This is a genomic window from Kitasatospora saccharophila (assembly GCF_039529925.1).
Classification (GTDB): domain Bacteria; phylum Actinomycetota; class Actinomycetes; order Streptomycetales; family Streptomycetaceae; genus Kitasatospora; species Kitasatospora saccharophila.
The window spans coordinates 1-47,531 of the sequence record NZ_BAAANS010000060.1 but is presented as its reverse complement, the minus strand read 5'-3'; the positions used below and the strand labels follow the sequence as shown (position 1 = coordinate 47,531).

Sequence of the window (47,531 nt, the reverse complement as noted above, 5' to 3'; positions counted from 1 at the left end):
GCTGTCCCAAACTGCATAGTGATCCATCTTGGGCGGCACGAACAGCCATCGGTCCAACTTCAGCGGCATGCCGTCCACCTTCGCTGTCGCGGGTCAGACCGGGCCCCGCAGCGCTTGCCCAGGACCCTAGGCAGCCGGTGTTACTCGGGCGTTACCGGCCCGGGCCCCGGCCACGGCGAAAACCGCGGGCCGGTGCGCCCGGGCGCGGCTACGCTGACGCCCTCGGAGCCGAAGGGGGACGGGACGGTGGAGCGCAGGACGCCCCGGGAGAAGAAGCGGCTGAGCTACCTCAAGGACGGGCGCAACGAGTACGGCGAGAACGACAAGAGCTCGCGCAGGAACGTCCGGCTCAACAAGCGCGCCCCCAACAGCGCCAACCGGCGCCGGGCCCGGACCGCGCTGGCGGCGCTGCTCGGGCCGCCCGACGGCGTCCGCGCCGGCGCCGCCGAGGAGCGCCTGACCGGGCGGCGTCCGAAGCGCTGGCGGAAGTTCCCCGACGCACCGCTGGGCGTCGTCGTCGACGGCGCCCTCCAGCGCCGCGCGGAGACGGACCCCGCCGGGGCCGGACGCGCCGCCGCCCGGCTGCGCCGCGTCCGCAGCCGGTTCGACTGGGCGTCCCGCGCCGACGATCCGCTGCTGCCGCCCCACGAGGTGCGCCGGGTCCGTTCCGCGCCCGCCGGGGACGGGGCGGCGGATCGCGCCTGACGGGCCGGCGGGCCTCGGACCACTGCCGCCCGGCCGGCCACGGCCCGTCCCGTCGAGGCGTGCGGGTCCCGACGGCCCGGCCCGCCGGAGGTCAGCGCGGAGAGCGGGCGGGCCGGGGCCAGTCGGGGACGTCGCGGACGTGGACGCGGTCGTCGCACCAGGCGCACTCCCATTCGCCGAGGTCGATGTCGTAGGCGAGGCGGCCGCAGTGGACGGGGATGGGCTGGCTGCCGAGACGGGTGGTGTGCCAGTCGGTGCGCCGCGGGGTGGAGACGGTGTCGGTCATGGGAGGCAGCGTGCCAGGGGCCACTGACGGCCAGTCAGCGCCGGGGCGCGGCCGGGAGCCCGCCCGGCCGGGTCCGGCATCGGTCCACGGCGAATCCGGTTCCCCGACGAGCACTGACGCCCCGTCAGGGAGACGACTCTCGATAACGTTTCGGATCTCCGACGGTTCGTACGGCACCCGGTTCCCTGTTCTCAGGTCCGCCCGCGGCTCCGTCCGAGCCCGGCCGCACCCGCACGGAACCCGCCCCCGCACCGAACGATCCGGAGGGATCCCCATGCCCGCGACCGAGTTCGCCCGCGCCCTGGCCGCCGTCGGCGTCGCCGCCCTGCTCCCGCTCGCCTTCGCGACCGACGCCCACGCGGCCACGTACATCGGCACCTACGAGCTCTACAGCACCACCACCTGAAAGTGCGCCGACCTGCCGGGCTACGGCGCGAACCCGGCGGACACCCCCGTCACCCAGTACGACTGCGCGTACGGCGGCAACGACAACCAGTGGTGGCGGCAGGAACGGACCCGCACCGTCGTCGGGGTGTCCGTGAAGTCGCTGTACCAGTTCGTCGACACCAAGAGCGGCTACTGCCTCGACCTGCCCGGCTACGAATCCGCCACCGCCGGCAGCCGGGTGTCCATCTACCCCTGCAACTCCCAGCCCTGGAACGACAACCAGGAGTGGTACCTGGAGGACGCCACCGGCAACCTCGAGTACGAGATCGTCAACTACAAGAACGGCCTGTGCCTGGACGTCGCCGGCTGGGCCGGCGACGCGGGCAACAAGGCCAACGACGTGCCGCTGACCGTCTACACCTGCGAGAACGGCGGCTGGGGCGGTGACACCCCGGGCTACGACGACCACCTCTGGCGCCTCGTCCCGTGACCGCCGCCGACCCGGTCGGAGCGGGTCGGAGAGCGGCGGTGTAGGCCGGTCGGTGGGAGTTGTGGTGACACATTTCACCGTTCGCCCCGTTCTGCCGGAGGGGGTCGGGAGTCTAGGTTCCTGCGGTCGAGGGAAGTAGTTCCCCTTCGATCACGGAACACGTCCGGCACCACCTCCTCCGACGAGAGAGAACGAGCGATGTCTGGATACGACTCCTCCGCCCGCCCGCCCCAACGGGTCGGCGTGGTCGCCGAGTCCGCGCCCGGGGAGACCCGGGTGGCGGCGACCCCGGCCACCGTGCGCGGCCTGCTGGCCCTCGGCTACGACGTGGTGGTCGAACCGGGGGCCGGCGCGGCCTCCGGGTTCGACGACGCGGCGTACGCGGCGGCGGGCGCAGCCACCGGGGACGCCTGGGCCGCGGACGTGGTGCTGAAGGTGAACGTTCCCTCGGACGCCGAGGTCGAGCGGCTGCGCCCGGGCACCGTCCTGGTGGGCCTGTTGGCGCCCGCGCAGCACCCGGAGCTGCTGGCCGCGCTGGCCGCGCGCGGGGTGACGGCGCTGTCGCTGGACGCGGTGCCGCGGATCTCCCGGGCGCAGTCGATGGACGTGCTCAGCTCGATGGCGAACATCGCCGGGTACCGGGCCGTCATCGAGGCCGCGCACGCCTTCGGCCGGTTCTTCACCGGTCAGGTCACCGCGGCGGGCAAGGTGCCGCCCGCGAAGGTGTTGGTGGCGGGCGCGGGCGTGGCCGGGCTGGCCGCGATCGGCGCCGCGTCGAGCCTGGGCGCGATCGTCCGGGCCACCGACCCGCGGCCCGAGGTCGCCGACCAGGTCAAGTCGCTGGGCGGCGAGTACCTGGCGGTGCGGGCGGAGCAGGAGGCGAGCACCGACGGCTACGCGAAGGCCACCTCGGCGGACTACGACCGGGCGGCGGCCGCGCTGTACCGGGCCCAGGCCGCGGACGTGGACATCGTGATCACCACCGCGCTGATCCCCGGCCGCCCGGCGCCGAAGCTGCTCACCGCCGAGGACGTGGCGGCGATGAAGCCGGGCAGCGTGGTCGTCGACATGGCCGCCGCGCAGGGCGGCAACGTCGCCGGGACGGTGCCGGGCCGCACCGTGGTCACCGACAACGGGGTGACCCTGATCGGCTACACCGACCTGGCGTCCCGGCTGCCCGCGCAGGCCTCGCAGCTGTTCGGCACCAACCTGGTGAACCTGCTGAAGCTGCTCACCCCCGGCAAGGACGGGCGGCTGGCGATCGACTTCGAGGACGTGGTGCAGCGCGCGGTGACGGTCGTCCGGGACGGCGCCACCACCTGGCCGCCCCCGCCGGTCGCCGTCTCGGCGGCGCCCGCCGCGCCCGCCGCCGCCCCGGCCGCGCCGCCCGCCCCGCCCGCGCCCGCGCGGGTGACCCCCGCCGTCCGGTTCGGCCTGATCGGCGCCGGGATGCTCGCGCTGTTCCTGCTGGTCGCCTTCGCCCCGGCCCAACTGGCGGAGAACTTCACGGTGTTCGCGCTCGCCGTGGTGATCGGCTACTACGTGATCGGCAAGGTCCACCACGCCCTGCACACGCCGCTGATGTCGGTGACCAACGCGATCTCCGGCATCGTCGTGATCGGCGCGCTGCTGCAGATCGGGCACGAGAGCACCCTGGTCACCGTGCTGTCCTTCGTGGCGATCCTGCTGACCAGTGTGAACGTCTTCGGCGGCTTCGCCGTCACCCGCCGCATGCTGAGCATGTTCTCGAAAGGCTGAGCCGAGATGACGTCCCTCACCGCCGCGCACGCCGCGGACCTGGTCGCCGCCCTGCTGTTCATCCTCAGCCTGGCCGGCCTCTCCCAGCACCGCACCTCCCGGGCCGGCGTCGTCTACGGCATCGCCGGCATGGCCCTCGCGCTGACCGCCACGATCGTGGTCGCCTCCCGCTCGATCAGCGCGGGGGCCGTCGCGCTGATCCTGCTCGCGATGGCGCTCGGCGCCGCGATCGGCCTGTGGCGGGCCCGCCGGGTCGAGATGACCGGGATGCCGGAGCTGATCGCCGTCCTGCACAGCTTCGTCGGCCTGGCCGCCGTCCTGGTCGGCTGGAACAGCTACCTGGAGGTGGAGCGGCACGGCGACGCCCAGACCTCGGTGGCCGCCGACCTGCTGTCGATCCACCACGCCGAGGTGTTCATCGGCATCTTCATCGGCGCCGTCACCTTCACCGGCTCGATCGTCGCCTACCTCAAGCTCTCCGCGAAGATCGCCTCCCGCCCGCTCGTGCTGCCCGGCAAGAACGCCCTCAACCTGGGCGCGCTCGGCGCCTTCGTCGCGCTCACCGCCTGGTTCACCGCCTCGCCCTCGCTCGGCCTGGTGGTCGCCGTCACCGTCCTCGCCCTGCTGCTCGGCTGGCACCTGGTCGCCTCGATCGGCGGCGGCGACATGCCGGTGGTGGTCTCCATGCTCAACAGCTACTCGGGCTGGGCGGCCGCCGCCGCCGGCTTCCTGCTCGACAACGACCTGCTGATCGTCACCGGCGCGCTGGTCGGCTCCTCCGGCGCCTACCTCTCGTACATCATGTGCAAGGCGATGAACCGCTCCTTCCTGTCCGTCATCGCCGGCGGCTTCGGCATCGAGGCGCCCACGAGCGGCGACGCCGAACAGGGCGAGCACCACGAGATCAGCGCCCGGGAGACCGCCGAACTCCTCGCCGCCGCCAAGTCCGTCATCATCACCCCCGGCTACGGGATGGCCGTCGCCCAGGCCCAGCACCCCGTCGCCGACCTCACCCGCCGGCTGCGCGAACGCGGCGTCGAGGTCCGCTTCGGCGTCCACCCGGTGGCCGGCCGGCTCCCCGGCCACATGAACGTGCTGCTCGCCGAGGCCAAGGTCCCCTACGACGTCGTCCTGGAGATGGACGAGATCAACGAGGACTTCGCGCACACCTCCGTCGTCCTGGTCATCGGTGCCAACGACACCGTCAACCCCGCCGCCCTCGACGACCCCGCCAGCCCCATCGCCGGCATGCCCGTCCTCAAGGTCTGGGAGGCCGAACGCGTCGTCGTCTTCAAGCGCTCGATGGCCTCCGGCTACGCGGGCGTCCAGAACCCGCTCTTCTTCCGCGACAACACCGGCATGCTCTTCGGCGACGCCAAGCAGAGCGTCGAGCAGATCCTCCAGTCCCTCGACACCCTCGACCCGGCCCTGACCTGACCCGCCCCGCTCTCCGGGCCCGGGAACGCACCCGCGTTCCCGGGCCCCGGATCAGGCCCGGATCAGGCCCGGAGCTGCCTGCGGGTGCCGCTGTGCGCGACCGCCACCTTGCGGGGCTTGGCCTGCTCCGCGACCGGAACGCGGAGCGTCAGCACGCCCTGGTCGTAGTCCGCCGTGATGCCCCCGGGGTCGAGGGTGTCGGAGAGCATCACCTGGCGGGAGAAGACGCCGAGGGGCCGCTCCGAGAGCTCCCACTTGACGTCCTCGCTCCGCGGGTGCGGACGGCGCTCGGCCCGCACGGTCAGCATGTTCCGTTCCACGTCGACGTCGATCGCGTCCGGGTCCACCCCCGGCAGATCGAAGTGGATCACGTACTCGTCGCCGGCCCGGTAGGCGTCCAGCGGCATCGGGGCCGGACGCGACCAGGTGCCGTTCGAGCCCGTGAACTGCTGGGTGAGACGGTCGAGTTCGCGGAAGGGGTCGGTGCGCAGCAGCATCGCGAAACACCTCCAGTTCGGATCGAGGAGTGCCGGTGCACATCACCTGCGCACCGTTCTAACACGTCATCCGATGGATGACAAAGCGGCAGTGTCGTCATTAGGGTGACAGCATGACCCGGAAGCCCCCCACCGACCGCGCCCCCGCCGGCCGCACCCCCGCCCCGCCCGCCGAACCGCCCGCCGAACCGGTGTCGCTGCTCGCCGCCGCGGCGGCGCTGGCCGCCATCGACGAAGCCGTCCGCACCGCCCAGGAGCCCGGCACGCCGACCGCCGACCGCCCGGACCCCCGCCCCGAACCGGCTCTCGCGGCCCTGACCCTGCTGCGCGAGCTCCGCGCCCAGCTCGCCGGCTGGGAGGCCGGCCTGGTGGAGGACGCCCGCGCCGCCGGAGCCACCTGGGCCGACCTCGCCCACCCGATGGGGGTGGCCAGCCGCCAGGCCGCCGAGAACCGCTACCTGCGGCTGCGCCGCACCGGCACCACCCCCGCCCCCGGGACCGGCGCCGAACGGGTCAAGGCCGTCCGCGACCACCGGGCCGCCGAGCGCTCCGTGAGCACCTGGGCCCGCGAGCACGCCGCCGAGCTGCGCGTCCTGGCCGCCCAGCTCACCGGGATCGGCCTCGACCCCGGCGCCCGCCCCGCCCAGGAGACGCTCACCGCCGCCCTCGGCACCGCGGACGCCGCCGACCTGCTCACCCCCCTCAGCGGCATGCGCCCCCACCTCGGGGCCGACCACGACCACCTCGCCGCCCGCCTCGACGACCTGGCCGACCGCACCGGCCGACTCCGCGATGCCAGCAACCGGCGCCGCACCTGACCTCGCCACGGCCCCGGCCGCCCCCGGAGTCCTCGCCCGCCCCGAAACCCGCCCCGAAACCCGCCCCGAGGCCCGCCCCGAGACCCCCGACGCCCGCTGGGAACGGCTGCTGGACGGGTTGGCGCAGGTCCGGGCCCGGTACCGCTCCGAGACGGCCGCGGCCCTGGCCGGCCTGGACACCCGCCTGGCCCGGCTCGACGCCCTGCGCGAAGAGCTGGCCGCAGGGGCGCCGGGCGGGCTGCCTGACGGGAGCGGAGGCGGCCCGGGAGGCCCTGGAGGTCTCGCGAGACCGTCCGGAAGCTGATGCCCGCACCGGGCACGTCCGCGCCTTCGGGCAGTTGCCCACCCCGCTCCAGGGCGACCTGCTTCCAGAGTGGATCGAGGCGGTTCGCGCCGACGGCCTGCGGTGGGAAGGATCGCGGTTCGTCCACGGCAGGGACGCACGTCGCCGGCGCCGCCTTCGGCTCGATCCCCGGGGAGCCGAACCCCTGACGGAACAGCAAGGCCCCCAGCGGGGGCGTACGGAAGTTGCCCGGCAACGGCTCCCCCGGCAGGTCCCGCCGGTGTAGCGTCCAGGCTGCGGATGATCCGCAGGAGAACGGGGGCGCGGTATGACGAGTGCGACAGGTACGACTGGAGAGCGGGGCGAGATGGCTGGCGAGGCCCTGGAACGCCTCGGCGATCTGTGCGCCGTGCGGTGAACGCCGAACTCGACGCCCTCAAGAGCGCCCTCGACCATCAGCGCAACCACGTCATCGGAGTTCTCGAAGGGCTGTCGGAGGACGATCTGCGGCGGCCGGTCCTGCCCAGCGGCTGGAGCTGCCTGGCGTTGCTGCGCCACCTCACCGTGGACGTCGAACGCTTCTGGTTCCTCGGGGTGATCGCGGGCGATCCAGAAGTGGCCGGACAGCTCGCTGCGGGCGCGGAGGCGCACTGGTACGTGCCCGAGGGGATGAGCGCCGAGCAGGTCTTCGCCGATTACCGGGCAGCCGTCACGGCCGCGGACGCCGTGCTCGCGGCCACCGCGCTCGACCAGGAGCCGGCGGCCTGGCCGGTGGAGTTCTGGCCGACCTGGCGACTGCCTGACGTGCGGCGCGTCCTGGTCCACGTGCTCACCGAAGTCGCTTGTCACAGTGGACACTTGGACGCGGCACGCGAACTGATCGACGGCACCACGTGGCTCGGCGGCAACCCCTACGCCGGCTGATCCTGTGACCGGATGAGGTTCGCCGGGCTCCTCGGCCACGGAGGAGAGGGGCGTCCACCGGCTGTCGTGGGGGAAGACGCTCGCCCCGTTCTGGCAGACCGCCTACGACTACTGGGCCGCCGAGGACGACGACGGCCTGGCGTTGGTGGAGTTCCCGGGCGGGACGAGTGGCCGGCGGTCCACCTCCGACGCCCCGGACGGCCGGTGACCGGGCCCGGCCGAACCGTCCGCCGCCCCGGATCACCCGGCGCTCCGCCCCGAACCACCCGCCGTCCCGGCCGAGTTGGCGGATCCGTCCGGCAACGGCGTTCCCCCGGTGCTAGGTTGCGGCGGTGAACGCCCACGCCGCGCAGCCGTCGCTGTTGTCCGCCCTCCGGCCGCAGAACCAGGACCGGCTCTACGACTTCTACCGGGACCTCCGGGACACCGACGACCTGTTCTGGGACCGGGCGCTGAACGCCTGGGTCGCCACCGGCTACGAGGTGGTCAGTGCGACGGCGGGCGATCCGCGCTTCTCCTCGGTGCGTTATCCGGACATCGAGGCGGTCTCCGACGAACTCCGGCCGCTGGCAAGGGTGCTGAGTCGGCAGATGCTCTACAGCGACGCCCCGGACCACACCCGGCTGCGGTCGCTGCTCAGCCGGGCCTTCACCGCCCGGTCGGTGGCGGCGCTGGGCGGCCGGATATCCGAGGAGGTCGACCGGATCCTCGACGCGGCGGCGCCGACCGGTCGGCTGGACGTCGTGGCGGACCTGGCCCGCCCGCTGCCGCTGGCCGTGATCTGCGACCTGCTGGGGGTGCCGGCGCAGGACCGGGGGGCGCTGTCCGCCTGGTCGGACCCGGTCGCCGCGGCCATCGGCAGTTCCCGGCTGGACGCCGAGGAGAGCCGGGCCGCCTCGCGGGCCGTGCAGGAGATGCTCGACTACCTCCGCGGCGTCCTCACCCGCGAGGAGGACCGGCCCGCGCCCCACACGCTGCGCGCGATGTTGGCCGCCGGGGCCGGGGACGGCAACCAGGACTTCGACGAACTCCTGGCCAACTGCGCCCTGTTGCTGGTCGCCGGCCACGAGACGACCACCCACTTCATCGGCAACGCCGCCCTCTCCCTGCTCCGACACCCGGAGGCCGCCGCGGAGTTGCGCGCCCGGCCGGAGCTGATCCCGGCCGCGGTGGAGGAACTGCTGCGCCACGACAGCCCGGTGCAGCTGATGCTGCGCCGCGCCCGCCACGACCTCGATCTGGCGGGCCGCGAGATCGCCGCCGGGCAGGCGGTGCTGCTGGTCTGCGGGGCCGCCAACCGGGACCCCGCGGTGTTCGCCGACCCGGACCGGCTGGACTTCCACCGCCCCGCCGGACGGCACGTCGCCTTCGGCTACGGCCCGCACTTCTGCCTGGGCGCGGCCCTGGCCCGACTGGAGGGCGCCGTCGTCCTGGCGGCCCTGCTCACCCGACTGCCCGACTGGCGGCTCGACGGCCCCGCCCCGTCCTGGCAGCGCAGCCTCAACTTCCGCGGCCTGAACAGCCTCCAGGTCTCCTTCACCCCCTCGCCCGCCCCCGCCGCGAGCACCTGATCCGACAAGCCTCGTTAGTTCAAAGAGAGTTGACTGACCATCAACTAAAACGCCACAGAAATCCCGGGCGCCGCACCCCCCTTCGGGTTCGCCCCACCCCCCGTGCGATGCTCTTCGCGTGCCCGGAACCGAACGCGCTCGCGCCCCGCTCGCGGCAGCGGCCGCCGCCCTGCTGCTGACCCTGGCCGGCTGTTCGGCGTCCGGCTCCTCGTCCGGCGACGGCACCGGGCTGGTCGCCGGCGAGGGCGGGGTCTCCACCGCCGGTCCGGGCCACCGGGAGGAGGCGCCGGACATCTCGGGCACCACGCTGGACGGCAAGCAGGTCAAGCTGTCCGACTACCGGGGCAAGGTCGTCGTCCTGAACCTCTGGGGCTCCTGGTGCAGCGCCTGCCGCACCGAGGCGCCGGGCCTGCAGGAGCTGTGGCAGAAGTACCGGGACCAGGGCGTCCAGTTCCTCGGGATCAACACCAGGGACAACGACCCGGCCAACGCCGTCGCCTTCGAGAGGAACAAGGGCGTCACCTTCCCCAGCATCTACGACCCGGACGGCACCCAGATCCTGCGCTTCCCCAAGGGCAACCTCAGCCCGCAGGCGATCCCCAGCACCATGGTGATCGACCGGGACGGCAGGATGGCCGCCCGCGTCTTCGGCGGCCGGAGCTCCGACGCCATCGACTCCATGATCCGGCCGGTGGTCGCGGAGCAGCCCGCCGGCACGCCCTGAGCGGCCGCCCCCGCGGCGTCGGCGTTCCGCCGGGCCGGGCGGGCCCGACCGCCCGGAACAGTAAGCTGGACGCAGCAGCACTGGACCCGCCGAGGCTCCGCTAAGGAGGCACCCGTGACCGCCGAGATGGTGGCGCCCGCATGGATGCACGCGCAGATCAGCGCGGAGCAGTACGACTCCTGGTCCGAGGAGCAGTGCGCCGGCATCGAGATCGTGGACGGGATGGTCGTCGCGAGCCCGAGCGCCTCCAAGCGGCACAACCGGCTGGCCCGCGTGCTGGCCAACGCCCTGGACGCCGCTGCGGGCCCGGGCTGGAACGCCGACACGGACTTCGACGTCCGTCTGCAGGACGTTCCGCTCACCAACCGCCGCCCGGACGTGACCGTCTACCGGGCGGACACCATCGACCTCGCGCCCACCCGCCCCGAGCACGTCCTGCTGGTCGTCGAGGTCGTGTCGCCCGGTTCGGAGACCACGGACCGGATCGTGAAGGCGGACCAGTACGCCAAGGCCGGTGTCCCCTTCTACTGGCGGGTCGAGCAGGCCGCCACCGGCGTCCCGATCGTCTACACCTACGTCCTCGATCCCGCCACCAAGGCGTACCGGGACGGCGAGGTGTTCACCGGCACGGTGCGGGCTGCCGCACCCTTCCCCGTCACCGTCGACCTCGGGGCCGGGTGAGCGGCAGGGCGCCGGGCCGGGCCGGATAGCCTTCGGGGATGACGATGCGCAAGAGCGTCCCGGTGAGTGTCGGGGCGATGATCGAGGACCTCAGGGCACTCGTCGAGACCGAGTCCCCCTCGGGTGACGTCACGGCGCTCAAGGCTTCGGCGGGGGTGGTCGCCGGCGTGATCGAGGGGCGGCTCGGCGGGCGGGCCGTCCTGGTCGAGCGCGGGGGGCTGCCGCACGTCCACTGGTCGGGCGGCGGCGAGCCCCGGGTGCTGGTCCTGGGCCACCACGACACGGTGTTCCCGCTCGGCACCCTGGAGCGCCGTCCCTTCGCGGTCGCGGACGGGCGGGTCACCGGCCCCGGTGTCTTCGACATGCTCGGCGGCCTGGTCCAGGCCGTCCACGGGCTGGCCGCGCTCGACGACCTGACCGGTGTGGAGATCCTGGTCACCGCGGACGAGGAGGTCGGTTCCCGCACCTCCCGCGCCCTGATCGAGGAGCGCGCGCTCGCCTGCGGCGCCGTCCTGGTCTTCGAGGGTGCCGCCGACGGCGGGGGGCTGAAGACCGCCCGGAAGGGCTGCGGCACCTTCGAGGTCTCCGTCGCCGGCCGCGCCTCGCACGCCGGGCTCGAACCCGAGGCCGGGATCAACGCGCTGGTCGAGGCCGCCCACCAGGTCCTGGACATCGCCGCGTTCGGCCGTCCGGAGCTCGGGACCACCGTCACCCCGACCGTCGCGTCCGCGGGGACCCTGGACAACGTCGTCCCCGCCGAGGCGACCGTCCTCGTCGACGTCCGGGTCGAGACCGCCGAGGAGAAGGACCGCGTCGAGGCCGCGTTCGCCGCCCTGACCCCGCACCTCGACGGCGCGCGGATCACCGTCCGGGGAGCCGTCGGGCGGCCCCCGATGCCCGAGTCCGCCTCGCTCCGGCTCTTCGCGGCGGCCCGGCGGCTGCTCCCCGGCCTCGAAGGCCGGGCGGTCGGCGGCGGGAGCGACGGCAACTTCACGGCGGCACTCGGCGTACCGACGCTGGACGGCCTGGGCGCGGTCGGCGGCGGCGCCCACGCCGATCACGAGTACCTGCTGGTCGACGCCATGGCCGAACGGGCCGAGCTGGTCACCGGGCTGGTGCGCGCGATCCGCAACGGCTGAGGGCCGCCCCGCCGCCCCGGGCCGACGGCATCGTGACCGGCGCGGCCGCGCACGTGATCGGCGCGACCGCGCACGTGATCGGCGCGGCCGCGCACCGGAGGGCCGGGCCGGGTCGTCGGCGGGACGGACGTCGCCCGCTGCGGCACCGGCCGGGTTCACGGGGCTGCCGGGTCGGGGCCGTCGGCGCCGAGGGCCAGGGCCCGGGTGAGGGCGGCCCGGGTGTCGTCCGCCAGGGTGTGCGGGTCGTTGCCGAGGCGTTTGGCGGTCCGGAAGCAGGCCAGTGCGATCTGGCCGGCCAGGACCGCGGTCGCTTCGTCGGCTCCGCGGCGGACGAGCAGTCCGCTCAGCTCGTCCCCGAACTGCTGCATCTTCGCGGCGTCGCGGTCGCGCAGTTCCGGGTGCTGCTCGATCAGCGCGAAGTGGCGCGCGTAGCCCGCGGCGTCGGCGGTCGCCCGGGTGCACAGGGCGACCAGGACCGGGCCCAGTTGCTCGACGCCCTCGGTGACGCTGCGCGGGGGCGGGGCGTCGTCCGCCCGGCCGACCGCGGCGACCAGGTCGAGCAGCTCCTGCTCCCTGGCGAACACGACTTCCTGCTTGTCGCGGAAGTGGCGGAAGAACGTGGTGCGGCCGACTTCGGCGCGTTCGGCGATGTCGCCGACCGAGACGCGGTCGAAGCCGTGCTCCTGGAACAGCTCTTGAGCGGCCTCGACGATGCGCTGGCGCGCCTGGCGCTGCTTGCGTTCGACGAGGGTCCGCGACGGGGTCATGCGCGCAGCCTACCTCGGACGGTTGCCGTCCCGAACGAAACTCGATACGTTTTGGTACGCGATACCAAAACGAACGGAGGCCCCGATGCCGCCCGAACCGGACCGCCCCCGGCGGAGCGCCGGGCCGTCGACCGGGCCCGCTCGACGTCCACCGCACCCCAGATGAGGCAGAGGCCATGACCGAACCGCTCGTCATCACCCGGATCACCCACAGCTGCCACCTGATCCAGATCGGCGGCCTGACCGTGCTGACCGATCCCTGGTTCTCCCAGCGCGCCTTCTACCACCCGGGCGAACCGATCGCCCTGCAGCCCGAGGCACTGCCGCGCCTCGACGCGGTCGTGATCAGCCACGAGCACTACGACCACTGCGACCTGGCCGCCTTCAGCCGCTACCCCCGCAAGGACGTCCCGCTGCTGGTCGCCGGACCGGTCGTCCGGAAGGCCCGCAAGGCGGGGTTCGGCAACGTCCGCGCGCTCGAACCCTGGCAGTCCGCGCGGGTCGGCGACCTGACCGTCTCCGCGGCTCCCGGCAAGCACGGCGTGTACGAGGTCACCTACGTGATCAGCGCCGGCGGGCGCAGCGTCTACTTCGCCGGGGACACCCTGCTCGTCCCGGAACTGCACACCCTCACCGACCGCTACGGCCCGCTCGACGTCGCACTGCTCCCCGTCAACGGCCTGCACACCCGGATGCCGCGCAGCAAGCAGGTCGTCATGAACGCCGAAGAGGCCGCCGAACTCACCGCCGCCCTCCGTCCCAGACTCGCCGTCCCCCAGCACTACGCCTTCACCGCCGGCCGGGTGGGCGACGCGCTCATCCTGAAGAGCGACAAGGACCCCGCCCTCTTCGTCGACGCCGTCCACCGCCTCGTCCCCGACGTCCCGGTCCGGGTCATCGACCCCGGCGAGCCGCTGACCGTCGCCCCGTGAGCGGCTCCGACCGCCGGCCCGCGCCGAGTAGGCTGTTCGGCATCGGACCGGGGAGATCGACGTGGACTATGGCGACAAGCTCTTCTGGCTCTCGGTGGTGATCCAGCGCAAGTACGCGCAGATCTGCGCCGGGTTCGACCTGACCCCCGCGCAGGCCACGCTGCTCTGCGCGGTCAGGAACGAGCCGCGGCAGATGGCCGGTCTGGCCGCGTCGTTGGGCATGACCAAGAACGCCCTGAGCCAGCTGGTCGACCGCACCGCGCGGCGCGAGCTGGTCAGCCGGGCGGGCTCGGAGCAGGACCGACGGGTCGTCATGCTCAGTGTGACGCCCACGGGGAAGGTGCTCGCCGAGGCCTTCTACGCCGAGGTCGCCAAGCGGCTGCCCGAGATCGCGGGGAACCTCGACCCCGACGACCAGCGCGACTTCGAGCGCGTGGCCACCGCCATCGTGGACACCTCGGACCTCTCCTCGCCCACCTCGAACTGACCCCGCGCACCGCCGGGTCCCGCCACACCCGTGCCTTGACGAAGTTCACGGCGTGAACTAGTTTCGTTCACGCCGTGAACTACTGAGGAGTGGCAGCGATGAGCACACAGACGACCGGCACGATCGCCGTCTTCGGCGCGACGGGGCAGCAGGGCGGGGCGGTGGTCGACGCACTGCTGGCGCACGGGGCGCGGGTACGGGCCCTGGTCCGCGACCCGCGGTCCGACCGGGCCCGGGCGCTGGCCGCCCGCGGCGTCGAACTGGCGGCCGTCCGGACCGACGACCCGGCCTCGCTGGCCGCCGCACTGGCGGCGGTCGCGGGGTTCTCCTTCATGACCCCGGAGGCGAACAGCCTCGAAGAGGTCGAGACGGAGATCCGCATCGGCACCGCGCTCGTCGACGCGGCGGTCGGGGCGGGCGTCCCGCACGTCGTGTTCAACTCGGTCTTCGGCGCGGACCGGAAGCGGGGCGTGCCGCACCACGACTCGAAGCACGCGATCGAGGAGCACCTGCGCGCGTCCGGCCTGCGGGCCTCGATGGTCCGCGCGACCGCCTTCATGGAGAACTTCGCGGGCGTGCTGGCGCCGAGCCTGGAGCACGGCGAGATCGTGCTGCGGATGCCGCTGCCGGAGGACGCCGCCCTGAAGATGATCTCGATCAGGGACATCGGCCGGGTCATCGCCGCGCTCCTGCTCGGCACCGCCCAGGCGCCCGGCGGAGCCGTCGAACTCGTCGGCGACGAACTGACGGGCCCCCGGATCGCCGCGCTGTTCGGCGCGCACGCCGGACTCCCGGCCCGGTACGAGGTCCTCCCGCTGAGCGTGCTCCCCACCGACCTCGACCGGGTGATGTTCCGCGAGTTCGCGAAGGCGGCGGAACACCCGGGGGACCCCGCAGCGGTGCGCTCGATCGAGCCCGCCACCCTGGACCTGGCCCAGTGGATCCGAGCCACCGACTGGACCCCGCCCACGGACGCGGCCGCCGCCTGAGCCCCCGGCCGACGCCGAGCGGGCGTCAGATCGCGCCGAACCCACCGGCGGCGGTGGCGGCGCAGAACGCGGCCCAGGCCGGGGCCGGGAAGACCAGCACCGGACCGCCCCGGTCCTTCGAGTCGCGCACCGGCACGATGCCCCGGGCCGCGTGCAGGTTGATCGCCGGCTGGATGCACTGGCCGCCGTTGGCGCTGTAGCTGGAACTGCGGAACTCCGCACCGCTCAGGTCGTGGTCCATGGTGTTCCTCCCGAGGGCCGCTGGCCACCGCCACGGAAGCCGGCCTGCCACGGGCTTCCACCTGTAGCCGATGCTAGTTCCTCCCCCGTGCCGGAAGGACCGGATCCGCAAAACCGCGCCCCGCGGCAGAACGCCCCCTCCGGAGAGGGGGCGTTCTACCGAGTGCAGTTGAGGGTGGGTCAGATCGCGCCGAACTCCCCGGCGGCGGTGGCGGCGCAGAAGGCCGCCCAGGCCGGGGCCGGGAAGACCAGCACCGGACCGCCCCGGTCCTTCGAGTCCCGCACCGGCACGATGCCCCGGGCCGCGTGCAGGTTGATCGCCGGCTGGATGCACTGACCGCCGTTGTTGCTGTAGCTGGAGCTACGGAACTCCGCACCGCTCAGGTCGTGGTCACGGTCCATGCTCTTCCTTCCGAAGCCTGCTGATCTTCGCCACGGAAGCCGACGTGCCGTGGGCTTCCACCTGTAGCCGATGGTAGTCCCTCTCCCACGGTCGAACGGTCTCGATTTCACGCGTAAGGATGCCCCGGTGCTGGGACTCCGTGTACGCGAGTACGGACCGGTCGGCCATGGTCAGCAGGGTCACCGCCATGGTGAACGGTGCGATCTCGCCCAGGCTGTACGGGGCGAGCTGCACGGTGACGTTCGGCTGCTCCGACAGCTCGACGAGCCGGGCGAGTTGAGCCGCCATCACCTCCCGGCCGCCGATCGGGCGCCTGATGCAGCTCTCGTCCAGGACGACGTGCAGCAGGGGCGGCTTCGGCTGGTCGAACAGGCGTTGCCGGGCCGCGAGGAAGTCCATCCGCTCGTCCGCCTGCGCCTGGGTGATGCTGCCGCGCTTCACCGCCGCCTGGGCCAGTGCCCGGGCATAGGCCGAGGTCTGCAGCAGTCCCGGGATGATGCCCAGCTCGAACAGGCGGATCTCCACCGCCTTGGCCTCCTCCGCGGCGTACTCGGGGAAGCCCTCCAGCAGGCTCTGGTTCTTGAGGCTCCACCACATCAGCCCCAGGGTTCCGCCGGTGGCGAGGGCCTCGTCCGCCCGGGCGGCGAAGTCGGCGGTGGGACTGCGGGTCGCTCTTTCGATGCACGAGATCAGGGTGTCGCTGTACCCCATGAGCTGGCCGAGCTGCACCTGGGACAGGTTCCGTATCTCCCGTGACCTGCGGAGCTGGAGGCCGAAGGCGGCAGCGGGAGATGACGACGGATCAAGTTCCGTACGACGCATGCTCGATCACTCTTTCGACGCCGAGTCCCCCACGGGACAAGAGTCAAGTGCGGAAGGCTTCCGATGCTACGCCCGAACGCCGATCCTGATTACACATTGGCAAGAAAAGGGAACGGGCGGTGACCATCGTGGGCAACTCGCTGCTTGACCAACTGGCGCGGCAGGACCGCGCCTTCGCGCACAAGGTGCGCGACGCGCTGCGGGACGCCTTCCACTCGGCGGGGCTCAGGCTGCCTTCGCTGGCGGTGGAGCGGACCGTCACCGGCGCGCACCTGGTGCAGCTCGGGGGCGTCAGCCCGGAGGTGGCGAGCGAGTTGGCGACGCTGGTCTGGACGGGGGCGCCGTACGTGCGGGCCGTGCGGGGCGGGGAGTTCGCGGGGGCGGCCGGGGCCGTCTGGCCTTGTGAGCGGGGCGAGTTGCTGATCGACACGGCGACCGGCCGGCTCGGCGAGTTCTCCCACGTCGACGACGGGGGTGGGTTGCTGCTGCTCCCCGCGGGCGGTGACGGCGCCCCCTGGCCGGCCGACCGGAACCGGGTGCGGCACCCGGCCTTCGCAGACCTGGTGCGGGCGGGGATCGTCCGACCGATGCGGCGTTCCGCGCGCTGAATCCCTTCGAACCAGCCACACCCACCATCGAGGCGAGGAGCACAAGTGCTGTACACCGGACAGCCGTTGGGGGACACCGATGTCCTCCACCGGTTCCTGCTCGGCAGGTTCACCGAGGCCGAGCGGGCCGCCGACCTGCTCGAACAAGCCTTCCGGACGGCCAGGTTGGACCCGCCGTCCGGCCTGTCTCCCGTCTACCGGGACGACGCGCCACCGGAGTTCGGGGCCGTCACGCTCGGCTGTGTCGGACTGCCCTGGGTGCAGCGGCTGGCCCAGGCCCTGATCGAACTCGCCTTCCTGCGCGGCGAGTTGCCCGTCCCGCCCCGAACCGCGTCCGCCCTGGGAGCCGCCTCGTGAGCGACGTGTTGCGGCAACGCGCCTGGGAGATCGCCGAACGGCTCGCCGAGGCGGGTGGCGGGGAGGCCAGGCTGACCGTCATCCCGGACGGCTACCGCGTCGAGCTGCGGATCTTCCGCCCCGAGGACGGCTCCCCCAGCCCCGAGGACCACATGGCCGTCCTCAAAGCCCTCGCCCTCGGCGACCGCTGGGGCCACCGCTACTCGCCGCCCTCCCGCAACAACGGCACCGCCCGCGAACTCGTCTGGAGCGAAGTCCACGCCCCGGCCGACCAGGCGACGAGCTGAACGGCGCTACTCGGCCCCGGCGCCACCGGCCGCGAGCGGTCCGAGCATCCGCAGCAGCCCCGGGAACCTGTGCTCCAGGTCGTCGTGGCGCAGCATGACCATGCGGCGGGTCCCCTGGACGCGGGTCCGGACCAGGCCGGCTTCGCGCAGGACCTTGAGGTGGTGGGACAGGGTGGAGCGGCCGATGGTGATGCCGGTGCTGCGCAGGACGTCGCTGCCGCAGGTCCAGTCGCCCGCGTCGTTCAGGGCGCGGACGAGGGTGAGCCGGATCGGGTCGGCCAGCGCGACCAGCACGGCATCGATCGTCACCGCTTCGACGGGGGGTTCCTGCACCTCGCTCACGGGGAGAGCCTACCTCCCCTTGCCTGATGTTCGATCGGCGTCGTAATGTTTTATCCATGTCGAACATTCGATGCACATCGAACATTGGTGCCCGGCGCCGAACCGCCCGGCCGAGCCGCGGGGGCGGGGCATGAAGGCGATCGTCTACCCCGAAACCGGCGGGCCGGAGGTCCTGCGCCTCGTCGAGCGCGACCTGCCCGTCCCCGGGCCCGGCGAGGTCCGGGTCCGCATCGCCGTCTCGGGGGTGAACCCGACCGACGTGCAGGCCCGGGCCGGGGTCGCCCACCCCAAGGGGTTCCCGGAGATCACCCCGCACCTCGACGGCGCCGGGGTGGTCGACGCCACCGGCCCGGGGGTCGACGCCGGGCGGGTCGGCGAGCGGGTCTGGGTGTTCATGGCCGCGGCCGGGCGGCCCACCGGCACCGCCGCCGAGTACGCCGTCCTCCCCGCCGACCGGGCCGTGCCGCTGCCGGACGAGGTCCCCTTCGAGGTCGGCGCGGCCCTCGGCGTGCCCGCGCTCACCGCGCACCGGGCGCTCACCGTCTCCGAGGACGGCCCGCGCCGGCTGCGGCCCGGCGCGCTGGACGGCGCCGTGGTGCTGGCCGCCGGGGGTGCGGGCGCGGTCGGGCACGCGGTGGTCCAGCTCGCCCGCTGGGCCGGGGCGACCGTGCTGAGCACGGTCAGCGGCCCGGCAAAGGCGGCGCTGGCCACCGCTGCCGGCGCCCACCACGTGATCGACTACCGGGCGGGCGACCCGGTCGCGGCCGTCCGCGCGGCCGCCCCGGACGGCGTCGACCTCGTCGCCGAAGTGGCGCTGGGCGCGAACCTGGCCCTCGACCTGGCCGTGCTGCGACCCCGCGGCACCATCGCGACCTACGCCAACGCCGGTGGCGGGCCGGTCCAGTTGGACGTGCCGGCGCACCTGGTGCGCAACGTCCGGCTGCAGTTCCTGGTGCTCTACACCGCGGGCCCCGAGGCACGGGCCGCCGCCGTGGCGGACGTCGCCGCCGCCGCGGCCGCCGGCGCCCTCCCGGTGGGCCGGGAGCACGGCCTGCCGCTGACCCGCTTCCCCCTGGAGCGGACCGCCGACGCGCACCGGGCGGTGGAGGCCGGAACCGTCGGCAAGGTCCTGGTCGACGTCCGCCCCTGAACGCCCCGGAACGTCTCGGAACACCCCGGAACGTCCCGGAACACCCCGGAACGCCCCTGGGCGCCCCTGGGCGCTCAGCCGGCGGTCCGGCCCGGACTCGGGGTCACCGCTCCGGTTCCGGTCCGCGCCGTACGGGAGCGTGCTCGGCGGCCAGCGTCCGGAGCGCGCGTGCCGCGGCGGTGGGGTGGGTCTCGGGCACGGCGAGGAAGACCGTCCACCGCAGGTCGGCGTCGGCGACCGGGAGGTGGACGAGTCCGGACGCCGGGTGGCCGGAGGACTCCGGGAGCAGCGCGATGCCGAGGCCGTTGCGCACGTAGTCGGCACCGTCCTCGACGTTGGTGATCTCGATGGCCACCTGCCGGTCGAGTCCGACCGCCTTGAAGGCCCCGTCGGTGAGGGCGCGGTTGCCGTAGCCGGCGGGGAAGTCGACGAACGCCTCGCGGGCGAGGTCCCGGATCGGGACGCTCGTGCGCCGCGCGAGTCGGTGGTCGCCGGGTACGGCGAGCAGGAGCCTGGTGGAGGCGACCGGTTCCAGCCGCAGGCCGTGCGGCGGGGGGCCGGTCGGGGAGACGAAGGCGGCGTCGAGGCGCCCGTGGTCGAGCGCCCGGAGCAGACCGGGGGACCCGTCGGCGGCGAGGGCCAGTCTGACCTCGACGTCGGGGTGGCGGCGGTGGAAGGCTCCGAGGAGCCGCGGCAGGTCCAGACCGGCCAGTGAACTCATGGTGCCCAGCCGCAGCGTGCCGCCGATCGTGCCGGTGGCGGTGCCGACGGCGTCGCGGGCCAGCCGGGCCGCGACGAGGGCCGCGCGGGCCGGTTCGAGGAACGCGCGGCCGGCTTCGGTGAGCCGTACCCGGCGGGAGGTCCGCTCCAGCAGCGGCGCGCCCAGTTCGCGCTCCAGTGCGGCGATGGTCGCCGAGACCGCCGACTGGACCACGTGCATCCGCGCCGCGGCGCGGGTGAACGAGTTCTCCTCGGCCACGGCGACGAAGCACTCCAGTTGTCTGAGCTCCATGCGGTCAGCATGGCAGATCGATCTCGACGGGAGATCCCTGGCATCGGAATCATTCGTTCGCCTTGATGGATGGCGGCTGCCACCGTGAAGGGGTCCCTTCGCTACGACCGCGGAGTCCCCACGTGCCTTCATCCGTGCCCCCCGGCACCCCCGCCACGTCCACCGCGCCGGACCGCCCGGCCCGCACCGGTACCGGATCCGCCCCCCACGGGGCGGGCTTCTGGCTGGTGGCGGCCGCGTTCACGATCGCGATGGCGTTCAACGCCGTGCCGTCGCCGCTCTACCCGATCTACCAGCAGCGGGACGGATTCGCCACGCTGACGGTCACCGTGGTCTTCGCGGTCTTCGCCCTCGGGGTGGCCGCCAGTCTGGTCGTGGCCGGGCACGTCTCGGACTGGATCGGACGCAAGCGCGTCCTGCTGCCCGCGCTGGGGCTCGAACTGGTCGCCGACGTGCTGTTCCTGGCCAGCCCGTCCCTCCCCGCGATGATCGCGGCCCGCCTGCTCGGCGGCCTGGGCGTCGGCCTGATCACCGCGACCGCGACCGCCCACCTCCACGACCTCCACCGGGCCCACCGGCCGCACGCGGGCCCGGACCGGTTCGAGACCGTCTCCACCGGCGCCAACCTCGGCGGCCTCGCGGTCGGCCCCCTGGTCGCCGGGGCGTTGGCGCAGTACGTCGACCACCCGCTGCGGGTCCCCTACCTCGTCTTCGGGGTCCTCCTCCTGCTCGCGATCCTCGCGGTGGCGGCCGCCCCCGAGACCGTCGAGGTGCTGGCGTCCCGGCCGAGCTACCGCCCTCAGCGGGTCAGCACCGACCACGGTGACCGGACCGCCTACGTCGCGGCCGCCGGCGCCGGGTTCGCCGCCTTCGCGATCAACGGCGTCTACACCGCGCTGTCGGCGGGGTTCCTCCTCGGCGTGCTGCACGAGCCCGGCCACCTGCTGGCCGGCGTGGCCGCCTGCGTGCTGATGGCCGCCGCCGTGGTCGCCCAGACCGCGGCCAACCCGCTCGGCGCACGCACGCGCCGAGCTCTGGGCCTGGGGCTCGGCGCGGCCGGGCTGGTGCTGCTCGCGGTCGGCATCCGGTCCGCCGACCTGACGGTCTTCCTCGCCGCCGGAATCGTCGCCGGCGCGGGATCGGGCATCCTGACCAAGAGCGTGGTCGGCACCGTCGCGGCGATGGCCGAACCCGGCAAGCGCGGCGAGGCCATCTCGGGGCTCTTCCTGTTCTGCTACGCCGGCATGAGCCTGCCCGCCATCGGCGTCGGCCTCCTGAGCCGGTGCGTCTCCCTCACCACCGCGGTCTACGTCTTCAGTGCCGTCCTGGTCGCCGTGCTCGCTGGCGCCGCGCTGTTGTCGTTCCGGTCCTCCCGGGCCTCCCGGGCCTCCCGGGCCTGAGCGGCAACGGGCCCCACCCCCGGGGGTGGGGCCAGACCCACCGTGAATTGGGTGGGTAGGGCCATGTCGGGGCGCCGTTCCGGCCCGTAACGTCGCCGGTGGGCCGTCCCGGGGTGGTGGGACGGCGGTCGGGACGGAAGGGGAGGTGCGGCGGGATGGGTGCGACGGGCGGTCTCGTGCGGTGGGGGGCGGCGGTCGGGGCGGGGTGGTGGCGGTCGGCCGTGCTGGTGGCGCTGACCTGCCCGTTCGCGCTGGTCGCGGTGCCGGTGGGGTGGGCGGGGGCGTCGCTCGCGTACGGCTGGTCGGCGGGGTCGGCGGCGGCCTGGCCGCTGCGGGCGCTGGCGGTGTTCGGGGAGACGCTGCTGGTGCTGCTGTGGGTGTCGGTCGCGGTGTGGACGGTGCACCCGTTCACCAGCCGGGCGCTGGCGGGCGCGGCCCGGCGGTGCGCGGCGCGCTGGCTCGGCCTGGAGCTGGCGGTGGCCTACCGGCAGCCGCGGCAGGTGACCCGGATGGCCACCGGCTTCTGGTGGGACGGGCAGGAGTACCACCGTTCGGAGCGGGAGGCCCGGCGCCGGGCCCGGGTGCACGCCAGGTTCCACGACCCGCAGTTGCACGGGGACGGGGTGTGGCTGCTGGCGGCGGCGGTGACGGTGCTGCCGGTCGCGGCGCTGCCGCTGCTCGCGCTGGTCCTGGGCGCGCTGCTGGTGCCGGGCCGACCACCGCTCGGGGCGGCGCTGCTGGCCGCCGGCCTGCTGGCGGCGCCGTTCGGCTGGCGGGTGCTCGGGCCGGTCGGGCGGCGGCTGCTGGGGCCGGTGGCGTCGACCCGGCTGGGCTGGCGGGTGGCCGAACTGGAGGAGATCCGGGCCGACCTGACGCAGACCCAGGCCGCCGAGCTGGAGCGGATCGAGCGCGGGCTGCACGACGGCGCGCAGGCCCGGCTGGTCGCGCTGGGCATGTCGATGGGCGCGGCCGAGCACCTGGTGGACAGCGACCCGGCGGCGGCGAAGCGGCTGCTGGCCGAGGCCCGGGCCAACTCCGCGGGGGCGCTGGCCGAGCTGCGGGCGCTGGTGCGCGGCATCAACCCGCCGGTGCTGGTGGAGCGCGGGCTGGTCGACGCCGTCCGGGCGCTGGCCCTGGACGCGGTGGTCGAGGTGGACGTGGTCACCCGGGTGCCGGCCCGGCCCGAGCGGCCGGTGGAGGCGGCGCTGTACTTCTCGGTCGCCGAGCTGCTCACCAACGCCGTCAAGCACGCGCGCGCCGAGCGGGTGGGCATCGAACTTTCGTACGCGGAGCGGACGTTGACTGCTACCGTGAGCGACGACGGGAGCGGCGGGGCCGCCGCGGCCCCCGGCTCCGGCCTGGACGGCGTGCGGCGCCGGATGGCGGCCTTCGGCGGGCGCCTGGAGATCGACAGCCCCCTCGGGGGACCAACCCGTGTCACTGTGGCGGTGCCGTGCGAATTGTCGTAGCCGAGGACCTCTTCCTGCTCCGGGACGGGATGGTCCGCCTGGCCGAGGCGTACGGCCACCAGGTGGTGGCCGCCGTCGACAACGGCCCGGCCGCCCTGGAGGCGCTGCTCACCCACCGGCCGGACGTGGCGATCGTCGACGTCCGGCTGCCGCCGACCTTCTCCGACGAGGGCCTGCAGGCCGCGCTGACCGCCCGCCGGGCGGTGCCGGGCCTGCCGGTGCTGATCCTGTCCCAGCACGTCGAGCAGCTGTACGCGCGCGAGCTGCTGGCGGACGGGCTGGGCGGCATCGGCTACCAGCTCAAGGACCGGGTGCTGGACGCCGGGCAGTTCATGGACGCCGTCCAGCGGGTCGCCGACGGCGGCACCGCGCTGGATCCGACGGTGGTCGCCAAGCTGCTCGGGCGGCCGGCGCGCGCCGACCCGCTGGCCGCCCTCACCGAACGGGAGCGCTCGGTGCTGGCGCTGATGGCCGAGGGCCTGTCCAACGCGGCGGTCGCCGCCCGGCTGTTCCTCTCCGAGGGCTCGGTCAGCAAGTACACCACCACGATCTTCGCCAAGCTGGGCCTGGCCGACGCCGAGGACACCAACCGCCGGGTCCGGGCCGTGCTGGCCTACCTCGCGGTGGAGCGGGGCCCCGACCCCGACGGGCGGTGACGGCTCACGCGCTCCCCGGCCGGACCAGGCCCGTCTCGTAGGCGATCACGACGAGCTGGGCGCGGTCGCGGGCGCCGAGCTTGGTCATCGCCCGGTTGACGTGGGTCTTGGCGGTGAGCGGGGTGACGAACAGCCGCTCGGCGATGTCGTCGTTGGACAGGCCGGCCGCGACCAGCGCCACCACCTCCTGCTCGCGGGCGGTGAGCACGTCGAGCCGGGGCAGCGCGGCCCGGCGGCCCGGGTCCGGCTGGGCGAGGAAGCGGCCGATCAGGGCCTTGGTGGCGGCCGGGGAGAGCAGCGAGTCGCCGGCCGCGACGACCCGGATCGCGTCCAGCAGTTCCTCCGGGTCGATGCCCTTGCCCAGGAAGCCGCTGGCTCCGGCGCGCAGCGCCTCGGCCACGTACTCGTCGCTCTCGAAGGTGGTGAGGACCAGGACCCTGACCCCGGCCAGGTCCTCGTCGGCGGTGATCAGCTTGGTCGCGGCCAGGCCGTCCAGGTCGGGCATCCGGATGTCCATCAGGACCAGGTCGGCGCGCGCGGAGCGGGCGAGCGCGACCGCCTCCCGCCCGGTGCCGGCCTCGCCGACCACCTCCAGGTCGGGGGCGGAGTCGATCAGCAGCCGGAAGGTGCCCCGGAGCAGGGCCTGGTCGTCGGCCAGCAGGACGCGGACGGTCATGAGCGGGGCCTCTCTCATCTCACGGTCGGTTTTCGCGCTCCGGACCCTCGGGCCCGGAGCGGGTCGCGCCCCGGGCGGGCCGCTCCCCCGGGCCGGTCGCCCCGGCGCGGGTCAGTTCCGGGAGCAGCCGCGGCCGCCGGCGGTGGGCAGCGGCAGTTCGGCGTGGACCCGGAAGCCCCGGCGGGAGCGGGGTCCGGCGGTGAGGGTGCCGCCGACGGCGCGGGCCCGTTCGTGCATGCCGATCATGCCGTGCCCGGTGCCCTCGCCCGGCCCGGCCCCGGTGCCGCCGCCCGGGTCCGTCCCGCCGAACGCACCCGTTCCGTCGAACCGGCCCGGCCCGGCGCCGTCCGGGTCCGCCGGGGCGCCGCGGCCGTCGTCCTCGACGGTGATCCGCAGCCGTTCGGGGCCGAAGTCGAGGCGGACGCGCGCGCTGGCGGGGCCGGCGTGCTTGTGGGTGTTGGTGAGCGCCTCCTGGATGATCCGGTAGGCGGTCAGGTCGGTGATCGGCGGCAGTTCGACGGGCGCGCCGGAGCGTTCCAGGGCGACCGGCAGGCCGGAGTGCCGGAAGGCGTCGAGCAGGTCGTCGAGCCCGGCCAGGCCGGGGGCGGGTTCGCGCGGGGCGGCCTGGTCGCCGCTGTGCCGCAGCAGGCCGACGGTGGCGCGCAGTTCGTCGAGCGCGGTGCGGCTGGTGTCGCGGATCCGCTCCAGGGCCTGGTAGGCGTGTTCGGGGTCGGTGCGCATCAGGTGGTGGGCGACGCCGGCCTGGGCGTTGACCAGGGTGATGTGGTGGGCGACGACGTCGTGGAGTTCGCGGGCGATCCGCATCCGCTCCTCGGTGACCCGGCGGCGGGCCTCCTCCTCGCGGGTGCGTTCGGCGCGTTCGGCCCGCTCGACGGCGGAGGCGAGCAGTTCGCGGCGGCTGCGGACGGCGTCGCCGATCGCCACCGACAGGCAGGGCCAGGCGACCAGGCCGAGGTTCTGCGGGAGCTCCTCCAGCCCGGGGCGGACGATTAGCGCGGTGAGGGTGAGCGCGGTGGCGGCGCAGCAGCCGGTCCGCCAGGCGGTGCGCCGGTCGGTGCGGGTGGCGACGGCGTACAGGGCGACGCCGACGGCGAACATCGAGATCCCGAGGGTCTCCGGGCGCGGCCCGGGCGTGAACGGGATCAGCACCAGTTCGACCACGCCGACCACGACGGTGGCGGCGGCCACCGCCACCGGCCACCGGCTGCGGACCAGCAGCGGCAGGCAGGAGGCCAGCAGGAACAGCAGGTAGCCGGTCACCGAGGCGCCGCGGTGGTAGGCGGTGGCGGCCGTGACGGGCGCGGCGATCAGGAAGCAGGACAGCGCCACCGCCACGTCGACGCGCTGCGGGCGCCCGCCGCACCACCGCCTGAGCATCTCCGTCATTCGCACTCCTTCACCGTACGCAGTTCGGCCGCGGGCGGTTCGGCCGCGGGGCCGGCCGCGGTTGCGCCGGACGCGGCGGGGCCGGACGCGGCGGGGCCCGGCCGGTGCGGGTGACCGGCCGGGCTCTGCGGGGGGTGTCAGCGCCGGGCGTCCACGCTCTCGCGGAGGTCGTGGACCGGGGCGACGGGGGTCGGGTCGGGCTCGCCCTCGACGGAGACGTGCGGCAGCAGGCGGTCGAGCCAGCCCGGGAGCCACCAGTTGGCGGCGCCGAAGCGGTGCATCAGGGCCGGGACGAGGACCATCCGCAGCACCAGCACGTCGAGCAGGACGGCCAGGGCCAGGCCGAGCCCGAACTCGGCGATCATGCGCTGGCCGCCGAACAGGAAGGCGGCGAACACGCAGGCCATGATGACGGCGGCGGCGGTGATGACCTGGCCGGTCTCGCCGTGGCCGACCCGGACGGCGCGGTGGTTGTCCCGGGTGTGGGTCCACTCCTCGTGCATCCGGCTGATCAGGAAGACCTGGTAGTCCATCGAGAGGCCGAACAGGATCGCGATGATCATCACGGGGGCGAACGCCTCGACCGGCCCGGCCGCGCCGGCGCCGAGCGCCTCGGAGCCCCAGCCCCACTGGAACACCGCGACGATCGCGCCGAACGCCACGCCCATGGTGAGCAGGTTCATCGCGACGCCGATCAGCGGCACCAGCAGGCTGCGGAAGGCCACCATCATGAGCAGGCAGCCCAGGCCGACGATGATGCCGATGAACAGCGGCAGCTTGGAGATCAGCACGTCGGCGAAGTCCGCTGAGGTGGCGGTGGCGCCGCCGACGTGCACCTGCAGGCCGGTGCCGGCCTCGGCGGCGGGGACGGTGTGCTCGCGCAGCTCGGTGATCAGGTCGGAGGTCTTCGCGGACTGCGGGGAGGTGGTGGGCACCACCTGGACGATGCCGACCCGCTGCCCGTCCTGCATCGGCACGGCGGCGACCCGGGCGACGCCGTCCAGGCCCTTCAGCTCGGTGACCAGGCCGTCCAGCGCGGCCTTGTCGGCGGCGGCGGGCGCCTCGGCGACCAGCAGCAGCGGGCCGTTGGAGCCGGGGCCGAAGCCGTCGGCCATCAGGTCGTACGCCTGCCGGGAGGTGGTGGACTTCGGGTTGTTGCCCGCGTCCGAGCTGCCCAGGCGCAGCGACAGCACCGGCAGCGAGACGGCGAGCATCAGCAGCAGCGCGACCAGCGCCTTGCCGGTGGGCCGGGCCTGCACCTTGGCGGCCCAGCGCGGCCAGAACCCGGTGGTGTGCTCCTCGCCGGGGCCCTGCTCGGCCAGCCGGCGGCGCTGGGCGCGGGAGAGCACCCGCAGCTTCAGCATGCCGAGCAGCGCGGGCAGCAGGGTGATCGCGGCCAGCACGGTCAGGGCGACGGTGAGCGCGGCGGAGATCGCCATGCCGTTGAGGAAGCCCATGCCGAGGATCAGCATGCCGAGCAGGGCGATCACCACGGTCAGGCCGGCGAACAGCACGGCCCGGCCGGAGGTGTTCAGCGCCTTCGCGGAGGCTTCCTGGACGCTCAGGCCCGCCATCAGGCCCTTGCGGTGCCGGTTGACGATGAACAGCGCGTAGTCGATGCCGACGCCGAGGCCGACCAGCACGCCCAGGGTGGGCGCGACCGAGGCGATGCTCATGCCGTGGCTGAGCAGTCCGGTGCCGATCACGCCGGTGCCGACGCCCGCGACGGCGGTGAGGATCGGCAGCGCGGCGGCCCAGGCGGAGCGGAACACCAGGGTCATCACGACCAGCGCGGCGACGATGCCGATGACCTCGCTGAGGCCGCCCATCTCGGTCTCGGTGTTCTGCACGGCCTGCCCGCCCAGCTGGACGTCCAGGCCGTCGGCGCGGGCCTGCTTCGCGAGGTCGATGACGTGCTCGACGTCGGCCTTGGGGACGGCGTGCGCGTCGCCGGTGAAGACCACCTGGGCGTACGCGGTGGTGCCGTCGGCGCTGATCTGCCCGGCGCCGCGCTCGCCGTACGGACCGGACACCGAGGCGACGGACGGGCTGTGCGCGATGCCGTCCAGCGCGGCGGTCATCCGCTCCTTGACGGCGGGGTCGTTCACCGTGCCGGTCGCGGTGTGCCACACCACGGTGTCGGTGTCGCCGGCCGCGGCGGGCATCTGCTCCTTCAGCAGCTCCAGCGCCCGGGTGGACTCGGTGGCGGGCATCGCCATGCTGTCGCTGTACTTGGTGCCGACCGCGCCCGAGACCGCTCCGAGCCCGACCAGCAGGCCCAACCACAACAGCACCGTGACGAGCCGGTGCCGGTGGCACCAGCGTGCGAGGACGGACATGCGCGACTCCCGTTTTCGGCCTTCTCCCGGTCTCCCCCACCATCGCCGCCCGCCCCGCCCGCTGTCGTCCCCCGTCCGCGGACACCCGCCGTACCGCGTCCGCAGTACCCGGCCGCCGCCCGCTACCGCGTCCGCGGACCACGGCGGGCGGGGCCCGGGACGGATGGTCGGGCACCGTTCCGGGGGCGTTCGGGAGGGGGCGCCGGAGGGCGCCCGGCCGAGTCCTTAGAATCTCCTCCGAGTACGGGGGAAAGGGACATCATGGACGCACGCCTCGCGGTGCGGGCCCGGGGGATCACCAAGTGCTTCGGGGACGTCGTCGCGCTCGACGGCGTCGACCTGGAGGTGACCCGGGGCCGGATCCACGGCCTGGTCGGGCCGAACGGCGCCGGGAAGACCACCTTGCTGGGCCTGCTGCTGGGGCTGGCCGTCGCCGACCGGGGCGCCCTGGAGATCCTGGGCACGCCGGTCGGCCGGGCGCTGTCCGCCCCCGAGGGCGTGGCCGGGTTCGTGGACGGCCCCGGCCTGTACCCGTCGCTGACCGCCCGGCAGAACCTCGCCGCCCTCGCCGCCCTGCGCGGAGGCAGCGGCAGCAGCGGGGGCGGGAGCGGGAAGACCGGCAAGGGCGGGGACGTCGTGGACGCGCTCGACCAGGTCGGGCTGAGCGACGTCGCCGACGACCGGGTGGGCGGCTTCTCGCTGGGCATGCGCCAGCGCCTCGGCCTGGCCGCCGCCCTGCTCGCCCGGCCCCGGCTGCTGGTGCTGGACGAACCCGCCAACGGGCTGGACCCGGCCGGGAAGCGGCACGTGCACGGCGTCCTGCACCGGCTCGCGGCGGAGGGCACCGCCGTGGTGCTCTCCAGCCACCGGATGGACGACCTGGAGGCGCTCTGCTCCGAGGTCACCATCCTGGCCACCGGACGGGTCGTCTTCTCCGGCCCGCTGCACCGGCTCGCCACCGAGGACCGCGAACTGGACTACCGGCTGCTCACCTCCGACCCGGCGGCGGCCCGCCGGACCGCCGCCGCCACCGCCGGCGTCCGCCTGCTCGACCCCGGCCCGGGCGCGCCGGACACCGGACGGCTGGTGCTGCGCGCCCGGGTCCCCGCACTGGACGCCCTGGTGTCCCGGCTGGTCCTGGACGGCGTCGCGGTGCGCGAACTGGCGCCCGTGGTCTCGCCGTTGGAGGCTGCCTTCCTCGCCCTCACCGAACCGCGGCAGCAGTCGCAGCCGCAGCCGCAGCAGCCGGAAGGGTCCCGCCGATGACCGCCTCCCGCACCGGGGCCGACGCCGCCGGCAGGACCGGCAGCACGCCCGCACCCATACCCGCACCCGGAGCCCCCGGCGCGGGCCGGGTGCCGGTGGCCCGGGTCTACCGCTTCGAACTGGTGAAGCTGGTCTCGCAGTGGCGGATCCGCCTGCTGGTGCTGGCCTGCTGGCTCGCCCCGGGGCTGTTCGTGGCCGCCGTGGAGCAGCAGGGCACGCTGCCCACCGACACCCTGTTCGGCCGCTGGATGCACGCCACCGGGTGGGCCGGGCCGCTGGTGGTGCTGGGGTTCGCGGGGAGTTGGGCGCTGCCGCTGCTGACCTCGGTGGTGGCGGGTGACGTGTTCGCCGCCGAGGACCGGCTCGGCACCTGGCGGCACCTGCTGGTGGCGGTGCGCTCGCCGCGCCGGATCTTCGCCGCGAAGGCGCTGGCCGGGCTGAGCGTGCTGGTGCTGCTGGTGGCGGGGCTGGCGGTGTCGGGCGCGGTGGGCGGCCTGCTGGCGGTGGGCAGCCATCCGCTGGTGGGCCTGGACGGGGACCTGCTGTCGCCGGGGGACGCCGCGCTGCGGGTCCTGCTGGCCTGGCTGTGCGCGCTGGCGCCGACCCTGGCGCTGGCCGGGATCGGCCTGCTCGGCTCGGTCGCCCTGGGGCGCTCCCCGATGGGGCTGCTGCTGCCCGCGCTGGTGGCACTGGTGGTGCAGTTGGCGCAGATGATGCCGCTGCCGGTGGGGGTGCGCCTGGCGCTGCCGGGCTACGCGTTCGTGTCTTGGAACGGCCTGTTCACCGGCCCGGCGCAGCTCGGTCCGCTGCTGGTCGGCGTCGCGGTGAGCCTGGTCTGGGCGGTGGCGGCGACGCTGCTGGCCCGGGCGCTGTTCCTGCGGCGGGACTTCACCTCCCCGGCGCAGGACGGTCCGGGGCGGCGGGCGGCCCTGCTGGGGGCGCTGCCGCTGGCCGGGCTGCTGCTGGTGTCGGCCGGGGTGCTGACCCCGCTGGCCGGGTCCGGGTCGGGGGTCGAGCGGGACAAGGTGGAGCGCGCGCTGGCCGTGGCCTTCGCCCACCTGTACCGGCTGCAGACCACCGAGTTGAACCGTCCGGAGGTGACGGAGGAGCAGTTGCGGGTGGCCGCGTCCTGCGACAAGGGCAGCACCCTGGTGGTGCCGGAGGGCCCGGGCAACGACTGGCGGTGCACCGTGACCTGGCACCTGCCGGGAACCGAGGCCACCGGTACCGCGATCTACCAGTTGGACGTCGCCCCCGACGGGCGGTTCGTCGCGGACGGCGACGGGCCGAAGGAAGTGAACGGCTACTTCCTGGTGCGCACCTCCACCGGCGACGCGCCGAACCCGCTCTGGCAGTTCGACGGCAACATCGAGTTGCTTCCCGCTCCTTCGAAGGGATGACGCAGCATGCAGGTCACACGTCGCCGCATCGGTGACGGTGCGACCCGGATCAGGCGGCCCGGCGCGCGCCGCCGGGTGCTGTTCACGCTCGCCATGACCGCGGTGGTGCTGGCGGCCGGCACGGACGTGGGCTTCCCCCGGAGCGACCCCTTCGGCGAGGACCAGGTCGGCCGGCTCTACGAGCAGGGCCAGCTGGTCTCCGCCAACCAGTACGTCGACCCGTACGGCGACCGGCTGCTGATCCCCAACGGCAAGATCATGTCCTCCGCGGTGAGCCCGGACGGCACCCACCTGGCGGCGGCGGTCACCGACGGCGGCACGGCGCTGGTGATCGTGGACGTGCGGGGCTGGCGGGTCCAGCAGCTGGTCGGCAGTGCGGCGACCTCGGTGCCGCGGATCGACGGCAACAGCGTGGGCCAGGAGGGCCCGGCGTACTCGCCCGACGGCCGGCACCTGTGGCTGGGCCAGCCCGACGGCTACACCCGGTTCACCGTCGCCCCGGACGGCAGCGTCACGGACCCGGTGGCCGTGAAGATCCCCAGGAGCGGTGCGCAGCAGGCCCTGGTGGCCGGGCTGGTCTTCTCCGCGGACGGCTCGACCGCGTACGCGGCGGTCAACGGCCAGAACCGGGTGGTGGCGATCGACACCGCGGCGGGCACCGTCAAGCAGAGCTGGAAGGTGGGCAACGCGCCGCGCGGGATCGCCCTGGCGGGCGGCAAGCTGTACGTCAGCAACGAGGGCGGCCGCCCGGCGAGGCCCGGCGAGAGCACCCTCGACTCCTACGGCACCAAGGTCCCGGCCGACCCGCGCACCGGCGCCGTCACCACCGGCACGGTCAGCGTGATCGACCTGGCGCACCCGACGGCCGCCCCGGTCGGCATCGACGTGGGCCTGCACCCGACCGCCGTCTACGCCAAGAACGGCGCGGTGTTCGTCACCAACACCGCCACCGACAGCGTCTCGGTGATCGACACCCGCCGGGGCCGGGTCGTCCAGACCATATCCACCCGGCCGTGGTCGGAGGCGTCGATCGGCTACGAGCCCGACGCGGTGACCCTCACCGACGACGGCCACCTGCTGGTCACCCTGGGCCGGGCCAACGCGGTCGCGGTCTACCGGTACGCGAGCCCGCTGGAGCCCGCGAGCTACCTGGGCCTGCTGCCGACCGACTACTTCCCCGCGGAGATCACCTCCTCGGGCAACGACGTGCTGGTCTCCAGCACCCGCGGCATCGACGCGCTGCGCCCCACCGCCGCGGCCGGGCACTCCACCCACGACACCACCTCCAGCGTGGTGCGCTTCGCGCTGCCCGGCGACCAGGAGATCCGCAGGCAGACCGCCCGGGTCTTCAAGCAGAACAACTGGACCTCCGGCGCGGCCAGGACCGCCGGCAGCCACAAGGCCGAGGCCGTGCCCGTCCCGGAGCGGATCGGCGACCCGTCGACGATCAAGCACGTCTTCCTGCTGGTCAAGGAGAACCGGACGTACGACCAGGTCTACGGCGACATGCCGCAGGGCAACGGCGACCCGACGCTGACCCAGTTCGGCGAGAACGTGACGCCCAACCAGCACGCGCTGGCCGCCCAGTTCGGGCTGTACGACAACACGTACGACATCGGCACCAACTCGGCCGAGGGCCACAACTGGCTGATGCAGGCCGACAACCCGGAGTACAGCGAGTCCTCGGCCGGCGAGCACCTGCGCAGCTACGACACCCAGGACGACGCGCTCGGCCACCAGAGCAGCGGCCTGCTGTGGAGCAGCGCGCAGGCGGCGGGCCGGACGGTGCGCGACTTCGGCGAGTTCCACCGGTTCCTCACCAAGCCGGCCGGCGCGACCTGGCAGAACCTGTACTGCGACGCCCGGCACATGGCGGCCACCGGCGCCGGTTCGGCCTACCGGATGGTCTCCTCCTCGCCGATCCCGTCGCTGAACGAGGTGTCGGTGCCGGCCTACCCGAAGTTCGACACCAGCGTCCCGGACGTCTACCGGGCCGAGATCTGGAAGCAGGACTTCGAGAAGAACGGCCCGGCCGACCTGAACATGCTCTGGCTCTCCAGCGACCACACCGGCGGCCCCGCCAACGCGGCCGCCCAGGTCGCCGACAACGACCTCGCGGTCGGCCGGATCGTCGACGAGATCAGCCACAGCCCGTACTGGAAGGACTCGGCGATCTTCGTCGTCGAGGACGACTCGCAGGGCGGCCTGGACCACGTCGACGGCCACCGGGCGCCGATCCAGGTGATCAGCCCCTACGCCCAGCACGGGGTGGTGGACAGCCGCTACTACACCCAGATCAACATGATCCGCACCATCGAGCAGATCCTCGGGATCAAGCCGATGAACCAGAAGGACACCGCGGCCACCCCGATGACCGGGGCCTTCACCAGCACCCCCGACCCCACCCCGTTCACCGCGCTGCCCAACCGCACCTCGCTGACCAACGGCCTGGCCACCGAACCCTCCTGCGGCCCGGACGTCCCGGCCCCGCAGAACCCGGGGGCCACCGCCCCGGCGACCGGGACCGTCCCGGCCGCCGCGGCCGCGACCGTGCGGAAGTGGTCCGACTGGAAGCAGCAGCAGCGGCTGTCCGGACCCGACGCGGCCGCCGACCTGGCCAACCCGGCCCAGATGAACCACCTGACCTGGTACGAGGCCCACGACTGGCAGACCCCCTACCCGGGCGAGCAGGCCGTCCTCGACCCGGCCGACGTCCCCGGCGCCCTCCTCCCGGCCGCGGAGGGCGACGGCTGATCCGGACCCCTGCGCGGTAGGCGGCCCCTGCGCGGTAGGCGGCCCCTGCGCGGTAGGCGGCCCCTGCGCGGCGAGCGGCCCCGGCGCGGCGGGAAGTGCCAACTTCCGCCTCCCGGAACGGGGTTCACCCGGTACGCTGGCCGCGAAGGGGACCGGGGCCGGCGGTGCCGCACACCACGACTCCTGCCCGGAGGTCCCGGCGATGCACGCCAGCCGCACGGTCCGCACCCATGCCGCCCGCCCACCCGTCGACCCGCCCGTCCGGTTGCCCGGGGAGGGCCCCGGCGGGCCACCGGCCACCCCGGCCGAACAGGTCGCCGTCGTCTTCGACGGGCTGGCGGCGGGGACCGAACCGCTCACCTGGGGGCAGTGGTCGCTCTGGGAGGCGATGGTCCGGCACGGCTCCTGGATGCCGCTCGGCGGCACCAAGGAGCTGGAGCCCGGGACCGACCTCGCCGACCTCACCGCCGAACTGCGCTACCTGGTCACCCGCTACCCGTCGATGCGCACCCGGCTGCACTTCGACGGCGGCCCCGAGCCCCGCCAGGAGGTGGCCGGGGCGGGCCGGGTGCTGCTGGAGGTGCACGACGCTCCGGCGGACTCCGACCCCGCGGCCACCGCCGCCGCCGTCGAGGCGCACCACCGGCACGCGCCCCTCGACCTCGCCGCCGACTGGCCGGTGCGGATGGCCGTGGTCCGGCACCGCGGCGCCCCCACCCACCTGGTCGCGCTGATCTGCCACCTGGCCACCGACGCCGCCGGAGCCCGCACCATGCTGCGCGAGGTCGCCGAGCGCAGCGCCACCCCCACCGAGGGCCGGCAGCCGCTGGCGCAGGCCCGCTGGCAGCACTCCCCCGCCGGCCTGCGCCAGGACGAACGGGCGCTGCGCCACCACGAGGAGCTGCTGCGCTCGGCGCCCCTGCAACCGCTGCCCGGTCCGACCCCGCCGCCCGGCCCGCGCTACTGGACCGCCGAACTGCACGCCCGCGCCCTGGGCCCCGCCGCCGCGGCCGTCGCCCGGCGCACCGGCGCCACGCCCACCACCGTCCTGCTCGCGCTGTACGCCGTCGCGCTGGCCCGCGGCACCGGCGTCAACCCGGTGGTGGTGCGGCCCATGGTCGGCAACCGCTTCCGGCCGGGCCTGGCCGACGTGGTCTGCATGCTCTCCCAACTCGGCCTGTGCTCCGTCGACCTGTCCGGCGCCACCCTGGACGAGGCGGTGGAGCGCACCCGCCGTGCCGCGCTGAGCGCCTACAAGCACGGCTACTACGACCCGCGCCGGTTCGCCGAGCTGCTCGACCGGGTTTCCCGGGAGCGCGGCCCCGGCCTGGACGTCTCCCGGGTCTTCAACGACCGCCGCGCCGAGGTTCCCGACGACGGCCGACCCGTCCCGGCGGCGGCCGAGTTGCGCTCCGCCCGGGCGAAGAGCGGCTTCCGGTGGACCGAGCGGACCGACCGGCCCTCCGAGCGGCTGTTCCTGAACGTCGAGGACCGCCCCGGGGCCGTACTGCTCTCCTTCACCGCGGACGTCCACCACTTCCCCGCCGAGCGCGTCGAGGTCCTGCTCCGCGAGATCGAGGACCTGGCCGTCGCGGCCGCCCACGACCCGGCCGTCCCGAGCGGCGTGCGCTGACTCCCCGTCGGGCCACGGGACTTCCCTGCCCGCCGCACCGTCACGGTGCGGCGGGCAGGTCCGTCTCGGCGGGCCTCCACCGAGACGGAGGTTAGGCGGCTGCGGCGCGGCGCGTCAATGAAAAGTACCGAACTTCGATCGGAAACTCGGTCGGCCCGGCCCGGCCCGGCATTCGCCCAGACCACTCGGACAGCGGGCGCGACCCCCCGGCGCTCATCGTTCAACTTCTGGTATGTGCAGCGTTATTGACTGGGACGGATTTGCCGCACTAGCTTCTTGGAAGTTCGATCGATTTTTCGAAACTTTCGATACTTCTCCCTCCTCCCCCACCCAGGAGTCCGCTGTGAAGCTACGCCGTCAGCTCGCGGCCGCGGCCGCCACCGCCGCCGTCCTCATGCTCGTCCCGTCCGCGATCGCCGCCGCCGCCCCCGACAAGCACCCGAAGGTGCCGGCCGACTCGTTGCGGGCCCTGGGCGACCGGCAGAAGCTCGCCGTCGGAACGGCCGTCGACGACGCCCACCTCGGCAGCGACCAGCCCTACACCGCCATCGTCGCGGACCAGTTCTCCGTCGTGACGGCGGAGAACGCCATGAAGTGGGAGTCCGTCGAGCCCACCCGCGGCACCTACGACTGGGCCGCCGCCGACCGGCTGGTGGCCTTCGCCGGGGAGCACGACCAGCAGGTGCGCGGGCACACCCTGCTCTGGCACAACCAGCTGCCGTCCTGGCTCACCACCGGCGTCGACAACGGCACCATCACCAAGGACCAGCTGCGCGAGATCCTGCACAAGCACGTCACCGACGAGGTCACCCACTTCCGCGGCAAGATCTGGCAGTGGGACGTCGCCAACGAGGTGTTCGCCAACTCCTGGGACCCGAACCCGCTGCCCAACGGCCTCAACGGCGACGACTTCTGGATCAAGAACCTCGGCGAGGGCGTCCTCGCCGACGTCTTCCGCTGGGCCCACCAGGCCGACCCCAAGGCCCTGCTCTTCTACAACGACTACAACATCGCCGGCCAGGACGGCAGCAACGCCAAGTTCCAGGCCGTGCACGACTTCTTCGCCAAGCTCGTCGCCCAGGGCGTCCCCGTCAACGGCATCGGCGAGCAGGGCCACCTCGACACCCAGTACGGCTTCGACGGCAAGCTCTTCCAGTCCGACCTCCAGTCCTACGGCGACCTCGGCCTGAAGGTCGCCGTCACCGAGGCCGACGTCCGCACCTTCGTCAACAACTCCACCGAGCAGGTCCCGACCAGCCAGCTCGCCGCGTTCGCCCAGCCCTACGAGTTCTCCCAGATGCTCACCGCCTGCCAACTCGTCGACCAGTGCATCTCGTTCACCGCCTGGGGCGTCTACGACGGCGACTCCTGGATCCCCGGCACCTTCGCCGGCACCGGCTACGGCCTGCTCTACGACGTCAACAAGGCCCCCAAGCCCGCCTACTACACCCTCCAGCAGGACCTCCAGCTGGGCGCCCGCAACGCCAAGCACTGACCCCACCGACCCGGCCCGCCGGAGCGCCCTGTGGGGGGCGCCCCGGCGGGCCGACCCATGCCCGACCACCCGCTTGAGGACGCTCCCGGCTCATCAGCCGGCCCGCGGCAGTCCCCATCCGCTCAAGGGCGGCAAGCCAGAATGCCGCCACGGCATGTGATCTTGAACGTGCCTTCGGTCTCGATCTCGGCGGCAACGATCTCCGATGCCCGGCTGACGGTCTCGTGGAACGGGACGCCGCTCTGATCGGCCCACGCCTCGTAGGAGGCCAGGTGGGCGACGATCGGCCCGGGATCGGTGATCTCGATGGTGCCGGGCAGCTCCCGTACGCGGATGTCCCTGAACGCCGTCCCCAGGAAGCCGGGTGCCTTCTCCAGGGAGAAGCGGGAGCTGAGGGAGACCCGGGCCGGCCCCTCGGGAATCCCGAGGACGTCACCTGCGGCCCGGGCCCAGAGCTGGTCCAGCTCCTGCTTGTCGGTGTCGCTGTTGGTCGAGGCGATGAGCACGCCGCCAGGCCGGAGGACGCGGGCCAGTTCCTTGATCGTGGCCTCGATGTCACCGACGTGGTACAGCATGTGCAGGGCCAGCACGGCCTCGGCGCTGTCGTCGGCGAAGGGCAAAGCCTGGGCGTCGGCCACCAGGACCGGCTTCTCGACATCGGCGAGGATGCCCGCCGAGATGTCCATCCCGACGGCCTGAAGGTCCGGACGATCCTTGTGCAGGCGGCTGACGAACTTGCCGTTGCCGCAGCCGACGTCGAGGACGATCCCCCTGGTGCCGGCCAGCTCTTCGAGGACGATCCCGGGCAGGTCGTACTGCGGCTGCTGCCACCGGTAGACCGACTGGCGGGCGGCCAGGTGGCGTCCGTCCGCGTAAGCGCTGTTCGCGAGGATCGCCTTGTCAGCGACTGCGGCGTCCTGCTGTGCGGTGTTGCTCGTCACTTGGGCAGCTCCGGAGGGTTCGTGAGTGCGGGCCGAGAGCAGGCTTCTCTGACATTCTCACGGAGACTCAGGACGATCGGGGAGCCTGCGTAGGCGGGCTCGGCGAGACGAGTGCTCAGGGTCCGAAGCCGGCTGGAGATGCTCGCTGTTCGCCGGTCCGGTGCGGCGTCCAGCACCACCGAGAGCTTCTCCTGTACGCCGTCGAGGTCGCCGTGGACGAGGTGGGCGTTGGCGAGGTCGAGGCAGGCAGCCAGCAGGTCACCGGAGGACTGATCCTGCTGCGGACCGGACTCGTACATGGTGATCGCCCTGGAGGACGCCTCGATGGCGCGGTTCACGTGACGCTGACCGCCCAGGGCGAGGAAGGCGCTACCGGCGTAGGTCCACTGCTTGGCCTCGGGAAACGTGAATACGCCGGGAAGATCCACGGCGGCTGCTGTGCTCCGGGCCGCCTCGGCCGCTTCCACGGCCCGTAGCGCGCTCGCTCTGTCTCCGCGCGCGGCGGTGGCCCGTGCTTCGAGGCTGAGCAGGCGGGCTGCGATCGTCCCGCTGTCCGCGTACGGCAGCCCGGCTCTGGCCAGTTCGGCGGCCTGGCGGTGGTCCTGCTGCCAGTAGGCGATCAGAGACTGGACGGATCGGATCCAGGCCCGAAGGCCGTTGTGGCCGGCTGACTCCGCACAGCGCCAGGCAGTTCGCGAATGCGTAGCCGCGGCCGTGTACTGACCGAGGTCGAGGGCAACATGGGTGGCCAGGCCGCAGAGGCGCCCGGCCTGCAGGTAGAGATGGCTTGTCTGGCGAGGGTGTTGGCGGCCTCGGAGCAAGTCGAACACTCCTCGCCGGAGAGCTCCGATGTCGTAGTTCTGATCGAACATGCCTCTGACCTGCGGAAATATAGCCTTCAAGGAAGATCATTTCACAACTAGTGCACACGCGGCGCTGATGACGATGAGCTGCGGTGAGAAGTGCCGAGTGGTGATGAGCGCATCATGGCGGCTGCCCATGTCGGCCGCTACAGGGGGTCGCCGGGGGGTGTCCGCGCGGAGAAGGCTCAGCGCCTGCGGCGAGGAGGGCGTTGACGCCGTACGGGCGGCAAAGGGGCCGGTGTCGTGGGCGCTGTTGCCGGATCCACCCACGGCATTGGCTGGGTGTCCCCGGCCCACCTGTCGAGCTGTACCTGTCTCTGGTAGGAGCCGCGGTAGCCGATTTGGTGGAGGATCATCAGGGTCGCGTAGTGCAGGGAGAGTCGCCAGACTTCGGTTGCCAGTCCTTCGTGTGCGTAGAGGTCGTCGGCGAGGATCTCGGGGTGGACCAGCCGGTTGCGGATGCGGGTGACGGCTGTGGGGCCGTCGATTCGACGGTCTGTCGCGTATTTGGCCAGGGTGGGAAGTGCGGCCGGGTCGATCGAGGTCGGCTCGCCGGCGGAGGTCAGCAGATAGCGCAGCTTGTCTTCGGCATGGCAGCTCTTGAAATCCTCCCGCGACATCAGATTCCCCAGGACCAGTTTCGTCCAGGCCAGGTTCTCCAGTACGGGTGCCGCGGAGAGGATGCGCTGTTCGACGAAGCCCGTGGCCACTGCTTCGGTGGCCATCTGCATCTGCAAGCGTGTGGTGCCTTTGAGGGAGGGGTCGGTGAACGCCCGTAGGGCGCGCGTGACGAGTTCGGTGCAGTCGTCGGGACTGCCGTGGTGGAGCCATTCCGAGCCGATAGTCCGGGCCCGGTCGAGGAGAGGGGAGAACCACTGTTCCCAGACGATCTCCCCGTTCGTGTCGTAGCCGATGGGGAGTGCGGGGACGACTTTGCGGCCGAACCCGAACGACAGGCTGACACGGAGGCATTCCAGGACTTCTCGGCCCTTGGCGAGGGAGAAGTCCTCGCCGTTGGTGCGCTTGAGTTCCACGACGTGCGTCAGGACGGAGGTGAGCTGATCGGTGGCGGTCCGCAAGGCGTCCGAGAGGTCTGGGCGTTCGTCGGTGGTCACCGTCCATCCGTCGACGTCGAAGGACCACCGTCCCCTCCAGTAGCGGGTGCGCTCACCCTTTCTCTCCTCCAGGGTGGCGTTGCCGACGGACAGCGGCAGGTTCACCCACTGCGCCACCAGCCGTCCCAGGCGGATCTGTTGGTCTCCCAGGTGGGTGGAGTTGATCCATCCGGCGTTGTTGCGGCGGGTGTTGGCGGTGAACGTGATGGCCGGCGTGCGGTCCACCGTCGTGATTTCGGAGCCGTTGTTGTCCAGTCCCCAGTAGTCCTCCTCGCGGAGTTCGACCGTCCACTCCAGGCTGGGCCTGGCTCCGAAGGTGAGCTCGACCCGGCCTTGCCGCGGCCCCCGCTTGAACCCGGAGAGTTCACCCTCATACAGGACCACCGTTTCCCCGGGAGCGTTCCATCCGTGAGGCGGGGTGAGGGGAGTGTGGGAGGTGAACTGCTTGTCAGGGTTCATCAGTGAGCGTGCCTCCGTCCGTGGGATGCCGCCCGAGTGGACAGCCGACCAGAATATCGGAGGACTCCGCCAACGGCGATCGGATCAACCGGGATTGGGGCGACAGGTGGAGCAAAATCTCCTCAGGCCCCGGTGGGCAGCAGGGGAAGTGGGCGGGGTGTCGGAGCGGTGCTCAGCGACGGCTCGGTCGAGCTTTGGGAGGGCGCGCTGCGGGAAACCAGTCGTTGCCGAGGGGCCTGTCTGCGATGCTGCTTCGGTCAGAGTAAGGGGGCGTGAGCGATGGGTGCCGCGCGGTCGGTGGTCTTCGACAGGAAGCATGGCTGGCTCGTGCTGGCCAGCGGGGATGAGCGCGAGAGGAGCGACTTCGACTCCTTCCTTCTCCACGTTGATGATCTGAAAGCGATGCGGCCTTCCGATCTCCGGGTCGCGCTTCAGCGGGTGTTGAACGATGGTGCGGAGGCGTCTGTCAATGTCACCCGTGACGAGGGTGTCGATACCGACTACTCCGAGCCGGAGCCGGTTCGGATCGACCTGAGCGGTGGTCGGCTGGTGGTGGTCGTCGACTTCGCCACCGAAAGCTACGGCATCGACGACGATGAACAGGAAACGCATGCGTTCTTCGCGTCGCTACTGGAGCCGTACCTGCGTCGCAATCGTGGGTCACTCGTAGCGGTGGAACTGGACCACGCCTACTTTCGCCCTTGGATCTGGCGCCTCACGATCGAGTGTTCGACGCGCAACCGGGATGTGGCGGACATGTTCCGGGTCGGCGAGGGCGCTCTCGCTCTCCTGACGGCTTACGACAGTGGAGAGCTGACGAGGGAGACGACGCTCGACCTGCTGCGGTCAGGCCAGGCGCAGGTCCTGGTCGGTCAGGCCGAGGGGCCGTGGCTGGATGTGAAAGTGCAGCACTACGACCTCAAAACCCAGGCAGGGAAGATTTCCATCGCCGAGGCCGTGGCACGCTTCGCCAACGCCGAGTTCGGAGGCATCGTCGTTGTCGGCATGCGGGCGAAGAAGGTTCCCGGCGGCGAAGTCATCAGCAGCCTGCACCCGGTTCCCGTCGACGGCCGCACACTGCGCCTGTATCAGGACGCGATCGAGAAGCATCTGTATCCGCCGCCGGACTATCTCGACATCGAGGTCGTCCCGGCTGACGGAGGAAGCCTCGTGGTTCTTCACATCCCTCCGCAGCCGGAGGAGTTGAAGCCGTTCCTCGTGCACGGCGCTCTCGTCGATGGGGAGGTCAAGGGCGCCTTCATCAGCATCGTGCGCCGCCGAGGGGAGTCGTCCATCCCCATTACTGCGCCGGCGATTCATGCGACCCTGGCTGCGGGCAGGGCGCTGCTACGGCGCGGACAGCTACCGCAAGATTGAGGCGTCGGCATCCCGACACCTCCACTGCAGAGACGACATAACTCTTCGTCTCTGCAGCTGACGTCCCTGCCCTATGCCTCACCAGCGGGAACACACCCACCAGTTCCGGAAGGACAGCAGCTTCTGAACGACAAGCTCAGGGCTGCCCCGGAGCGCGGATGGAGAAGCGCTCCGGGGCAGGGGACGGGGTCGGTCAGCGGTCGGCCCAGATGGACTTCAGCTTCTGGGCGCTGAAGGCGTCCAGGGACGCGGTGCCGCCGGTGGCGTAGGCGGACACGCCGTTGTTGGCGGGGTTGGGGAAGATCTGGTCGGTCATGACGACCCGGCCGTCCGCGGCGTACACCTCGACGGAGGAGGTGTCCACGACGACGCGCAGCTGCAGCTTGCCGTCGGTGTCGAGGCTGAGCGGTGCGCGGTGCACGGCGGCGAAGTTCCCGCCGAAGGAGGAGTCGCCCGAGCGGGTCCGGTCGATGTACAGCTCCCCTGTGGTGGTGTCGTAGCCGATGCGGGTCTCCTGGCCGCCTCCGGTGTGGACCTTGAGGCCGAAGTCGTTCGCGGTGCCGGCCCGCAGGGTGGCCGTGATGTCGAGCAGGGCGCCCTGGGTGCTCAGGGGGATGTCGGCACCGGCCGCGATGGCCGTCGTCGGCGCGGTGCTGACCGTCCCCGTCCGCAACTGCTCCAGCTCCTTGACCGGCACCTGCACCAGCTGCGGGGCGCCGTTGATCGTCTGCAGGGACAGCTCCCGGGGCAGGGAGTCGGCGCTGCGCCAGGGGGAGGTGGGGATGTTCCCGCCGTACTGCCAGTTGTTCATCCAGCCGATGACGACGCGGCGGCCGGCGGGCTCGTCGTTGAAGGAGGTGGCGGCGTAGAAGTCGGCGCCGTAGTCCATCCAGTGGGCGTTCGAAGCCTGGTTCTGGGCGGGGGTGTCGGTGAGGGTGAACTGGTCGGCGTTGATGTGGCCCCAGCCGCCGGTGTTCTGGTCGACGATCTGGATCCGGGCCTGCTTGCCGGCGAGGCTGCGCAGGTCCCACTGGACGGGGTCGAGCGCTTCGTTGTCCTTGCCGGTGGTGGTCCTGACCACCGCGCCGTCGACCACCAGGTTGACGGCGGTGGGGTTGGCCTGGGAGTTGGAGTGGTTGCCGCCGCCGACCAGGAAGTTCAGGTACGGCTTGTCGACCGTGAAGGTGGGGGAGGTGAGGGTGCCGGTGGTCGAGTCGCCCTGGAGGAAGGAGTTGACGAGCCCCTTGCCGAGGTAGCCGGTCACCTGGTTCTGGTTGGCCAGGGTGCCCTGGGCCGGACCGGTACCGAAAGCAGCGCCGGTGGTCGCCCAGGACCCGTAGGTGCTCCCCTCGAAGTCGGCGAGGACATTCGGGCCCTGGTCGGTGAGGGTGAACTGGTCGGCGTTGATGTGGCCCCAGCCGCCGGTGTTCTGGTCGACGATCTGGATCCGGGCCTGCTTGCCGGCGAGGTCGTGCAGGTCCCACTGGACGGGGTCGAGCGCTTCGTTATCCTTGCCGGTGGTGGTCCTGACCACCGCGCCGTCGACCACCAGGTTGACGGCGGTGGGGTTGGCCTGGGAGTTGGGGTGGTTGCCGCCGCCGACCAGGAAGTTCAGGTACGGCTTGTCGACCGTGAAGGTGGGGGAGGTGAGGGTGCCGGTGGTCGAGTCGCCCTGGAGGAAGGAGTTGACGAGCCCCTTGCCGAGGTAGCCGCTGACGCTCTGCTGGCCAGGGAGGGTGCCCTGGGTCGGGCCGGTGCCGAAGGCGGCGCCGGTGGTCGCCCAGGACCCGTAGGTGCTCCCCTCGAAGTCGGCGAGGACCGTTCCGGTGGGCGGCGTGGAGGTGGCGGGCCCGTCCGGGGTGAAGGTCGTGCCGTCGAAGTCGCCGACGAAGTACTGTGCGGCGGAGGTGTTCTGCGGGCCGCCGGGGTTGATGTTGACGACCAGGACCCACTTGGTGTGCGCCGGGTCGCCGTCCACGGGGAGCTGGAAGAGGTCCGGGCATTCCCACAGGCCGCCGGTGGCGCCGGCCGGGCCGAAGTCGCTGAGCTTGGTCCAGGTCTTCAGGTTCGGGGACGAGTAGAAGCTCACCTTGTGGTCGGCGGACAGGGCGACCGTCATGAGCCAGCTGTTGGTCTGGGCGTTCCAGAACACCTTGGGGTCGCGGAAGTTCTGGGAGCCGATGTTGAGGACGGGGCTGCCGGCGTACTTGGTCCAGGTGGTGCCGCCGTCGGTGGAGTAGGCCAGCGACTGGGCCTGCACGCCGTCGGACTTGCGGTAGCTGGTGTAGATCGCGACCAGCGGGGGGTTGGTGCTGGTGCCGAAGCCGGTGGTGTTGTTCTTGTCGAGGACGACTCCGCCGGAGAACACCATCTCGTTGGCGTCCTGCGGGAGGGCGATCGGCTGCTCGGTCCAGTGGACCAGGTCGGGGCTGGTCGCGTGCCCCCAGGACATGTTGCCCCAGGTGTTCCCCGAGGGGTTGTACTGGAAGAAGAGGTGGTAGGTGCCCTTGTACCAGATCGGGCCGTTGGGGTCGTTCATCCAGTTCTGGGCGGGCGAGAAGTGCAGCTGGGGCCGGTAGGTCTCGGTGTAGGAGGTCTGCGCGCCGGCGGAGGGCGCGAGGACCGCCAGGCCGAGGACGGCGGCGGAGAGGGCGAGCAGGCGCTTGGAGCGGTGGTGCGTGACGGTTCGGTCGCGCATGGGGATCTCCTCGGTTTCGGACCCTCGGGGCGGGTGGGGTGCCCGTGCGGCTGGGTCCTCGGGAGCGGCGTGCCGCGGTGGGGGTGGTGCGGTGCGGTAGGCCGCGGGGTGGGGGATGGCGCGGAGTTCACTCGGCGGAGGCCGGAACGGATACGGCCGGTCCCGGTCTCCGGATCGGACGGGACGCACCCTGCGCCCGTGTGGCGACGGGGCCGGGTGGACCGTGCGGGGGCGGGCACCCTCAAGCCCGCCCCCGCACGGGGCTTCTACTTGCTCCGGTAGGAACCGAGGTGCCAGAGCTTGAGGCTGTCGAGGCGGGCGGAGCCGCCCTCGGCGAACAGCTGGACGCCCTGGCTGCTGGGGTCGGGGAAGACCTGGTCGGTGATCACGGCTTCGCCCTGGCCGCCGAACACCTCGACCGAGGACCAGTCGACGACGACCCGGATGTGGATCTTGCCGTCCTTCTGGGGCTTGAGCGGGGCGGTCTGGACACCGGGGAAGTTGGGGTCGAAGTCGACGGCGCCGGACTTGGTGCGGTCGACGTAGAGCCGCTGGTTGGCGGTGTCGTAGCCGATGACGGTCTCCTGTCCGGCGCCGGTGCGGACCTTGAGGCCGAACTTCTTGGCGTCGGCGGGCGAGAAGACGGCGTCGATGTCGAGGGCCTTGCCGTTGCCGCGGGAGGGCAGGGCGGTGGTGCCGGGCCGGACGGTGACGTGGTTGAGGGCGACGGCCGGTCCCTGGCGCAGCGTGTTCAGGGACTGCACCGGCTGCTGGGTGAGCTGGAGCCGTCCGCCGACGGTGCGCAGCTGCAGCGTGCGGGGCAGGCTCTGGGCGCTGCGCCAGGGGGTGGTGGGGGTGTTGCCGGCGTACTGCCAGTCGCTCATCCAGCCGATCATGGTGCGCTCGCCGCGGGGGGCGTCGTTGTAGGTGACGGCCGCGTAGAAGTCCTTGCCGAAGTCGACCCAGTGGGCGCGTTGGAGGGTGGAGAGGGCGGGCTGGCTGGCGGTGGTGAACTGGTCGGCCATGATGTGGCCCCAGCCGCCGGTGTTCAGGTCGGCGATCTGGACCTGGACCTGCTTGCCCTTGTAGGGGCGCAGGTCGAAGGAGGCCCAGTCCAGGGTTTCGCTGTCGGAGCCGGTGGCGCTCTGGACGACCTGGCCGTCGACGATCAGGTTGACGGCGGTTTCGCTGGACTGGGGCTTGGCCTGGGTGTCGGACAGGACGACCTGGTCGACGTTGATGTGGCCCCAGCCGCCGGTGTTCTGGTCGACGATCTTGATCTGGGCGGTCTTGCCCTGCAGGTCGGACAGGTCCCAGGAGGCCCAGTCGAGCTGCTCGTTGTTGCTGCCGGTGGCACTGCGGACGGTCTTGCCGTCGACGACGAGTTCGACGGTGGTGGGGGAGTCGGAGTTGGCGGGGTGGGTGCCGCCGCCGATCTGGAAGTCGAGGTACTTCTTGTCGATGGTGAAGGTCGGGGAGGTGAGGGTGCCGGTGGTGGCGTCGCCCTGGAGGAAGCTGTTGGCCAGGCCGTGGCCGGTGTAGCCGGTGACGCTCTGCTGGCCGGGGAGGGTGCCCTGGGCCGGTGCGGTGCCGAAGGCGGTGCCGGTGGCGGTCCAGTCGCCGTAGGTGTCGCCCTCGAAGTCGGCGAGGACGGTGCCGGTGGGGGTGGGCTGCGGGTCGGTGACGGCGTTCGGGTTGTGAGGGTGGTTGCCGCCGCCGACCTTGAAGTTGAGGTAGTCGCTGGTGGCGGTGAAGGCGGGGGAGGTGAGGGTGCCGGTGGTGCTGTCGCCGTCGTGGAAGCTGTTGGCGTGGCCGGTGCCCTCGATGCCGGTGATCGCGGACTGTCCGGGCAGGGAGCCGGTGGCCGGCGCGGTGCCGAAGGCCGTGCCGGTGGTGGTCCAGGCGCCGTAGTCGGCCTGTTCGAAGTCCTGCAGGACGGTGCCGGCGGGCGGGGTGTAGGAGCCGTTGTCGTCGGGGGTGAAGGTGGTGCCGTCGAAGTCGCCGACGAAGTACTGGGCGCCTGAGCCGCCGGCGATGCCACCGGGGTTGATGTTGACGACCATGACCCACTTGACGTGCCGGGGGTCGCCGTCGACGGCGAGGGGGAAGAAGTCAGGGCACTCCCAGCCGCCACCGGTGGCCCCGGCCGGGCCGAACTCGCTGAGCAGCTTCCAGGACTTGAGGTCCTTGGAGGAGTAGAACTCCACCTTGTGCTCGTCGGCCAGCGAGACGGTCATCAGCCAGCTGCGGGTCGGCGCGTACCACTGGACCTTCGGGTCGCGGAAGGCGTGGGAGCCGATGTCGAGGACCGGGTTGCCGGTGTACTTGGTCCAGGTGCGGCCGCGGTCGGTGGAGTAGGCCAGCGACTGGGCCTGCCGCCCGTCGTCGTAGGCGCTGGTGTACACCGCGACCATGGCGGGGTTCTTGCGGGTGCCGAGGCCGGAGGTGTTGTCGGTGTCGACGACGACGCTGCCCGAGAAGATCATCTCGTCGTCGGTGCGCGGGATGGCCAGCGGCAGCTCCTTCCAGTGGATGAGGTCGGTGCTGACGGCGTGGCCCCAGGACATGTCGCCCCAGGAGTTGCCGTTCGGGTTGTACTGGTAGAAGAGGTGGTACTCGCCCTGGTAGTACACGAGCCCGTTGGGGTCGTTCATCCAGTTCTGCGCGGGGGTGTAGTGCACCTGCGGGCGGTACTGCTCCTGGAACTTCCCGGTGTCGGCCACGGCGGGGGAGCCGGCGGTCAGGCCGAGGCAGACGGCAGCGGCCAGGACGGCCAGCGAGGTGCGGCGGGTGGGTCGGGACGCGCGCATACGAGCTCCTTCACAGAGCCTGGGCGGGGTGGGTGGGGGACGCGCTCGCGATCCGTCGGTATCGGGCGGTACGAAGGCATGGCTACGCCGGGGCGTGGCCATGCCGGGGCACGGCGGCGGGACGACGGGCGTGGAGGGTGAGCGGTCGTTTGTGGTGCGGCGGTGCGGGGTGTGGTCTGTGGCGGTGGGGAACTACCGGGTGGTGGGCGGGAGTTCGCCGGAGCCGCGGGGGATGAGGCGGGTGGGGACGGTGATGGTGCGGGCCCGGGTGCGGTCGCCGTCGAGACGGGCGAGGGCGATGGCGGCGGCGGCGGTGCCGATGGCGGTGGGGTCCTGGGCGACGGTGGTGATGGCGGGCTCCAGGATCTCGGCGAACGGCAGGTCGTCGAAGGAGACGAGGGCGACGTCGCGTCGGCCGGCCCGGGTGGTGCCCAGGACGGTGCCCATGGCGGCGAAGTTGTTGGCGGCGAGGATCGCGGTCGGCGGCTGCGGGTCGCGCAGCGCGCGCTGGACGGCGTCGGCGGCCTCGGCCTCGGTGTGGCCGTCGAGGACGAGCGAGCGGTCGTAGGGGAGTCGGGCCGCGTCGAGGGCTTCGCGGTAGCCGGCGAGGCGTTCGCGGCGGGTGTAGAGGGTGGTGGGGCGGTCGCCGACGAAGGCGATGCGGCGGTGTCCGGCGG

At 72.8% G+C, this 47,531-nt stretch carries 45 protein-coding genes; 28 read left to right on the top strand and 17 right to left on the bottom strand.

Going from position 1 to position 47,531, the window contains the following annotated elements:
* Positions 1–246: 246 nt before the first annotated feature.
* Positions 247–705: a hypothetical protein gene (locus tag ABD345_RS32295; RefSeq protein ID WP_344557368.1), complete on the top strand. Its 459-nt coding sequence runs from the start codon at positions 247–249 to the stop codon at positions 703–705.
* Positions 706–796: 91 nt separating this feature from the next.
* Here ABD345_RS32295 and ABD345_RS32290 read toward each other — a convergent pair whose 3' ends face one another.
* Entirely contained in the window at positions 797–991 is a 195-nt protein-coding gene (locus ABD345_RS32290) for a hypothetical protein (RefSeq protein WP_344557366.1), read from the bottom strand.
* 274 nt (positions 992–1,265) lie between these two features.
* Between ABD345_RS32290 and ABD345_RS32285 the strand changes: the two genes are divergently transcribed.
* The 4 genes from ABD345_RS32285 to pntB all read left to right on the top strand — a co-directional run bounded on the left by ABD345_RS32285 (position 1,266) and on the right by pntB (position 5,063).
* Positions 1,266–1,397, top strand: a complete 132-nt coding sequence (locus tag ABD345_RS32285; protein ID WP_344557364.1) for a hypothetical protein — start codon at positions 1,266–1,268, stop codon at positions 1,395–1,397.
* Positions 1,398–1,409: 12 nt separating this feature from the next.
* The gene (locus ABD345_RS32280) at positions 1,410–1,868 is read left to right on the top strand and encodes an RICIN domain-containing protein (RefSeq protein WP_344557370.1); all 459 of its coding nucleotides are present in this window, start codon (positions 1,410–1,412) and stop codon (positions 1,866–1,868) included.
* 198 nt (positions 1,869–2,066) lie between these two features.
* A complete protein-coding gene (locus ABD345_RS32275) occupies positions 2,067–3,626 on the top strand; it encodes a Re/Si-specific NAD(P)(+) transhydrogenase subunit alpha (protein WP_344557363.1) in 1,560 nt (519 codons plus the stop codon).
* Between the two features lie 6 nt (positions 3,627–3,632).
* On the top strand, positions 3,633–5,063 hold the full coding sequence (pntB, locus tag ABD345_RS32270; RefSeq protein ID WP_344557362.1) for a Re/Si-specific NAD(P)(+) transhydrogenase subunit beta: 1,431 nt from the start codon (positions 3,633–3,635) through the stop codon (positions 5,061–5,063).
* Positions 5,064–5,125: 62 nt separating this feature from the next.
* On the opposite strand, the gene ABD345_RS32265 is transcribed toward pntB, so the two are convergent.
* Positions 5,126–5,560, bottom strand: coding sequence for an Hsp20/alpha crystallin family protein (locus ABD345_RS32265; RefSeq protein WP_344557361.1), 435 nt, complete (start codon positions 5,558–5,560; stop codon positions 5,126–5,128).
* A gap of 113 nt (positions 5,561–5,673) precedes the next feature.
* On the opposite strand from ABD345_RS32265, the gene ABD345_RS32260 reads away from it, so the two are divergent.
* The 7 genes from ABD345_RS32260 to ABD345_RS32230 all read left to right on the top strand — a co-directional run bounded on the left by ABD345_RS32260 (position 5,674) and on the right by ABD345_RS32230 (position 11,700).
* Complete coding sequence (locus ABD345_RS32260; protein ID WP_344557360.1) at positions 5,674–6,378, top strand: hypothetical protein; 705 nt, start codon at positions 5,674–5,676, stop codon at positions 6,376–6,378.
* Positions 6,353–6,682: a hypothetical protein gene (locus ABD345_RS32255; RefSeq protein ID WP_344557359.1), complete on the top strand. Its 330-nt coding sequence runs from the start codon at positions 6,353–6,355 to the stop codon at positions 6,680–6,682. Before ABD345_RS32260 ends, ABD345_RS32255 begins: the two co-directional genes overlap by 26 nt.
* Before the next feature lie 393 nt (positions 6,683–7,075).
* Entirely contained in the window at positions 7,076–7,585 is a 510-nt protein-coding gene (locus ABD345_RS32250; RefSeq protein WP_344557358.1) for a DinB family protein, read from the top strand.
* A 332-nt stretch (positions 7,586–7,917) separates the two neighbouring features.
* Complete coding sequence (locus ABD345_RS32245) at positions 7,918–9,156, top strand: cytochrome P450 (protein WP_344557357.1); 1,239 nt, start codon at positions 7,918–7,920, stop codon at positions 9,154–9,156.
* 118 nt (positions 9,157–9,274) lie between these two features.
* Complete coding sequence (locus ABD345_RS32240) at positions 9,275–9,880, top strand: TlpA disulfide reductase family protein (protein ID WP_344557356.1); 606 nt, start codon at positions 9,275–9,277, stop codon at positions 9,878–9,880.
* 114 nt (positions 9,881–9,994) lie between these two features.
* A complete protein-coding gene (locus ABD345_RS32235) occupies positions 9,995–10,561 on the top strand; it encodes a Uma2 family endonuclease (RefSeq protein WP_344557355.1) in 567 nt (188 codons plus the stop codon).
* 38 nt (positions 10,562–10,599) lie between these two features.
* A complete protein-coding gene (locus ABD345_RS32230) occupies positions 10,600–11,700 on the top strand; it encodes a M20 family metallopeptidase (protein WP_344557353.1) in 1,101 nt (366 codons plus the stop codon).
* A gap of 155 nt (positions 11,701–11,855) precedes the next feature.
* Here ABD345_RS32230 and ABD345_RS32225 read toward each other — a convergent pair whose 3' ends face one another.
* A complete protein-coding gene (locus ABD345_RS32225) occupies positions 11,856–12,467 on the bottom strand; it encodes a TetR/AcrR family transcriptional regulator (RefSeq protein WP_344557351.1) in 612 nt (203 codons plus the stop codon).
* 176 nt (positions 12,468–12,643) lie between these two features.
* Here ABD345_RS32225 and ABD345_RS32220 point away from each other — a divergent pair, with 176 nt between their 5' ends.
* The 3 genes from ABD345_RS32220 (at position 12,644) to ABD345_RS32210 (ending at position 14,875) form a co-directional block, all read left to right on the top strand.
* The gene (locus ABD345_RS32220) at positions 12,644–13,399 is read left to right on the top strand and encodes an MBL fold metallo-hydrolase (protein WP_344557349.1); all 756 of its coding nucleotides are present in this window, start codon (positions 12,644–12,646) and stop codon (positions 13,397–13,399) included.
* A gap of 61 nt (positions 13,400–13,460) precedes the next feature.
* A complete protein-coding gene (locus tag ABD345_RS32215) occupies positions 13,461–13,886 on the top strand; it encodes a MarR family winged helix-turn-helix transcriptional regulator (RefSeq protein WP_344557347.1) in 426 nt (141 codons plus the stop codon).
* A gap of 98 nt (positions 13,887–13,984) precedes the next feature.
* Positions 13,985–14,875, top strand: coding sequence for an NmrA/HSCARG family protein (locus tag ABD345_RS32210; RefSeq protein WP_344557345.1), 891 nt, complete (start codon positions 13,985–13,987; stop codon positions 14,873–14,875).
* Between the two features lie 25 nt (positions 14,876–14,900).
* On the opposite strand, the gene ABD345_RS32205 is transcribed toward ABD345_RS32210, so the two are convergent.
* The 3 genes from ABD345_RS32205 to ABD345_RS32195 form a co-directional block, all read right to left on the bottom strand.
* On the bottom strand, positions 14,901–15,116 hold the full coding sequence (locus tag ABD345_RS32205) for a DUF397 domain-containing protein (RefSeq protein ID WP_344557343.1): 216 nt from the start codon (positions 15,114–15,116) through the stop codon (positions 14,901–14,903).
* 179 nt (positions 15,117–15,295) lie between these two features.
* Entirely contained in the window at positions 15,296–15,517 is a 222-nt protein-coding gene (locus ABD345_RS32200; RefSeq protein WP_344557341.1) for a DUF397 domain-containing protein, read from the bottom strand.
* Entirely contained in the window at positions 15,507–16,340 is an 834-nt protein-coding gene (locus ABD345_RS32195) for a helix-turn-helix domain-containing protein (RefSeq protein WP_344557339.1), read from the bottom strand. Before ABD345_RS32195 ends, ABD345_RS32200 begins: the two co-directional genes overlap by 11 nt.
* 119 nt (positions 16,341–16,459) lie before the next feature.
* Here ABD345_RS32195 and ABD345_RS32190 point away from each other — a divergent pair, with 119 nt between their 5' ends.
* Genes ABD345_RS32190 through ABD345_RS32180 form a run of 3 tightly spaced genes read left to right on the top strand, consistent with a single transcriptional unit; the run spans position 16,460 to position 17,592 of the window.
* A complete protein-coding gene (locus tag ABD345_RS32190) occupies positions 16,460–16,948 on the top strand; it encodes a hypothetical protein (RefSeq protein ID WP_344557335.1) in 489 nt (162 codons plus the stop codon).
* Between the two features lie 45 nt (positions 16,949–16,993).
* Positions 16,994–17,305 (top strand): hypothetical protein, encoded by a 312-nt coding sequence (locus ABD345_RS32185; protein ID WP_344557334.1) that lies wholly within the window; start codon positions 16,994–16,996, stop codon positions 17,303–17,305.
* Entirely contained in the window at positions 17,302–17,592 is a 291-nt protein-coding gene (locus tag ABD345_RS32180; RefSeq protein WP_344557332.1) for a hypothetical protein, read from the top strand. Before ABD345_RS32185 ends, ABD345_RS32180 begins: the two co-directional genes overlap by 4 nt.
* Positions 17,593–17,598: 6 nt before the next feature.
* Here ABD345_RS32180 and ABD345_RS32175 read toward each other — a convergent pair whose 3' ends face one another.
* Positions 17,599–17,934 carry an ArsR/SmtB family transcription factor gene (locus ABD345_RS32175; RefSeq protein ID WP_344557330.1) on the bottom strand — a complete coding sequence of 112 codons (336 nt, stop codon included), beginning with the start codon at positions 17,932–17,934 and terminating at the stop codon, positions 17,599–17,601.
* 130 nt (positions 17,935–18,064) lie between these two features.
* Between ABD345_RS32175 and ABD345_RS32170 the strand changes: the two genes are divergently transcribed.
* Entirely contained in the window at positions 18,065–19,084 is a 1,020-nt protein-coding gene (locus ABD345_RS32170; protein WP_344557328.1) for an NADPH:quinone reductase, read from the top strand.
* Positions 19,085–19,187: 103 nt separating this feature from the next.
* Here the strand turns inward: ABD345_RS32170 and ABD345_RS32165 are convergent, their stop codons facing one another.
* A complete protein-coding gene (locus ABD345_RS32165) occupies positions 19,188–20,096 on the bottom strand; it encodes a LysR family transcriptional regulator (RefSeq protein WP_344557326.1) in 909 nt (302 codons plus the stop codon).
* A 122-nt stretch (positions 20,097–20,218) separates the two neighbouring features.
* Between ABD345_RS32165 and ABD345_RS32160 the strand changes: the two genes are divergently transcribed.
* The 3 genes from ABD345_RS32160 (at position 20,219) to ABD345_RS32150 (ending at position 23,621) form a co-directional block, all read left to right on the top strand.
* The gene (locus ABD345_RS32160) at positions 20,219–21,496 is read left to right on the top strand and encodes an MFS transporter (RefSeq protein WP_344557324.1); all 1,278 of its coding nucleotides are present in this window, start codon (positions 20,219–20,221) and stop codon (positions 21,494–21,496) included.
* A gap of 155 nt (positions 21,497–21,651) precedes the next feature.
* Positions 21,652–22,965, top strand: a complete 1,314-nt coding sequence (locus ABD345_RS32155; protein ID WP_344557322.1) for a sensor histidine kinase — start codon at positions 21,652–21,654, stop codon at positions 22,963–22,965.
* Positions 22,950–23,621, top strand: coding sequence for a LuxR C-terminal-related transcriptional regulator (locus ABD345_RS32150; RefSeq protein WP_344557320.1), 672 nt, complete (start codon positions 22,950–22,952; stop codon positions 23,619–23,621). The genes ABD345_RS32155 and ABD345_RS32150 overlap by 16 nt, the downstream gene beginning before the upstream one ends.
* Before the next feature lie 4 nt (positions 23,622–23,625).
* On the opposite strand, the gene ABD345_RS32145 is transcribed toward ABD345_RS32150, so the two are convergent.
* The 3 genes from ABD345_RS32145 to ABD345_RS32135 form a co-directional block, all read right to left on the bottom strand.
* Complete coding sequence (locus ABD345_RS32145) at positions 23,626–24,297, bottom strand: response regulator (protein ID WP_344557319.1); 672 nt, start codon at positions 24,295–24,297, stop codon at positions 23,626–23,628.
* 111 nt (positions 24,298–24,408) lie between these two features.
* Entirely contained in the window at positions 24,409–25,695 is a 1,287-nt protein-coding gene (locus ABD345_RS32140) for a sensor histidine kinase (RefSeq protein WP_425556907.1), read from the bottom strand.
* Between the two features lie 146 nt (positions 25,696–25,841).
* Positions 25,842–28,043: an MMPL family transporter gene (locus tag ABD345_RS32135; protein ID WP_344557317.1), complete on the bottom strand. Its 2,202-nt coding sequence runs from the start codon at positions 28,041–28,043 to the stop codon at positions 25,842–25,844.
* Positions 28,044–28,304: 261 nt separating this feature from the next.
* On the opposite strand from ABD345_RS32135, the gene ABD345_RS32130 reads away from it, so the two are divergent.
* The 5 genes from ABD345_RS32130 to ABD345_RS32110 all read left to right on the top strand — a co-directional run bounded on the left by ABD345_RS32130 (position 28,305) and on the right by ABD345_RS32110 (position 36,591).
* Entirely contained in the window at positions 28,305–29,309 is a 1,005-nt protein-coding gene (locus tag ABD345_RS32130) for an ABC transporter ATP-binding protein (RefSeq protein ID WP_344557316.1), read from the top strand.
* A complete protein-coding gene (locus ABD345_RS32125; RefSeq protein ID WP_344557315.1) occupies positions 29,306–30,709 on the top strand; it encodes an ABC transporter permease in 1,404 nt (467 codons plus the stop codon). Before ABD345_RS32130 ends, ABD345_RS32125 begins: the two co-directional genes overlap by 4 nt.
* A gap of 6 nt (positions 30,710–30,715) precedes the next feature.
* Positions 30,716–33,463 (top strand): alkaline phosphatase family protein, encoded by a 2,748-nt coding sequence (locus tag ABD345_RS32120; protein WP_344557314.1) that lies wholly within the window; start codon positions 30,716–30,718, stop codon positions 33,461–33,463.
* 202 nt (positions 33,464–33,665) lie between these two features.
* Positions 33,666–35,096: a condensation domain-containing protein gene (locus ABD345_RS32115; RefSeq protein WP_344557313.1), complete on the top strand. Its 1,431-nt coding sequence runs from the start codon at positions 33,666–33,668 to the stop codon at positions 35,094–35,096.
* Between the two features lie 343 nt (positions 35,097–35,439).
* Positions 35,440–36,591: an endo-1,4-beta-xylanase gene (locus tag ABD345_RS32110; RefSeq protein WP_344557312.1), complete on the top strand. Its 1,152-nt coding sequence runs from the start codon at positions 35,440–35,442 to the stop codon at positions 36,589–36,591.
* Between the two features lie 122 nt (positions 36,592–36,713).
* On the opposite strand, the gene ABD345_RS32105 is transcribed toward ABD345_RS32110, so the two are convergent.
* The 3 genes from ABD345_RS32105 to ABD345_RS32095 form a co-directional block, all read right to left on the bottom strand.
* Positions 36,714–37,532: a class I SAM-dependent methyltransferase gene (locus tag ABD345_RS32105; RefSeq protein WP_344557311.1), complete on the bottom strand. Its 819-nt coding sequence runs from the start codon at positions 37,530–37,532 to the stop codon at positions 36,714–36,716.
* Positions 37,529–38,404 carry an NsdA family TPR-like regulatory protein gene (locus ABD345_RS32100; protein ID WP_344557310.1) on the bottom strand — a complete coding sequence of 292 codons (876 nt, stop codon included), beginning with the start codon at positions 38,402–38,404 and terminating at the stop codon, positions 37,529–37,531. Before ABD345_RS32100 ends, ABD345_RS32105 begins: the two co-directional genes overlap by 4 nt.
* A 176-nt stretch (positions 38,405–38,580) precedes the next feature.
* Positions 38,581–39,969, bottom strand: coding sequence for a YopA family protein (locus tag ABD345_RS32095; protein WP_344557308.1), 1,389 nt, complete (start codon positions 39,967–39,969; stop codon positions 38,581–38,583).
* Between the two features lie 279 nt (positions 39,970–40,248).
* Between ABD345_RS32095 and ABD345_RS32090 the strand changes: the two genes are divergently transcribed.
* Positions 40,249–41,346, top strand: coding sequence for an ATP-binding protein (locus tag ABD345_RS32090; protein ID WP_344557306.1), 1,098 nt, complete (start codon positions 40,249–40,251; stop codon positions 41,344–41,346).
* Positions 41,347–41,539: 193 nt separating this feature from the next.
* Here the strand turns inward: ABD345_RS32090 and ABD345_RS32085 are convergent, their stop codons facing one another.
* The 3 genes from ABD345_RS32085 to ABD345_RS32075 all read right to left on the bottom strand — a co-directional run.
* A complete protein-coding gene (locus ABD345_RS32085) occupies positions 41,540–44,044 on the bottom strand; it encodes a GH32 C-terminal domain-containing protein (RefSeq protein ID WP_344557304.1) in 2,505 nt (834 codons plus the stop codon).
* Between the two features lie 266 nt (positions 44,045–44,310).
* Positions 44,311–46,854, bottom strand: a complete 2,544-nt coding sequence (locus ABD345_RS32080; protein ID WP_344557302.1) for a GH32 C-terminal domain-containing protein — start codon at positions 46,852–46,854, stop codon at positions 44,311–44,313.
* Positions 46,855–47,046: 192 nt separating this feature from the next.
* Positions 47,047–47,531: substrate-binding domain-containing protein (locus ABD345_RS32075; RefSeq protein ID WP_344557300.1), on the bottom strand; the 485-nt coding region annotated here is incomplete at its 5' end.

What these genes read in the sequence shown, in the direction of transcription:
- ABD345_RS32165 (WP_344557326.1), bottom strand. Translation starts at nt 20,096, where the DNA reads ATGGAGCTCAGACAACTGGAGTGCTTCGTCGCCGTGGCCGAGGAGAAC.
- ABD345_RS32275 (WP_344557363.1), top strand. Translation starts at nt 2,067, where the DNA reads ATGTCTGGATACGACTCCTCCGCCCGCCCGCCCCAACGGGTCGGCGTG.
- ABD345_RS32290 (WP_344557366.1), bottom strand. Translation starts at nt 991, where the DNA reads ATGACCGACACCGTCTCCACCCCGCGGCGCACCGACTGGCACACCACC.
- ABD345_RS32130 (WP_344557316.1), top strand. Translation starts at nt 28,305, where the DNA reads ATGGACGCACGCCTCGCGGTGCGGGCCCGGGGGATCACCAAGTGCTTC.
- ABD345_RS32200 (WP_344557341.1), bottom strand. Translation starts at nt 15,517, where the DNA reads ATGGACCGTGACCACGACCTGAGCGGTGCGGAGTTCCGTAGCTCCAGC.
- ABD345_RS32170 (WP_344557328.1), top strand. Translation starts at nt 18,065, where the DNA reads ATGAAGGCGATCGTCTACCCCGAAACCGGCGGGCCGGAGGTCCTGCGC.
- ABD345_RS32205 (WP_344557343.1), bottom strand. Translation starts at nt 15,116, where the DNA reads ATGGACCACGACCTGAGCGGTGCGGAGTTCCGCAGTTCCAGCTACAGC.
- ABD345_RS32140 (WP_425556907.1), bottom strand. Translation starts at nt 25,695, where the DNA reads ATGCTCAGGCGGTGGTGCGGCGGGCGCCCGCAGCGCGTCGACGTGGCG.
- ABD345_RS32120 (WP_344557314.1), top strand. Translation starts at nt 30,716, where the DNA reads ATGCAGGTCACACGTCGCCGCATCGGTGACGGTGCGACCCGGATCAGG.
- pntB (WP_344557362.1), top strand. Translation starts at nt 3,633, where the DNA reads ATGACGTCCCTCACCGCCGCGCACGCCGCGGACCTGGTCGCCGCCCTG.
- ABD345_RS32145 (WP_344557319.1), bottom strand. Translation starts at nt 24,297, where the DNA reads ATGACCGTCCGCGTCCTGCTGGCCGACGACCAGGCCCTGCTCCGGGGC.
- ABD345_RS32255 (WP_344557359.1), top strand. Translation starts at nt 6,353, where the DNA reads ATGCCAGCAACCGGCGCCGCACCTGACCTCGCCACGGCCCCGGCCGCC.
- ABD345_RS32095 (WP_344557308.1), bottom strand. Translation starts at nt 39,969, where the DNA reads ATGAACCCTGACAAGCAGTTCACCTCCCACACTCCCCTCACCCCGCCT.
- ABD345_RS32220 (WP_344557349.1), top strand. Translation starts at nt 12,644, where the DNA reads ATGACCGAACCGCTCGTCATCACCCGGATCACCCACAGCTGCCACCTG.
- ABD345_RS32195 (WP_344557339.1), bottom strand. Translation starts at nt 16,340, where the DNA reads ATGCGTCGTACGGAACTTGATCCGTCGTCATCTCCCGCTGCCGCCTTC.
- ABD345_RS32155 (WP_344557322.1), top strand. Translation starts at nt 21,652, where the DNA reads ATGGGTGCGACGGGCGGTCTCGTGCGGTGGGGGGCGGCGGTCGGGGCG.
- ABD345_RS32210 (WP_344557345.1), top strand. Translation starts at nt 13,985, where the DNA reads ATGAGCACACAGACGACCGGCACGATCGCCGTCTTCGGCGCGACGGGG.
- ABD345_RS32115 (WP_344557313.1), top strand. Translation starts at nt 33,666, where the DNA reads ATGCACGCCAGCCGCACGGTCCGCACCCATGCCGCCCGCCCACCCGTC.
- ABD345_RS32085 (WP_344557304.1), bottom strand. Translation starts at nt 44,044, where the DNA reads ATGCGCGACCGAACCGTCACGCACCACCGCTCCAAGCGCCTGCTCGCC.
- ABD345_RS32135 (WP_344557317.1), bottom strand. Translation starts at nt 28,043, where the DNA reads ATGTCCGTCCTCGCACGCTGGTGCCACCGGCACCGGCTCGTCACGGTG.
- ABD345_RS32125 (WP_344557315.1), top strand. Translation starts at nt 29,306, where the DNA reads ATGACCGCCTCCCGCACCGGGGCCGACGCCGCCGGCAGGACCGGCAGC.
- ABD345_RS32225 (WP_344557351.1), bottom strand. Translation starts at nt 12,467, where the DNA reads ATGACCCCGTCGCGGACCCTCGTCGAACGCAAGCAGCGCCAGGCGCGC.
- ABD345_RS32090 (WP_344557306.1), top strand. Translation starts at nt 40,249, where the DNA reads ATGGGTGCCGCGCGGTCGGTGGTCTTCGACAGGAAGCATGGCTGGCTC.
- ABD345_RS32260 (WP_344557360.1), top strand. Translation starts at nt 5,674, where the DNA reads ATGACCCGGAAGCCCCCCACCGACCGCGCCCCCGCCGGCCGCACCCCC.
- ABD345_RS32285 (WP_344557364.1), top strand. Translation starts at nt 1,266, where the DNA reads ATGCCCGCGACCGAGTTCGCCCGCGCCCTGGCCGCCGTCGGCGTCGCC.
- ABD345_RS32080 (WP_344557302.1), bottom strand. Translation starts at nt 46,854, where the DNA reads ATGCGCGCGTCCCGACCCACCCGCCGCACCTCGCTGGCCGTCCTGGCC.
- ABD345_RS32230 (WP_344557353.1), top strand. Translation starts at nt 10,600, where the DNA reads ATGACGATGCGCAAGAGCGTCCCGGTGAGTGTCGGGGCGATGATCGAG.
- ABD345_RS32100 (WP_344557310.1), bottom strand. Translation starts at nt 38,404, where the DNA reads ATGTTCGATCAGAACTACGACATCGGAGCTCTCCGGCGAGGAGTGTTC.
- ABD345_RS32265 (WP_344557361.1), bottom strand. Translation starts at nt 5,560, where the DNA reads ATGCTGCTGCGCACCGACCCCTTCCGCGAACTCGACCGTCTCACCCAG.